Genomic DNA, 57,671 nt, shown 5'->3' on the forward strand with positions numbered 1-57,671 from the left:
CTGTTGGGTGATCGGCACGGTCTGGAGTACGCCCAGTCCGCCGGGGAGGCTGTGGACGGCGCCGACGCCCTGGCCATCGTGACCGAATGGCCGCAGTTCCGATCGCCGGACTTCGGCCTGCTCATGGACAGGCTAAGGGAACCCGTGATCTTTGATGGCCGCAACCTGTATTCACCCGACGTCATGCGGGACAAGGGCTTTCGTTATTTCGGAATTGGCCGCGGCGAACGGATCGCCCGGGACAACGGCTCCGGCGTGCATCCGGTGGGCGAAGAAGTGTTTCGCCCCTGGGGCAGCTTCGAAGGGCTTGGGCAGGGCGAGGGCTACCAGGTCAAACGGCTGCGGGTCCTGCCCGGCGAGACGCTGTCGCTGCAGCGCCATCGCCGCCGGGAAGAGCACTGGGTGGTCGTCAGCGGCACGCCCGTGGCCGAACGGGACGGCGAGAGCCATTCCCTCAATGTCGGCGACCATATTCTGATCCCGCTGGGCGCCGTACACCGGATCCACAATCCGGGTGACGAGCCTGCGGAGCTCGTTGAGGTGCAGTTGGGCGACTACCTGGGCGAAGACGACATCGAGCGCTTCGAAGACGTCTACGGCCGCGCCTGAAACACGCCGGATGAGACTTAAGCCTCCCTTCAAGGCGTACGACGTGCGCGGACGGGTGCCGGGCGAATTCAACGCCGACCTCGCCTGCCGCATCGGCGCCGCGCTGGTGCGTTTCACCGGCGCGAGGGAGGTAGTGCTGGGGTGCGATGCCCGCCTGTCCAGCCCCGAAATCGCCGACGCCGTGGCCGAAGGCGCGACCCGCGCGGGCGCCGACATCGCCGACCTGGGCCTGTGCGGCACCGAACAGGTTTATTTCGCGACCGGACGGTTCGGATGCGGCGCAGGCGTCATGGTGACCGCCAGTCACAACCCAGCCGACTACAACGGGCTGAAGCTCGTTCGCGAAGATGCGCGTCCCATCAGCGCCGACACCGGGCTGGCCGAGATTGCCCGTCTTGCGGAGTCGCCGCCGCCGCGCGGCGCCCGAGGCCGAAGGCGCCGCGCGAAGGTGCTTGGCGCCTGGCGTCGCCGCGTCCTTGGGTTCGTGGAAGACCTGCCGATGAACCCGCTGAAGGTCGTGGTCAACTCCGGGAACGGCGCTGCCGGACCCAGCGTAGACAAGCTCTCGAAGCACCTGCCGCTGGAGATCGTTCATCTGCTGGCCGAACCGGACGGCAACTTCCCGAACGGCGTGCCCAATCCCCTGCTCGAGAGCACCCGCAATACCACGTCTGAAGCGGTGCTCGCGCATAACGCCGGGTTCGGGGTGGCGTTCGACGGCGATTTCGACCGCTGCGCCTTCTTCGACGAGCGCGGCGAATTCGTCGATCCCTATTACACGGTCGGCATGTTTGCGTCCGCCCTCTTGCCCGCGCAGCCGGGCGCCGATCGGCGGGTGGTCCACGATCCCACGCTGGTCTGGGACACCGAAGAACAGGTGCGCTCCGCCGGAGGCCGGCCGATCCGAAACCGCGCGGGGCACTCCTACATCAAGCAGCGGATGCGCGAAGAGGACGCCGTCTATGGGGGCGAGAGCAGTGCGCACCATTATTTCCGCGAGTTCCTCTATTGCGATTCGGGCATGATCCCCTGGGTCCTGATGGCCGCCCTACTTTCCGCGCAGGGCGGAGGCCTGGCCGAACGCACCGCCGAGCGCCGCCGGCGCTATCCGACCAGCGGAGAAATCAACATGCCGGTTGGCGAGGATCCCGCGCCGCTGCTGCAGCGCCTTTCCGATGCTTATTCGGCACAAGGCGCCCTGGTGGACCATATCGACGGCCTCTCCGTCGATTTCCCCGACTGGCGCTTTAACCTGAGGCCCTCGAACACCGAGCCGCTGCTGCGCCTGAACCTCGAAACCCGCGCCGACCCTCAACTCCTGGCCGAAAAGACCGCCGAACTGACGACCAGGGTCAAATGATGTCTGCTGCGCCCCCGGGTTGGCCCATTTCGGTGCCGCCGGACAGTTGGCGACTCGCCTCCCACGCCAGCATGCAGCGTTTCCGCGTGACGCCCCCCGCGTAGTTCCCCGTAATCCCTCCCGCGCGAATCACGCGGTGGCACGGGATGAGGAAGGCGATCGGGTTTTTGCCCACCGCGCTCCCCGTCGCCCGAGCCGCCCGCGCGCTGCCGACCTCTGCGGCCAGATGGCCGTAAGTGACGACCTGTCCGGGGGGTACGCGCAGCAGGGCGCGCCAGACGGCCAGTTGGAAGTTGGTCCCGCGCACATGTATGGTCAGCGGGCGGCTCTCGGCTTCGAAGGGCGCCGCGAAGATGGACCGCGCCAGCGCCGTTGCCGTCAATTCGTCGCCTTCGAACGACGCCCGCCCCCAGGTGCGGCGGAGAGTTTCTTTCTCGGCGGAAACATCCCCGTCGGCCACAAACCCAACCCGGCAGACGCCGCGCCCGGTCCAGGCGACGAACACAGGCCCGAAAGGTGATTCTCCAGTGCCGAAGCGAATCGTCAGCCCCGCACCCCTGCTCCGGTACTCTCCCGGCGTAACGGCTTCCACGGTTACGAAGTGATCGTGGAGTCTGCCCGGGCCGGTGAGCCCGCTCCCATGGGCTGCCGCGAGCACTGACTCGGAGTTGTCGAGCAGCTTCTTCGCGTGCTGAACGGTAAGAAACTCAAGAAAGCGCTTTGGCGTGACGCCGGCCCAGCGCGAGAACAGCCGATGCAGATGGCTTTGGCTCAGACCGATATGCGCCGCCAGGTCCGCGAGTTCCGGCTGGCGCCCGCGATGCCTGGCCAGATAGCGAATGGCGGCCTCGATTCGGTCGTAGTCGGTCGTGTTCATGCGGAACTCCAGGAAACGGTCATCGATGCGGAACCATCTGCAACTTAATTTCTCCTGATCCCGAAATCGACCCGATCCTTGCTAAAGAAGGCTCAATACCCGTATTTTTGCTCGGATTTGTCCGGTGATCGCGGTCTATACTTCGCCCGTGGCCAATCCGGCGTTCGACACCCTGCAAGCTGCGGAATCCTTTCAGCAGGCTGGCATGCCTGCCGATCAAGCCAAGGCGGTAGCGCGCGCGATCCGGCAGCGCGGTGAAGAGCAGGTAACCAACTCAGGCCTGGCGGTTGCCTTGGCGCAACTTGAAACCCGCCTGACCAACCGCCTCTACATTTCCCTCGGTGTCCTCTTCGCTGCGCTCGTCGCCGTGGGCTTCTTCACCTGATATCGAGATACGTTTACTGGTGGGCGATGCTGGGATTGAACCAGCGACCTCTGCCGTGTGAAGGCAGCGCTCTCCCGCTGAGCTAATCGCCCGTGGCCGGGTATTATTGACCGCCGCCTGCGCGGCCCGCAAGTAGCGCCGAAATTCTGATCTTACGCCGATGTCCGTTCGTACCCGTTTTGCCCCCAGCCCCACCGGGGTGCTGCACCTGGGCGGTCTTCGTACGGCGCTCTATAACTGGCTCTACGCCAGGCGCCATGGAGGCGAGTTTCTGCTCAGGATCGAGGATACGGACCGCCAGCGCTCATTGCCGGAGCACATCCGGGCGCTGGTAGAGGCGCTGCAGCGCTTCGGGCTGAATCCGGACGAAGAACCGCTGCTGCAGTCTTCCCGCGTCGAGCGGCATCGGGAAGTGGCGTATCAGTTGCTTGAGTCGGGTTCCGCCTACCACTGCTACTGCACGCCGGACGAGCTGGCCGCCATGCGCGAGGAGCAGCGTGCGCGGGGCGAGGTTCCTCGCTACGATGGGAGGTGGCGCGACAACACGGGGCCGCCTCCTGCCGGGGTCAAGCCGGTCATTCGCTTTCGCCGCCCGGACAGCGAAGAGGTCGTGGTCAGGGATTGGCTGCATGGCGACGTACGCTATCTCAATTCGCAGCTCGACGACCTGGTGCTGTTGCGGGCCGATGGATCGCCCACCTACCACCTGAGTTGCGTGGTCGATGACGAAGACATGGGCGTGCGGCAGGTCATTCGCGGCGATGACCATCTGAATAACACCCCCCGGCAGCTACAACTGATTCAGGCCCTGGGCTGGACACCGCCGGAGTATTGCCATCTGCCGCTATTGCTGGCGCCGGACGGCAAAAAGCTCTCCAAGCGCGACGAAGCCACCGACGCGCTGCACTATCTGCGCGCCGGCTACCTGCCGGATGCGGTGCTCAACTACCTGGCCCGGCTCGGCTGGTCGCACGGCGACCAGGAAGTCTTCACGATCAAGGAATTGATTTCCTGTTTCGGAAGGGAAGGGCTGGGCGCATCCGCCTCACGACTGGACCCGGATAAGCTGAACTGGATCAACCAGCAGCACATGAAGACGGCGCCAGTGGATGTCCTGTGCGAAGGTCTTGAGGCGCAGCTCGAAAAAATCGGCCTGAATCCCGCGGACGGTCCGCCATTGGAGAAAGTGGCGGAAGCATGGCGCGAGCGCGCCGAAACGCTGGCCGGGGTGGCCGAAGCGGCCCGATGGGCGTTCAGCGATGAGATCGAATTGAGCGAAAAGGCGGCCAGGAAGGTCCTGCGCCCGGTGGTGCGCGAGCCGCTGGCGGCGGTGCGCGCGGCGCTGGCCGGACTGGCGGAATGGACCGCCGCGGACATCCATGCCTGCATTGCCGAAACGGCCGAATCGCTGGGCATCGGCTTCGGGAAACTGGGCCAGCCCTTGCGGGTGGCGGTTACCGGTGGTGGGGTTTCGCCGCCGATCGATACCACGCTCTATCTCGCCGGGCGTGCCAGGACGCTGGAGAGGCTCGACGTGGCGCTGGGCTATATCGATGCCCGGATCGCCGCTGCCGAGTCGGCCGCGCAGGGCTGAGGGCCCGGCGGACTCATCATGCTCGACTGCCTGGAGCGGGATACGGGCCCGGAACCTGTGTATTCCGTTATCTGGTTGCACGGCCTGGGCGCCGACGCCGGCGATTTCTGGCCGATCGTGCCGGAGCTTGGCCTCCCGGCTTCGCCCGCATGGCGGTTCGTGTTCCCGAATGCGCCGGTTCGGCCCGTCACGATCAATGGCGGCATGCCGATGCGGGCCTGGTTCGACTTCTTTTCGCGCGACAGCATTTCCCCCATGGATACCGACGGCATAGCCGCGAGTTGCCGCGCGCTGGAGGAACTGATCGAGAGGGAGGAGCAGCGCGGTATCGCCCGCAACAGGATCATGCTGGCCGGTTTTTCCCAGGGCGGGGCGATCGCGTTGCGCACCGCCCTGCTGTCGGACAGGCCTGTTGCCGGCATCGTGGCCCTTTCCACGTTCCTGCCGCCCTTGGAACCGCTGGAGCCGAGCGCCTCGGCAAAAGGCCTGCCGTGCCTGGCGGCGCACGGCCGCTACGACGAAGTGCTCCCCTTGCGCCTCGGTCTGGATTCGAGGGCAAGACTGGAAGCCGCGGGTTGCCAAGTGGAGTGGCGCGAGTACGAAATGGGACACCAGGTATGCGGGCCGGAACTCGCCGACATCTCGGTGTTCATGCAGAAAGTGTCCGGCGCCATGACGGGGACCGGCTGAAATAAAACTGACTTATTCGGGCGCGTACGCCCGGTATCATTGACGCCCGCGGGGTCGGCCGGGCCGGCCCGTCGCGGCATCAGCGTTTGGCGTTTTCACTTACCGAAATCTACATGGTGGCCGGCTTCCTGCTGGCGGCCTACGCGGTCGTCGCCAACGACTCCATCCAGACGCTGGGCACTTTCCTGTCGTCGAACTCCCACCGCCCCTGGTGGGCGCTGTGGATATTCGCCTCCGGGATCCTGTGCGCGGTCCTCGCGTATGGCTGGTTCGCGCACGACGGCGACGTGTCCTACGGCCGGCTGACGAACTTCCCGGTACCCGAAGGCGGCATCAGCTGGATCCATGTCATCCCGCCGCTGGCGCTGCTGTTCCTGACGCGCGTGGGCGTGCCGGTGAGCACGACCTTCCTGGTCCTGACCGTGTTCACGATCAGCAACCTGCAGGCCATGCTGACGAAGTCGCTGCTCGGCTACTTGGTGGCCTTCGTCGTCGCGATCGTCGTGTTCCGGCTGGTGTTCAAGCGTGCGACGGAGTATTTCCACCGCACCCGCGGCGAGGCGATTCCGCGCTACTGGGTGGTGCTGCAGTGGTCGTCCACGGCCTTTCTGTGGAGCCAGTGGCTGATCCAGGACCTGGCGAATATCTTCGTCTACCTGCCCCGGCAACTCTCGTTCTCGTGGCTGGCGTTCGGCGTGCTGGTGCTGATCGCGATGCAGGGCTACATCTTCTACACCTTCGGCGGCGTCATTCAGAAGATCGTTCTCTCCAAGACCGACACGACCGACATCCGCGCGGCCACGATCATCGATTTCATCTACGGCCTGGTCCTGCTGGTCTTCAAGGAGGTCAGCAACATACCCATGAGCACGACCTGGGTGTTCCTGGGGCTACTCGCCGGCCGCGAATTCGCGCTTTCCATGTATCTCGCCGACACCGGCTTCAAACGCACGCTGCGGAACGTCTCGATGGATGCGCTGAAGGCGCTGTCCGGCCTGATCGTGAGCGTTATTCTCGCGCTCGGACTGCCGTACCTGAACCGCTTGCTGTTCGGGAGTTGACCGGCCTCCGCGGCCGCGTTCGCGCGAGCCTTGGCGCGGGCCGCATTCTGTTAGAGTGGCGCCCTCCATAAAGGGGAGGACAGTCTCGTTTCCATTCTCGACTGGTCAGTTGTCGGGGCCTACTTCGCTCTGATTCTGTGGGTCGCCTGGACGGTTGGCCGCAAACGTCAGGCCGGTCGGGCGGAGTTCTTCCTTGCCGGACGCAACGTCGGCTGGTTCGTGGTCGGGGCCTCGATCTTCGCTTCCAATATCGGGTCGGAGCACCTCGTGGGACTGGCGGGATCCGCCGCCGTGGAGGGGGTGCCGGTCGCGCAATTCGAAATCCTCGCGGCCTTCGCGTTGCTGTTGCTGGGCTGGTTGTTCGCGCCCTTTTACCTGCGCTCCGGCGTGTTCACGATGCCGGAATTCCTGGAGAAGCGCTACTCGAGGGGACCAAGGACGTACCTGGCTGTCATTTCGGTGGTCGGCTACGTGCTGACCAAGATCGCCGTTACTGTTGCCGCCGGCGGGATTGTGTTCGAAACCCTCATGGGTGTCCCGTTCTGGTGGGGCGCGCTGACCATCGTTGCGCTTACCGGCGTTTATACCGCATGGGGCGGCCTGCGGGCGGTGCTCTACACGGACATGGTGCAGATGTTCGTCCTGCTGGGCGGGGCGATTGCGGTAACGCTCATCGGCCTGAATGCGGTGGGGGGCTGGGACGGCATGCAGGCGGCGCTGCAGCCGCAGGCCTTCAGCCTGTGGCGCAGCGTGAACCATCCCGAGTTCCCGTGGACCGGCATCCTGTTCGGAGCGCCGATCCTGGCGGTCTGGTACTGGTGCACGGACCAGTTCATCGTGCAGCGCGTGCTGGCGGCCAACGGCATCGACAACGCACGCCGGGGCACCATCTTCGCCGCGTGGCTGAAGCAACTGCCGCTGTTCCTTTTCGTATTGCCCGGCGTCCTGGCGCTGGCGCTCAGCAATACCGGCGCGCTGCAACTCGACGACCCCGATCAGGCGCTGCCGGCCATGATCGGCGCCCTGCTTCCGACAGGCCTGAAGGGCCTGGTTGCGGCCGGCCTGCTGGCGGCCCTGATGAGCTCTCTTTCGTCGGTTTTCAATTCGGCCTCGACCATCTTCACGGTGGACCTGTATCGGAGGGTGGTTGCCGATGCGAGCGAGGCGCGCCTGGTGGCGGTGGGGCGCGCGGCAACGGTCGTGATGGTGGCCCTGGCCTTGCTGTGGATTCCGTTCATGGACTTTGTTTCCGGCGGACTGTTCACCTACCTGCAGAGCGTGCAGGCCTATATCGCCCCGCCCATTGCGGCGGTGTTTCTGGTGGGCGTGCTCTGGCCCGGCGCCAATGCTTCCGGCGCGAAGTGGTCGTTGGCCGTGGGCGCTTTGCTGGGCCTGGCCCGGCTGTTCATCGAGGTGATGACCGGAATGAACCCGGAGTCCTTCGAGGGCAGCCTGTGGCTTGCGCTGGCGGAGATCAACTTCCTGCACATCGCCATTGCCCTGTTCGCGATCTCGACCGCGGTGCTGGTCGGCGTAAGCCTCGCAACGGGCGACGGCGCATCCGAACTCACGGTGCGGCGCGAGGACATGCGGGGTCGGCCGGGCTGGCGCAGCGATTTCGCCTTGAGCGCGGGCGTTGTGCTCCTGGTTTTGCTGATCTGGGCCGTTTTTTCACAGTGGGTCCTGGCAGGCTGATATGACAATGCGACAACTTCGGTCGTTCGTTTGTACGCTCCTTCTGCTAACGGCCGGCACGGCGGCCGATTCCTCGCCGTGGCCGGCGCAGTCCAGCCCGTTCCCTGCCGATCCCGCCGAAGAAGCCCGTCTGGACGAGATCCTTTCCGGCATGTCGCTTAGCGACAAGGTAGGGCAGGTCATCATGGGGGAAATCCAATACGCGTCCCCCAGAGACGTAAGGCGCTATCGGCTTGGCGCGGTATTGAACGGCGGCGGGTCTTTTCCGGGCAAGGATCGGCACGCGTCGGCCGCCGACTGGCTGGCGCTGGCCGACGCTTACCACGAGGCGTCCATCGACCGCGACGACGGACGGCCCGCAATCCCGGTCATCTGGGGCACCGACGCGGTGCATGGACACAACAACGTGCTCGGCGCGACGCTCTTTCCGCACAACATAGGCTTGGGAGCCACCGCCAACCCTGAATTGCTGGCGCTCATCGGGGCCGCAACCGCGCGCGAAGTGGCGGCCACCGGGATCTACTGGAATTTCGCGCCGACACTGGCCGTACCGCGCAATGACCGGTGGGGGCGGACCTACGAGGGATATTCCGAGCATCCCGACCTGGTGGCCGAACTGGGCGCCGCGCTGATCGAGGGGATGCAGGGCGCTGTTGGCCGGGACTTCATGGCGCCCGGCAGGGTGCTGGCCACCGCAAAGCACTTTCTGGGCGACGGAGGCACTACCGGGGGCGTGGACCAGGGCAATACCGAGGTCAGCGAAGATGAACTCGTGCGGATTCACGCCTCCGGCTACCGCACGGCGCTCGCGAGCGGGGCGCAGACGGTGATGGTTTCCTTCAGCTCATGGAACGGCCAGAAGATGCACGCCAATCCCTACCTGCTCAAGGAGGTGCTGAAGGGCCGAATGGGTTTTGACGGCTTCCTGGTCGGGGACTGGGACGGCCACTCGCAGGTTCCGGGCTGCAAATCAAGCAGTTGCCCGGAGGCCTTCAATGCCGGCGTGGACATGTTCATGGCCCCGCAGCACTGGAAGGTCCTGCACCGCAACCTGCTTCGCCAGGTTCGCATGGGAGAGATCACGGGCGCGCGGCTGGACGACGCCGTGCGGCGGATCCTGCGCGTCAAGCTCCGCGCCGGACTGCTGGACGCGCCGCGTCCGTCCGAGCGCCCGGTTGCGCCGGGACGCGAGAGCGGCGCGGCAGGCCGTTCGGACTGGATCGGTCATCCCGAACACCGTGCGCTGGCGCGCAGGGCAGTGAGGGAGTCGCTGGTCCTGTTGAAGAACGAGGGCGGCGTGTTGCCGATTGCACCGAAATCCAGGGTCCTGGTGGCCGGCGCGGCGGCATCCGATATCCCCGGCCAACTGGGCGGCTGGTCGATGACCTGGCAGGGCGACGATATCGAAAACTCTGATTTCCCCGGCGCCACCAGCATCCTGAACGGGGTCAGGGCGGCGTTGGAAGGTGCGGGTGGAACGGCGGAACACAGGCAATTCTCGGAAGTGCGGGCAGGGCCGGCGGCTTCCCTGCCGGACGTCGCGCTGCTCGTTTATGGCGAGCGTCCGTACGCGGAATACGAGGGCGACGTGAAGACACTGGAGTTCAGTCCCCGCGGCAAGTCCCACCTGGAAGCGGCCCGGCGTTTGCAGGCTGCCGGAATCCGGGTGGTGAGCGTCCTGCTGACCGGTCGCCCGCTGGCCGTTCCGGACGAAATCGAAGCTTCCGATGCATTCGTCGTGGCCTGGCTCCCCGGCAGCGAGGGCGCCGGGATCGCGGATGTGCTGATCGCGGATGTCGAAGGCGCTGCGCGCTACGATTTTTCAGGCCGGCTGCCTTTCTCCTGGCCGGAAAGGCCCGATCAGGCGGTCAACAACGTCGGTGACGAGTCCTACCGGCCGGCCTTTCCACTCGGCTTTGGCCTGCGCTACGAAGCTCCCGTACCGGTCGATCCCGCCGCACCCACCGAATAAGAGCCGGATCGCGTCCCGTTGGTCTTCAACAGCACGGCCGGCAGGCGCTTCAGCGTCTGGCTGCGCGGATCGACCTCGAATCCGCCGGACTCCAGCGCCGTAACGCCGAGCAGCGGTTCGGCATCGGCTTCGCCGTACACAATCGTCCCGCCGACAATTTCGCCCTCAAATTCCATCTCGGCTACCGTGATGTCCAGCGTGATGGGCTTGCCGTCCGCCAGCACGTAGCTGCGGCGTCCCTGGGGTTCAAGACCGATTGCTTCCAGGCAGGCCCTCGGCACGAGCGAGTCGAAAGCGCCGGTATCGACAAGGAATTTGCCGGTCCATTCCCTTTCTCGATTCGCAGGATTGCGAATCGTTACTTCAGTGTAAGTCGCTCCCATAATTGCATCCTTTGCGCTTGGCGGCCCAACTTCAATCTATCTCATAATCCGCCGAACGGCAATCGGAAATTGACACCGGAAACTGCACAGAAAGGCTGTACGGGCTAACGGTTGAGTTTTTCGCGGATTTCCCGGACCCGCGACTCGCTCAGATCGTACGCCGCCACGCAAGCGATGGCGAGCAGTGAAGTGATCACCGGGAGCACCACGTCGCACACGCGCATCCAGAATAATGCGCTCTCGGTCTGATTGCCCTCGAGGTTCACGTCGAAGCCGGTGAAGTTCAGAAGGAAGCCGCCCGCGGCCAGCGCCAGGGCCATGCCGAGTTTCACGACCCACCAGTAAATCGATCCGTACATGCCCTCGCGCCGCTTGCCGGTTTTCAGCTCATCGAGGTCGCAAACATCCGCCACCATGGACGGCATCAGGGTAAACAGGCTGCCCAGCCCGAAAGCGAGCAGCGGAGCGGGGATCAGCAGCAAGAGAGGGTTGGCCGGGTCGTAGCAGAACCACTTGAGCGCATAACCCAGTGTCGATATGCCGATGCAGATGAAAAACGCATGGCGTTTGCCGACCACCGTGCCCAGCCAGGCTGCGAACGCGACCACCGCGAAGGTCGAAATCGTCGCGATGGTTCCGATCATCGCGATGTACCAGCTCGCCGTATCGCGATCGCCTGCAAAGACGTAATAGATCACCACGTAGACCTGAAAGGCGGCAATGAGCTGGAAGCCGTTGAATACCAGAAAGGTCGCCCCGCAGAGTTTGAGAAAAGGCCGGTTGCTCAGGGTTTGCCCGAATCCCAGGAAAAAGCGCCGCACTTCGCCGAAAATCCGCCTGAGCCTGGATTCCCGCTCTGGGGATGCCGCTGCCATGCCGGCGAATCGTTCGCGCAGCAGGATGGCGGGCAGCACCCCGATTGCGACGCAGGCAATGCCCACCAGCACGGCCAGGACGGACGCCCCGTTCCGAATATCGGTGAACGCGTCCAACTCCATGAACACGAGGAACCAGGGGGCGATCAGGTAGGCCGACTGGCTGAAGAAGTTCTGTACGCCCATAAGGCGGGTGCGTTCGTGGTAGTCGGGCGTGAGCTCGTAGCCGAGCGCGACCCAGGGTGTCGCGAAAATCGTATAGCCCAGGAAAAACAGCAGCGACCCCGCGAGGAATACGGCGAACAGCAGCCCCTCGTCCGCGATGCGCGGCAGCTGCCACAATGCGGCGAAGGAAAGCCCCGCAAGTATCGCGCCGGCGAAGATATAGGGGCGTCGGCGGCCCCAGCGCGACCGGGTGTTATCGGAAATGTAACCCATGACGGGATCGGTGGCGGCATCGGTAAAGCGCGGAATCGCGGACAGCAGGCCCACCAGCGCGGGGTTCATCCCGTAGCCCAGGTTGAGCACCACCATCATGCCGCCGCTGGCGGCCGCGAGGAGGTTATTCGTGAAGCCTCCCAATCCGTAGGCGATCATTCGCGGGAAGGAAACGCGATCCGCCGGTGCGGTGGCGCGGTCCTTCCAGCCCCTCATCGGCGAGCGGCCTCGACTTGTACGCGAAACGGCAGGTTTGCATGACCCGCATGGCCCTTGCCGTCATAGATCTCGACGAAAAGCCGGTAAGCGCCGGGTGTGTCCGGGGCCCGCATCACGATGTGCCTGAGAGTCGTGTTCTCGATCAGGCCGTCGATTTCCTCGATCGCCTCCTCAAAGTCGCCGCCCTCGGCCGTGGCCTGGCTCTCCGGTCGGAGCGCCCACTGATAACGAAGTTCGTCGCCGTCGGGGTCGCTGGCCGAAAGCCTCGCGATATAGCTTTCCCCGGGCGCCAGCGTGACGTTCTGCCAGGCGTTCTTGCCGTGCAGCAGGAGCGATTTCACACGGGGAGCGCGATTGGCCGGCTGCGCGCCCGTCCAGGCGGTCTGCAGCGCGTCCATGGTTTCGGTCGTCTCGCCGCTGTAGGTGAACATGCTGTACCAGGTGGGCGTGCGTTCCTGTTTCTGGCCCCAGAGGAAGGCATAGCTGCCCAGGCCGTTGCCCAGATGCGGGGAAATGAATCTCCTGTATTGATCGAGGTAGTGTTTCGCCTTGCCCGAGCTGTTCTGCTCGATCGGGGCGCCCCACTCCGTGGCGTCCACCTCCCAATGTCCCAGAGGGCCCCATTCCGTGATCATGAACGGCGTGTCCGAGAGTATTCCTTCGGCAAACTCGGGCAGCAGCGCGAGTGCCCCGTACACCTGAAAACTCAGGAAGTCGAGATCCGGCGCACGCTCCTTGACAGCGCGAATGACATCCTCCTCCAGGCCGGCAATCGCAGTGGTGGTGGGGTGGTTGGGGTCCAGGTGATGCACGATGCGCGACAGATTGTTGATCTCGTCCCACAGTGCCGTGCCGTTATAAGCGAAATTGAGTTCGTTGCCGAGAATCCAGGCGAGCAGCGCTGGATGGTCCCGGTAGCGCTCCACCGCGGCCCAGACGCGGGTGCGCTGGGCCACGAGAAAGGTCTCGTCACCGTAGTCGAAACCATAGCGTGGGGCCACGACCGGCAGGCACAGCGAAACGGTCACTCCGGCTTCCAGCGCCTGATCGAGGCGCGCCTGCGCCATGTCGATATTCCAGGTGCGCACCGAGTTCCCGCCGCGGCGTGCCAGCTCCGCATAGTTGGCCACGATCGCGCCCGCGCCCTTTACGACGTAGGGCTCGCCGCCTCGCAACAACTGGTATTGGCCCTGGCCGCCGGCAACTTCCACCTTGACCGCCGCGGCTGTTTGCTGGCCCCAGCAGACGCTGCCCCACAGTGCACACACCAGGGCAGCGAGCCGTATCCGGCATGGCTTGAATGCGGTCGGAATCACGCGGATATCGCGATGTTCGCCAGCGACAGGCGCATCGCCCCTTCGGTCCAGAGCAAGAACGGAGTTTCAACCGAGCGCGGGTCGGTACCGGATTCGATAAACCGCTCCAGTTCGATGGAAACGCGCTGCCATCTGCCCTGCGGCAACTCCCTCAGAGTGTCCGTTATGTCCAGGCTGCCCCAGTGCGGGTAGGCGCTGTCCATGCGCAGAATGACCTCGCTTTCCGGGCGCGCTTCCACCCGCACTTCAAAGGTGAGCTGCGCCTTTGCCTTGGCCAGCGGCGTAAGGTCAAGGGGCCGGCTGCCGTGGAAGCTGACTTGGGCGCCTCCGCCGTGCCAGGTCACTTCGCGCGCGTCCTCCTGCGTGGACATGTCGATATTGCGCACCGACACCATGCCCGAGGGCGAGCTGGCCGAGCGCGCCGTGACCGGTACGCGCCAGCCGTCCTGGTCCCCCACATAGAGTTCGAATCCGTTTACGGGACGCTTGTCAAAAACAGACACGCGCTCCTCCGCCTGCAATCGCGCAGAATCCTCTTCGCACAGCCGGGGAAGGCTCGTGGCGGGCTCGAACACGCTCATCCCGAAGCCGTAGGGGAAAAGGGGATCGTAGTCCTCATCACCCTCGTTCAACGGCGTCTGCAGAGGGTCGCGCGGCCAGGAAAATGACAGGCGGCCGGTGAAATCATGTTCGATTTCCCGCTCCGCATTCCTGAAAAGCAAGTCGGCCACGCCCTTGCCCTCGCTTCCGGGCAGCCAGGCGGCGATGAAGGCGGTCGATGCGTTAAGTTCCGGATTGACCCACAGCGGGCGCCCGCTCAGGAATACGGAAATGGCAGGTATTCCCGCAGCGCGAAGCTTTTGCAGAATACGCAACGGTTCGGGGTGGCGGGCGGAGAAACTCAGGTGGGCGACGTCGCCTTGCCCTTCGGCGTAGGGCTCTTCTCCGAAAACCACTATGGCGGCGTCGGGGCGCTCGCGGAACTCGCCGCGGGGGCTCACTACGACGCTGCCGCCACCGGCGTGCACATGTTCCTCGATGCCGCAAAGTATGGAGTCCGCGTTCGGAAAGTCGCCGTTTTCATTGAAAGTTCCCTGCCAGGTAAGGGTCCAGCCGCCGCATTGTTTACCGATATTGTCGGCGCCATCGCCAGCCACCAGCACGCGCCCGCCGGGTTTCAGCGGGAGTATTCCGCCATCGTTCTTCAACAGCACCAGGGACTCGCGCACCGCCTGACGGGCAAGCGCGCGATGCCGGGGCGCGGCCAGCGTCCGCGGGTTTCCGGCCCCGGCGCGCGCGGACGGTCGAGGCTTTGCAAAAAGGCCCAAGCGAAACTTGACGCGCAGGATCCGGGACACGGCGTCGTTGATTCGGTCGATGCTCACCTGGCCCAGCTCAAGTCGCTCAAGCAGACACTCGTACGCCTGCCGCCAGTTCTCGGGCGCCATGAGCATGTCGATTCCAGCGTTGACCGATTCGGCGCAAGCGTCGCCGAAGTCCTCGTCAACCTGCTGAAATCCGTTCCAGTCGCTGATCACGAATCCCGTGAACCCCATCTGCTCCTTGAGTGCGTGGGTGAGTAAATGGCGGTGGCTGTGCAGCTTGGCTCCATTGAAGTCGTTGAACGACGCCATCACGACCTGCACGCCGGCGGCAATGGCGGCCATGTGACCCGGAGCGTGGAGGTCGCGCAGTTGCTCTTCGCTGCATCGGGTGCTGCCCTGATCGATGCCTTTCCCGGTGCCCCCCTCGCCGATGAAGTGCTTGGCCGTGGCCAGGACCTTCCCCGGGCCGCCCAAAGCACCGGGGGCGGGATTGCCCTGAAGGCCGCGAATCAGCCGGGGCGCATACTCTCGGGCAATTTCCGGGCTTTCCGAATAGCTTTCGTAGGTTCGCCCCCAGCGGTCATCCCGCGCCACTGCAAGCGTGGGCGCGAAGGTCCAGTCCATTCCGCTGGCTACGATCTCGGCCGCGGTGGCCGCGCCGATGGCATCGATCAGTTGCGGATTGCGCGCGGCGCCCAGCCCGATATTGTGCGGAAATACGGTGGCGCCGCATACGTTGGAATGGCCGTGCACCGCATCCGTCCCCCACATGATGGGCACGCCGCCGCCGGCGGTGGACGCTTCGTAGAACGCATCGGCAACACCCAGCCATTCGCTCAGGGCGGCGCGCTTGTTGTTGCCGGGGGCACAGCCGCCGCCGTTGAGTATCGCCCCGACCGGAATCTGAACAAGATCTTCCGGCCTGATCGACGAGATTTCCGCCTGAATCATCTGTGCGACCTTCTGCCTGGCCGTCATCTTCCCCAGGCGGCGCGCTACTTCCGCTTCGATTCGCGTTTGCGCTTCGGCGTGCCGGTCCAGCGGGCTGCGGCAATCGGGCCAGCGCGGCCCTTGCGCGGATCCGCTCACTATTCGGCCGGTCCGGGCGCCGCGAGCGAGTCGCGCATCACGATTTCGCAATCGAATTCCTGGTGTCCCGCAACCTGGGCAACGCCGGCCACCTGGTCGATGAGCCGCAATGCGGCGGTCGAAGCCATCTCGCTGATGGGTTGCCTCAGCGTGGTCAAGGCGGGCCAGGTGTGCGAAGCGATCGGCGAGTCGTCAAACCCCACCACCGACACGTCGCCAGGCACGTCAAGGCCCAGTTCCCGGGCCGCCACGATTGCGCCGGCGGCCATATCGTCGTTGCTGGCAATGATGGCGGTAGGGCAGGGCTGCCTGCGAAGCAGTTGATTCGCCGCCTGTTTGCCGGAGTCAAAGGTAAAAAAGCCCCGTGAAATCAGATGCTCGCCGGAATCCAGGCCGTGTTTGCGCATACTCGCGAGAAACCCGCTCAGCCGCTTGTGACTGGAGCCGTGGCGCGGGTCGCCCTCGATGAACCCGATCCGCCGGTGTCCTATTGAAATGACGTGTTCCGTGAGTTGTTCGCAGGCTTCCCGGTCCCTCGGGTTTACCGAAATCGTATCGGGCGCCGCGACGCCCGGCGATACCTGCGCCATCGGTATCCCAAGCTCCTTCAACATCGCGACGACGTCCGGATGGTCGCTGAGGGGCGCAAGCAACACTACGCCGTCAACCCTCGTCTGGAGCACGAAGCGGCGCACATCGTCAACCGCGACCCGCTCCGGGCAGGGACGCAGCAGCAGGGAAAGATTGCGCGACCGACAAGCGTCGAATACGCCTTCAAGGGCCTTCTGCACGTAGCTGAACTCCTGCGGATTCTCGTACAGCAGGCCGATCGAGTGAGTCAGCCTCCCCTTGAGGCCCCGTGCCTGGGGGTGGGGCTCGTAATTGAGTGCGTCGGCGGCCTTGAGGACACGATCGCGAGTGCTGTTCCTGACCGTGGGTTCCTTGTTGAGCACTCGCGAGACAGTCTTGATCGACACCTCCGCCCGGGCGGCAACGTCGTGGATGGTGGCCCTGGGAGCGCCTCTTGCGGCCTTTGCCTGCTGTTTGTCGTTCATGGCGCGAATCGCGTGCAAGTTTATCCGGCGTGATGGAGTGGAGTGGTTCTCCATTGTGGCGACTGCGAACCTGGTGCTCCTGGCTGAGCACCGGGTTCGCGTGCCGCCGGCCCCCGTGGAGGAACAGGGGCGCTGCTAAAAGCCCTTGCTGAAGCGCACGCCGTACGTTCTCGGCGGGAAAAAGTTGGCGCGCCAGTAGCCCGGTCCGGGGTCCGCCCAGGAGCGCACCAGTTCATCGCTCAGGTTATAGCCGAACAACACCAGCGCCCAACCCTGATCCTCGTTGATGATTCTGAAGTCCGCATTGAAGGTGCTCACCGCCTTCTGACCCGCATGGAATGGGCCGTCGGTGTAGTTGTTGTCGTTGAAGAACATCTCGGCCTGCCAGTTCCAGGTCACAGACGGTCCGACGACCCAGCCGTTGCCCAGCCACCAGGTGTGGTCCACTGTTGCCGAGAATGACCATTCCGGCGACCAAGGGAGCTTGTTCCCCGACAGGTCCGTCGGCCGGCGCAGCGTGTTGTCGCCCCGGAGTTGGGTCGGGTCCTGGGGTGGGCAGGGCGTCAGTCCCATGTAGGCCCGCTCAAAGCAGAACAGCCCGTCCTCGCCGTCCTCGAGCTTGTCGATTTCGGCGTTCAGGTACGACACCCAGCCGTAGAACCGGCCGCCGGGCCAGGGCTCGGCCCAGTCCCACTCGAACTCCGCGCCGAAGATGCCGGCTTCCGCCAGGTTGGTGGTGAGCAGCGTGCCGATATCGTTGCCGCTGTGGATGGACTCGCCGACGATGACCCACGAGGTGCGTTGCATGTTGCTGTAGTCGTTGAAGAAGACATTGGCAAGCAGACGCAGGTTTCCGTCCAGGGCTTCGCCCTTCAGGCCCAACTCATATGTAATGACTTCCTCGGGATCGTACGGGAAGGCGGTCACCTCGCCGCACTCGCAGATATCCACCTTGTCGCCGAAGCCGCCGGCCTTGAAGCCGCTGGCTACGTAACCGTATGCGAACAGATCGTTGCTTAGGAGATAGTCGAACCCGACGCGCCAGGTGCCTTGTCCCCAGTCCGCCTGGTAGGTGTTGTCGGTGCCCGGAATCCTTGAGGTGAAGTCCTCCGCATGCGACCCCATGGCGCTGGTCAGCTTGTCGGCCTGGTAAAAGGCCGGATCCGCTGCCCAGCCGGGGACCACTCCAATCAGTCCCCAGGACTCGTACCAAAATGAGCCGTCCGGATCGTAGGCGCCGGGATTGACCCAGTAACCGATGGTCTGGTGGTTCGACCCGCCCTTGTCGAACTTCTCGTCCCAGGTCTGGCGATAGCCGACAGTCAGGTTCGCCCTGTCCGTCACGGCATAGTCGAACTGGGCGAACAAAGCCTCCGTGGACACGCCGCGGTCCGGTTGCAGGAACGCTTGCGCCAGCGGAACTCCGCCCGCGCAGCAGAATGGAAGTTCGACGTCGAAACGAATGGAATTCTCTTCTTCCATGAAGAATGCGCCCGCTATCCACGAGAGGTCGCCGTCGCCGGTTGACTTGAATTGCAACTCGTGGACCATCGATTTGTAGGTCGAAAAACGGGTCGTCAATTGCAGGTCCTCGAAGGGAAACTTGACTTCCACGCCGAACCCATGCTGTTCAAAGGCGCCGGCGTCGCGAACCAGCGGCGGGGCGCCGCAGCAGAACCTGGCTATTCCGTAACCGGGGTGGTCGGGATCGACCCAGGCACCGCCATCGCCGTCGTACTGCTGGTACCGGTCCTGTTCCGACCATGCGACGCGGTATTCCATCACGACCGAGTCGAGAATGTCCCAGGTGAACTCGGACCGCACCGTCTGGATGGTGAAATCCAGCTCGCCGGGCACGTTGATCCGGGCGTACCACTGGTCATGATCACATTCGAAGAAGGTGCCTGCGGCTTTCTCGCAATCCTTGAGCGACAGGCCGCCGGGGCTGTTGTCCTGGAAGTGATCGTAGGTGAGTTGCCAGCTCGCCGCGTCTCCCAGGTAGGCACGCGCGGCAAGGCGGAAAGCCCAGCGGTCAACGGCGAAATAGGCTTCGTCATCGCCCACGTCGCGGTTCCGCCTCTGATCGGTGTTGGGAATGCCGTCCGCGGGAATCTCAAAATTGCCGTCGCCATCCGGATCGAAGGCCAGGTCGAACCGGTCCGTCTCCTGGTGAATATAGGAGTCTGATTCTTCCCTCATGCCGGAAATGCGAAAAGCCAGGTTCTCGTTGACTGGGAGGTTGATCCAGGCTCGTGCACCAATCCGGCTGAACCTGCCGGCATCAAGCTCGACATTGCCTTCCAGGGCTTCGGTGTCGGGCTGGGCAGTAATGATGTTGATGCTGCCGGAAGTCGAGTTTCGTCCGAACAGCGTGCCTTGCGGTCCGCGCAGTATTTCCACGCGGCCGACGTCATGCAGCAGCGCCAGCCCCGCCTGCGGTCGGGGCGTGTACATGCCGTCGACATGTATGGCGACCGTTGGATCACCGAGCTCCGTGAAGTTATTTGAGGTAATGCCGCGCACGGTGACCTGCACACCGGAATCCGAAGGCGAGGAGCCGACCTGCATGTTCGGCACAAGGTCCCCGAGATCCGTTACGTCACTTACCCCCTGACTGGTCAATCTCTCCTGCGTGACAGCGGAGACTGCGATCGGCGTTGACATGAGGTCGGTGGCCCGCTTGGTTGCCGTAACGACGATTTCCTCGATGACGATTACATTGCCTCCGTCGTCCTGCTGAGCCAAAGCCGGCCCGGCGCCGCCCAGAATCAGGAGCGGCAGGACAACGGCGGATGGGCGCAAGAGCCGCGAAGCTGTGGCGCGAAAATCAAACATGATTCCTCCCCTTGTTTGAACAGGACACCGAATTTATCCCTAGAATGACAACGTTGTCAATACATCCTGTCAACGCAAGGCAACGGCTTCAACTGGCACACGGAAGTTCGAGCGGCTACAATTCCGCCTCTTGTGTAGGGGCCATAGCTCAGCCGGGAGAGCGCTTGCATGGCATGCAAGAGGTCGGCGGTTCGATCCCGCCTGGCTCCACCAGAATTCTCAAGTCCCCATCGTCTAGTGGTTAGGACACCGGCCTTTCACGCCGGCAACAGGGGTTCGAATCCCCTTGGGGACGCCACTTTACATACGGATAGATGACTTGGTGATGGTTTCCGAGCTGCTGGATGCATCCGAGCCGGCCCCGTACGAGGTACACAGGCCTGGTGCGACGGCGCCCCAACTGGTGGTTTGCGATCACGCCGCCCGGCGAATCCCGAGGGCCCTCGACCATCTCGGACTCTCGCAGGAACATCGCGCAAGCCACATTGCCCAGGATCTCGGGGCGGGCGAGCTGGCGCTGGCATTGAGCGCACGCCTCAACTCCACCGCCGTGCTCTGCAACTACTCACGCCTGGTCGTGGACTGCAACCGGGCGCTTACGGACGCATCCGCCTTTCTCGACCGTAGCGACGGGGTCGAAGTGCCCGGTAACCTGGGGTTGAGCGCAGAAGACAAGGAACTTCGGGCTGCGGCCATTTACCGGCCCTATCGCGGCGCAATCGACCGGGAACTGGATCGCCTTTGCTCGATCGTGGAAGCACCCGTGCTGATTGCAATACACAGCTTTACGCGGTTCCTTGACGGCGAGGATCGGCGCTGGGATTGCGGTGTGCTGTGGGACCTGGACGCCCGGATCGCCCGCCCGCTGCTCGACGGCCTGCGCGAGGACGGAACGCTTCTGGTGGGCGACAACCAGCCGTATTCCGGGCGGCATCCCGAAGACTTCACCGTCGATCATCACGCCGAGGACCGCAACTTTCCGTACGCGGCGATGGAGGTCCGCCAGGATCTGCTGGACACGCCCGCGAAGCTGGAGCGCATGGCGGACCGGATCCACGCGGCGCTCGAACCCATCCTTTCCGATCCCGGCCTCTATACGCTGCGCAGCTAGGTCAGCCGTGCGCGCGGTCGGTGGCGTCCCGCCCGAAACCGCGTTATGATTTCTGTCCACAATAATGAGGACGGGCAAGGGCCGCGCGGTGCAAGCGCCCGTCCAGGGAGGCTTAGGGCATGCTGATTCTTACCCGCCGGTCCGGAGAGGCCGTAATCGTTGGCGATAACGTGCGCATTGCGGTGCTGGACATACGGGGCAACCAGGTCCGGCTGGGAGTTGAGGCGCCGCGCGAGGTGACCGTGCATCGCGAAGAGGTCTACCAGCGTATTGTCGAAGAGCAAGGCAGTGTGACCGGAGAAGACGAGGAGTCCTAGTGCGGACTCCGCACCAGCGGAGAGGTGGCTGAGCGGACGAAAGCGCTCCCCTGCTAAGGGAGTAAGGGTTGATAGCCCTTCGTGGGTTCGAATCCCACCCTCTCCGCCATAATCCGGAAGGAGCGAGACCGCATGAAGTCCACGCCTGAAATCAGATTGACCCGCCGGTCATTTGTCGCGGCCGGCGGTTCGCTCGTGCTCGCCGGGTACCTGCCGAAAGGGCGGTCCAGCGAAGCGGAGGGTTTTCGCCCGAGCGCCTGGATCGAGATTGATCCCGGCGGCGACGTCTCGTTTGTCTGCGACCGCACGGACATGGGGCAGGGCAGCCCCTGGGCGCTGGCCCGCATCGTCGCCGAAGAGCTGGAGGCGCCCTGGGATCGCGTATCCGTTGCGCCCATGCCCGACAACCCGGCCGGCTGGCCACGCAGCATGGGCACCGGAGGCAGCACGGCGGTAAGCGGTTCCTACGACCTGCTACGCAAGGCGGCGGCCTCGGCCCGCGAGATGCTGCGGCTGGCCGCGGCGGTGGAGTGGGGCATCAGCCCGTCCGAGTGCGTCTGCCGTGACGGCGTGGTGACCAATCGCGCCACGGGCGCCCGGCTGGATTACGGTGCGCTGACCGGACTTGCCGCGCAACTGGATCCGCCCCAGGACCCTCCTCTCAAGGATGTGTCCGACTACCGTCTTGTCGGCCGATCGTTCCAGCGCGCGGATGTTCCTCCAAAGACCCTCGGCGCCCAGACCTATGCCATCGACGTGCGCCTGCCCAGGCAGTTGACCGGCCTGATCGCCCGTTCGCCCTGGCCCGGTTCCGTCGAACGGCGCGCGATCTACGATGCGGAGGCTGCCCTGAGCCTCCCCGGCGTGACGGATGTCTTCGAGATTCCTGGCGACGAGCACAGGCCGCCCGGCGTAGTGGTGCTGGCGGGCGATTTCTGGCAGGCGCAGCAGGCGCGCGCAGCGCTCGACGTGCGGTGGGTTCCGCCCGATGGCGGCGAGCAAACGGGTGCGACGGACCGGTCCGCGGATTTTCGCCGCCGCCTGGTTACGGCCCTCTACGAGCCCGGTTCCAGGGCGCGCAGCGAAGGCAATGTTCGCGAAACCATGCGGGAGCCTGGGCTGCGCCGGGTCATGGCGCAGTACGAGGTTCCGTTTCTTCATCACGCAACGATGGAACCGATGAATTGCACGGCCGATGTCCGCGTGAATCGCTGCGAGGTATGGGCGCCGACCCAGACCCAGACCCGGGCCCAGCAGATCGCCGCGAAGCTCACCGGCCTGCCCATCGAAGCGGTACACATCTACACGCCGGCGCTCGGCGGAGGCTTCGGACGCCGGCTGGAGAACGATTACGTTGCCGAAGCCGTGCTTGCTTCGCAGTACGCCGGCCGGCCCGTCAAGATCATCTGGACACGCGAGGACGACATGCGGCACGGCTATTTCCGGCCCCCCGCGATCAGCCTGATGCGCGGGGCGCTGGACGAAAACGGCGAACTGCGGGCCTGGCGGCAGCACATCGCCTCGCCTTCCTTGCTCCGGCAGATGCGGGGAATGGAGCCGGAAGTGGATACCGCCGCCGTCCAGGGAGCCGCGGACCTGCCCTATCGGGTGCCGAACCTCGAGGTCAGCCATGTAGAAGTGCGCTCACCGGTCAACCTGGGTTTCTGGCGGTCCGTGGGCCACTCCTACAACTGCTTCTTTGTGGAGACCTTCATTGACGAGCTGGCCCACGCGGCCGGCCGCGATCCGTTTGCCTTCCGGATGTCGCTGCTGCCTGATGAGTCAAGGATGGCGGCCGTGCTTTCACGTGCTGCGCAGGAAGCGGGCTGGGGCAGGCCGCCCGGCGCGCACAGCGGTCTCGGCATTGCCTGCACCCACAGTTTCGGCAGCCTTGCGGCCCAGGTGGCCCGGGTTTCGGTGGAGCGGGGCCGGCTGCGCATCGAGCGCATCGACTGCGCCGTGGACTGCGGGCTGGCGGTCGACCCCGCCACGCTGGAGTCGCAGATCAGCGGGGGAATCCTGTACGCCCTGACCGCGGCCCTGCACGGCAGAATCCGACTGGACCGCGACGGCGCGGTGGAGCGCAATTTCGACAGCTACAGGATGCTGCTCATGAACGACACGCCCGATATCCGGGTGCATATCGTCAACAGCGGGGCCCCGATCGGGGGCATAGGCGAAGTGGGCGTGCCGCCTGCCGCGCCGGCCGTGGGCAATGCGATTTTCGCGGCGCTGGGCAAGCGTCTGCGCACGCTGCCGTTCGAGGTTCCGGCGGCGCAAAACGTCCGGGTGGAGGAACAGCTTTGAAGAAACGGTGTTTTCGTATCGGCGCCATTGCGGTAGCCGCGGGGGTATTGCTTGGTGGATGCCAGGCGGGCGATGAGTCCGGGCAGGCGGGCGACGAGTCCGGGCCGATGGGCGTTCCGATACGGTTTACCGAGGAGGCCGCGGAGCGCGGGATCGCCGACGTCGGGCTGGACGGCGCCGGTGTTGCCTTCAATGACTACGACGGCGACGGAGATCCCGATATCTACATCACCAACAACGACAGCGGAACCCTCGGTCACGAATTCCGCAATCGATTGTGGGAAAACGACGGGAACGGCTATTTCACCGACGTGGCGGAAGCCCGCGGCGCAACCAACGAAGGGGGCCTGGGGCGCGGCATTACCTTCGGCGACTACGATCTCGACGGTGACGACGACATGATTGTGGCGAACATGCAATCGGGCGCACGCGGCGGCTACGATCCCCCGGTCACGCTGTACCGCAACCGGCTGGCGGAGACCGGCGTGCCGGACTTCGAGGACGTCACCGCCGATAGCTGGCTGATACGCGAGGGCGTCTACGAGGACGAGTCCAACGGAGGCATCACCGCAACGTCCGGCGGCGTCGGCTTCGGCGACTATGACGGCGACGGCTGGCTGGACATCGTCTGGCGAGCGGCGGACTACGAGGTGGACCATGCCCTGTTCCGCAACGACGGCGCCGGCGAGTTCGAGGACACGACCGAAAGCGCCGGCGTGTTGCTGCTCAAGAGCCTGAAGGAGGCCAACAGCCAGGGATCTCCCGGCTGGTTCGATTTCGATTACGACGGCGACCTGGACCTGCTTGCTCCGAACGAGGGCGGACCCAACACCCTGTTCATGAACGAGGGCAATGGGGAGTTCACCGACATCACCCGTTCCCGGCAGCCGCCGTCGGGCTGGGCCTTTCTCAATCCGGGCAACGCCAATGGCGTGTGCCTGGGCGACGTGGACAACGACGGCGACATCGACGCCTATCTGCCCAACGCCGACCAGGCCAACCGGCTGATCCGCAACGACTACGCGGAAACCGGCCAGGCCGGTTTCACCGACATCACGTTCGCTTCCGGCTCCGGGGATGAAGGCGGCGCGCGTGGCTGCACGATGGGCGATTACGACAACGACGGCTGGCTCGACATCTACGTGAGCAACGGCGGTCCTTCCAACGTGCTGATCAACGACATCGTGGTCGACATGCCGTCCTTCGTGCAGTTCTACATTGCGTTCAAACCGGCGAACAACGCGCTTCTGCGCAACAACGGCGACGGAACCTTCACCGACGTGACCGCCGGTTCAGGCGCCGAGGGCTACAGCATCGGCGCGGGAGTGGCCAGTGGCGACGTCAACGGCGACGGCTTTACCGACATCGTCGGCACCGCGCGGACCTTCTACAACCGCGGCGAGATGCTGTCGGAGCCGCAGCGCAACTTCCTGTGGCTGAACCAGGGCAACGACAACCACTGGATCAAGGTGCGCCTGGAAGGCCAGCGGCTCAACGCCCGGATACGGGTGGTTTCCGGCGACCTCGTTCAATGGCGCGAAATCTTCTCGTCCACCGGCTACAACTCCGTGGACGACCCGGCGCCGGTCTTCGGCCTGGGAAGCCGCGACGGCGTGGACCGCGTTGACGTTTGCTGGGCCGACGGCCGTTCGCAGACGGTCCTCGACCCGCCCCTGGATCAGGAACTGCTTGTGTCGGCGGCTGCCCTGGAACCGCCCGGCGCCAGCAGCCAGACCAGCGACGCCCAGACCAGCAGTACCGCCTGCGCGCCGGCCATGAGCAGGAACGGCGCCCAGGGCGTGGACGCGCTGAACAGTGCGCCTCCAACGCCTGCCGCCAGGATGATTCCCACGGAACCGAACACGCTCAGCAAGCCGATCACCGCGCCCCGCTCGCGCGGCGGCGCCTCCTGACCGACCAGCGCCATGCTGCTCATGATGGCGCCGGCCATCGCCGCGCCCAACAGGGCGAACAGAGGCAGCATGCGCAGGTCGAGCGGCGACTCCACGAAGTAAAGCGCACCGTAGGCCACAACTGAAAGCGCGAGCGACAGGGCCGCCCCCGCAACGCGGTTGATCCGGTCGAGTATGGATCCGAAGATGAACGACCAGGCCACCGCGAAGACCTGCATGACCGCAAACGGAAGAAACACCTGGTATTGCGCGACCGCGGCTTCTCCGCCGGCCGCCTTGACGGCCATCGTGGCCCACAGCGATACGAACAATCCGGCCACGACCATGTCGCCCCGCGACGTCATCGCGGTGGCGTAGGCCAGCAGGATGCGCGGGTTCCTTGCCTGGCGGAAGCCCGCCGCCACGAGTTCGGACCACCGCGGACGCTTGTGCGTGTACTCCGGCACTCCGCCCTTGAGGCCGAAGCGGAAAACAACAACGGAAATGAAGCACACCAGGGCTGCCGCCCCATACGCGTAGCGGCCGGCGGCAACGGGATCCAGGCCGGCGTCCTGCAGCCATTTGGGCAAGGCCGAAACCAGGCGCGTTGCGAAGACAATGCCCAGGGCGTTGAACGCCGAACTGAATCCGACCACGCGCCCGCGCGAGGATTCCACCGGATAGTCGTTCTGGATCGTGGCGGTCATCGATGCAACCGCCGCTACGCCCACGCCGAAGATGATCCGGAAGTACATCAGATGAATGACTTCCGTGGCCCAGGGATACATGGCGTAGCTGAGTCCGATCAGGCCGATGCCCAGCATGATGACCGGTCGCCGGCCGATGCGGTCGGCCAGCATCCCGCAGGGCCAGATCAGCAGCAGCGCGATGATCTCGGTCATCCCGGTGAGTTGCCCGGTAATGGCCCCGGCAACGCCCTGGTCCGTGATGCCGAGATGCTCGGTGAGGATGTACGGCTGGGAAAAGTTCATGTTCGTCATCATCCCGATGCAGATCAGGGATGCGTACATGTAGGTCCAGAAGTGCCGGACCGTCACGCCCGTTGCGAGCTGGATCTGCCCAATGCGCGCGCCGGCGCTGCGGTCAATGTCGATCATCGAATGGTTCCGTCGTTGCCGCCGCCATCATATACGCGGGATTGCGGAAACTGGTGCAGAATTGCCCGCGGTGGCGGCGGACGATTGACTGAATGCTGGGTGTAGACGACAGGCTGGTGACACCGGCCACGATGAAGTGGGTCAGGGTGGGCCTGATCGCCGGCATCGCGACGATGCCGATGACCATTCTGCTGTACTACGTGCTCGGGCTGGCGGTCGATGCCGCCTGGCAGGGCAGCAACCTCTTGCGCCAGTGGTTCTGGGTCCTTGCCGTCCTGGTGCTTGCAAAGGCGGTCCTTGCCTGGGTGTTCCGGACCGGACAGTTCAGGGCCTCCAGCGAGGCCAAACTGAACGTGCGCGACCGCATACACAGGAAGGTCGTCGAGCTGGGTCCCGGCCTTCTCGGCAAACGGCGAACCGGAGAGATCGCCAACATCGCGACCGAAGGCGTCGAGTATCTCGACTATTACTTCAGCGTCTACTTCGTGCAGATCTGGGTCGCCATCGCCATTCCCGTCATGCTCTGCGCGGCGATCTTCTGGATCGACTGGGTCGTGGGCCTGTGGATGCTGGCCGGCGTGCCGCTCACACCCCTGTTCGTGGGGTCTTCTGCGCGCGGATTCCGGCGCATCAGCGCGCAGAACGAGGACGTGAAGAACCGCAACAGCTCCCAGTACCTGGATTCCATCCAGGGCATGACCACGCTCAAGATGTTCAATCAGGAAAAAACGCGCGGCAGGGAGATGGAAGCGGGGAACGAGGTGCAGCGCCGCACCACGATGAAACTGCTGGCCGTGGCCCAGTCGCAGTTCATCTTCCTGGAGCTCGGGTTTGCCCTGTTCTCGACGGCGGTGGCCATGGCCGTGGCCCTGTACCGGTACTCCGGCGGCCATGTCAGTCCGGGCGAAGCGCTCGCGGTCGTGCTCATCAGCCTGGAGTTCAGCCGTACGCTTCTGCTCATCGGCGAGTTCTTCTTCGCCGGCGCGCTGGGTCGCGAGGTGGCACGCACGGTCCGTGAGTTCCTGGATGAGAAGGCCCCGGTGCGGTTCGCGGCGGAAGATGCATCGACGGAATTGCCCGGTGACGAAGTGAGCATCCGGATCAGGGACGTGTCCTTTACCTATCCCGGCGCCGATGCGCCGGCGGTGCGGAATTTCTCGATGGACCTCGACCCGGGGGAGACCGTGGCGCTGGTTGGCCGCAGCGGGTCCGGGAAGACCACGGTGACCAACCTGCTTCTGCGGACGCTGGACCCGGATTCGGGCGAAATCCTGTTTGGCGGAATCCCGGAACGCGAACTGTCTCTCGAGCAGATACGCAGGCAGATCGCCCTGGTTCCGCAAGATCCATTCCTGTTCTACGGGACCATTGCGGAGAACCTGCGGGTCGCCCGGGAGGAAGCGTCGGACGAGGAACTCTTCGAGGCGCTCAAGGGCGCCGAACTGTTCGATTTCGTAGAGGCCTGCCCCGATGGTCTGGATACGATGGTCGGCGACCAGGGCATGGCGCTGAGCGCGGGACAGGCTCAGCGGCTCGCAATCGCCCGGGCCATTCTCAAGGACGCGCCCATCATCGTTCTCGACGAGCCGACCTCGCAGATCGACGTGGAAACGGAAACCGCCCTGCATCAGGCCCTCCAGCGCCTTACGCGCGGCAAGACGGTCCTGCTGATCGCCCACCGCCTGAGCACGATCGAACAGGCCGACCGTATCGTCGTCATGGAGGCCGGCGCCGTATCCGAAAAAGGCACGCGCGACGAGTTGCTTGCTCACGGCGGCATCTACGCCGGCATGATCCGGACGAAGAAGGAGCTGGAGGGCCTGGCCGGGGCGGCGGCGTGATGTCCACGGTGAGCAATGCGCGCATCATCCGGCGGCTGTTGGGCCACATGCGGCCCTTTGGCTGGATCATGTGCATTTCGCTGGTCGCCCGCGTCGTCAAGATTGTTGCGCAAGCCGCCGTGCTGGGCATCGCGGCCGCTGGCGTGGGCATCTACGTTGCCGCCCACCAACCCGGCGCCGTTCAATGGGACGTGATCTTCACGCAGGTGAAGTGGATTGCGGTAGCGGGAACGACCGTCGGCGTTGCGTCGTATATCGAGCAGTACACCGGCCATTACGTGGCGTTCCGCATCCTGGCGGCTTTCCGCAATATCTTCTACTACGCGATGCTGCCGCTGGCGCCGGCCCGCACGGCCAAACTGCAGTCCGGCGACGCGGTCAGCCGGGTCATGTCGGACTGCGAGCGGGTCGAGCCCTTCTATGCGCACACCATCGCCCCGGCGGTGGCCGCAATCTGCGTTCCCGCCGCAATTCTGGCGTGGTGTTACAGCGTGCATCCGTCCTTTATTGCGGTACTGGTGCCGTTCTACCTGGCCACGACCTTCGTTTTGCCCTGGCTGGTGGCGAAGCTGGGCGGCGATGGCGTGGCCTATCGCGAGCAGCTTGGACAGGTCAACGCCTACGTGGCCGACAGCATTCAGGGCGTTCGCGACACGGTTGCGTTCGGTTACGAAAAGCGCCGCGGCGAACAGCTCTGGCGAATCGGCGCCACGATGCAGCAAGGCCAGGACAAGCTTTACGGGGCCGACGCCACCCAGCGCGCGCTGGGCGAGATCTTCGTTGCCGTGGGCATTCTCGCCGCGGCCTGGTGGGGCATCGAGCTGACCCTGGACGGGCGGATATCGGCATTGGTCGATCTGCCCGCAATCATCGCCGTGTCGGTGATCGGCTTTTACACGTCGATCGGGCTCGCAAACAATTACACGGACTTCCGCGTTTCGATCATCGCGGCGCGCCGCCTGTTCTCGATGATGGATGAGCCTCCGGCGGTGCGGGAAACGGCCGGCGCGGCGGCCGGCGGCGTGGAATCCGCCTCGCTGCATTTCCGCAACGTTTCCTTCGAATACGATTCGGACGACTCCGAGTGGAGCCGTGGCCGCAGGGTGCTGGAGAATTTCTCGCTCGATATCGAGGCCGGCAGGCAGGTGGCGCTGGTAGGCCCCAGCGGCACGGGGAAGTCGACGCTCATCAATCTGCTCCTGCGTCACTGGGACGCCGAAAGCGGCGAGATCGCCATCGGCGACCGTCCGGTCAGCAATTTCTCGCTGGAAGCCCTGCAGAAGCAGTTCGCCGTGGTTTCCCAGCGCAGCTACATCTTCAACGAGTCCGTCGGCGAGAACATCCTGTTCGGCCGTCCAGACGCATCGCGGGAGGAGGTGGAGGCGGCGGCGAAGGACGCGGGCCTGAGTGAGTGGATCGCTTCATTGCCGGACGGCTACGAATCGCCGTGCGGGGAGCGCGGCGGAAAGCTTTCCGGCGGTCAGCGGCAGCGCATCGCCATTGCCCGGGCCATCCTCAAGGATGCGCCGATCGTGCTGCTGGACGAGCCCACCTCCAGCCTGGATGTGGAAACGGAAAAGGGCGTGATGGAAGCCCAGCGGCGCCTGTGCCGGAACAAGACCACTCTGACGATCGCGCATCGGCTGTCGACCGTGGTGGACAGCGACGAAATCCTCGTCATGATCAAGGGAAAAATCGCCGAACGCGGCACCCACGGGGAACTGATGGTCGCCGGCGGCTGGTACGCGCAGATGTTTACCCTGCAACTGGACGAAGTGGACGCCGCGCTGGTCGCCTGAGAACGACGCGCTGCCGGGCGTGCCCCGGGTTCAGTGCCTGCCCATGGCGGCCGCGGCTCCCGGCTTCCACTCGCCCGGCGCCACCACCCAGATGACGATGGCCACGACGATCAGCACGGAATTCGAGCCGGCTATCAGCACGAACGGCGCCCAGGGCGTCGCCGCGCTGAACAATCCACCGCCTACGTTGGCGGCCAGGATGATGCCCACGGAACCGAACAGGCTCAGCAGGCCGATCACGGCGCCGCGCTTGGCGGGCGGCGCTTCCTGGCCCACCAGCGCCATGCTGCTCATCATGCCGCTGGCCATGGACGCGCCCAGCAGGGCAAAGAGCGGCAGCATGCGCAAGTCCAGGGGCGTTTCCACGAAATACATCGAGCCGTAGGCGACGATCGCCATCGCCATCGACAGGACCACACCGGCGACCCGGCTGACGCGGTCCAGTATCCAGCCGAACACGAACGACCAGCCCACGGCGAACACCTGGACCACCATGAACGGCAGCCATACCTGGTATTGCGCAACGGCGACGTCGCCCCCGGCGGCCCTGACCGCGGTGGTCGCCCACAGGGACATGAACAGGCCGGCCACGACCAGGGCTCCACGCGCCGTTACGGTGTACAGGTAGGCGAGCATGATGCGCGGGTTCCTCATCTCCTCGATGCCCGAGCGGATCAGGGCCCACCAGCGGGGCCGCTGCCGCACCTCTTCGGGCACGCCTGCCTTCAGGCCGAAGCGGAATATCAGCAGCGACACGAAGCACAACAGCGCGGCCGTGCCGTAGGCGTAGCGGCCCGCGGCCACCGGCTCCAGGCCGGCATCCTGCAGCCACTTGGGCAGCGCCGACACCAGGCGGGTCGCAAATACGATGCCCAGCGCGTTGAAGGCCGAACTGAAACCGATCACACGCCCTCGCGAGGACTCAGTGGGATAGTCGTTCTGGATCGTGGCCGTCATGGCCGCTGCGGCGGCCACGCCGATGCCGAAGATGACCCGCATCGCCAGGAGTTGCGAGACTTCCGTTGCCCAGGGATAGACGGCGTAGCTGAGCCCGATCATGCCGATGCCCAGCATGATGACCGGCCGGCGTCCGATGCGGTCGGCAAGAATGCCGAACGGCCAGATCAGCATCAGGCTCATGATTTCCGTGACTAGCGTGAGCTGGCCGGTGATCCTGCCCGCCAGGCTCGGGTCGGCGATTCCCAGGTGCTCGATGAGGATGTACGGCTGGGAGAAGTTCATGTTCGAGATCATCCCGATGCAGATCAGGGACGCGTACATGTAGGTCCAGAAGTGCGTAATCCGCACCCCCGTCGCCAGCTCGATATTGCCTATCCGCGCGGTCATGCGTTCTCCTCCCAAAGACCGCCAGCCATCATATCCCACGCCCCGGGAGCGAGAACGTCCGCCGGACCGAGAGCATGACCCTCGCGGCGTCCCGCCATCCAGTAAAGCGCGAGGCACTGGCTGCGCAGGTGTTTCTGCGGAAACACTTCCAAAGGCCGAAATCGCATGCTCCTCTTTCCTTGACCGGAATTCAGGCAGCAGGTGCGGTGTCGACAAACGGGTTGAGCGCACGGACGGCGCCGTAGTGTTGTCCGGGGTTCAGGTCCTCGGTGTAGATCGCTTCGCAATCCAGAGCCTGCGCGGCTGCAATGATCGCGCCGTCCCAGTAGGAGAGCTGGAAGCGGCGACTGATATCGACGGCGTCAAGAAACACGTCGGGGGTCATGGCCTGGATCCGAAACAGCAGGATCGGTTCAAGGAATCGCAATGCGCTCTCGCTCGAAAGGCGTGTAGCCCGAGCGGGACGCGTGGCCTGGAAGTAGAACTCCTGCAACACCGGCACCGACACGGCGAGATCGCACTCGCTCAGAACGTCCCTCGCCCGGTCCCGTTTGCCGGCCTCTGCCGGGTCCTCGCTGACGGCGTACAGAAGCACATTGGTGTCCACAAATCGCACGGCGAATGGCTCCAGCGGTCAGGAATCCCCGCTTGAGCGGTCGCGTACGGGCGCCGCCTCCGTGCGCATCGCAGCGCGGTCGTAGAGCGCCTCCCTGGGCAGGTTTTCGGACATTCGCAATCCCACGCCGTTCGCGTCGAAGTCCGCGAACACTTCCCTCAATTGCCTGCAGCGTCGCTGATAGGGAGTCTCGCCAGGCTCCGCGTGGGACTGGTGCTTTCCGTCGCGGTTCGCAGCCAGACTCGTCAGATACGCACGCACCAGAGCGGAAACGGAAGTGCCCAGTTCGGCCGCGCGTATCCGGGCTAGCCGATGGCAGTCGTCGTCGATGGATACCGTGATGTTCTTCATAGTCACAGTCTCACAGTTTCTGTGTAGCACAGCATAGGCTCCCGCCGAATGTCCGTCAACCCGCTGTCCCGTGTATTGCGCGGGCGCGCGGACTGGTCTAGTGTTGACTTGGGCAAGCCGGCCAGGCAATCGCCGGTCGCGCCGGGTTTTCCGGTGCGGCGGGAGGAAAGTCCGGGCTCCGGCGGACGGGACGCCAGGTAACGCCTGGGGGGCGCAAGCCTACGGAAAGTGCCACAGAAAAGATACCGCCCGGCGCCTTCGGGAATGCCGGGTAAGGGTGAAATGGTGCGGTAAGAGCGCACCGCGCGGCCGGCAACGGCCGTGGCAGGGTAAACCCCGTCCGGAGCAAGGCTGAATAGGGAAGCAATGCGTATGTCCGCACGCGCTTCCGGGTAAGCTGCTCGAGGCCGCCGGCGACGGCGGTCCTAGATGAATGATTGCCCCCGACAGAACCCGGCTTATCGGCCGGCTTGCCCCTTCTCGCGCAGGCGGCGGATCAGGCTGGAGGTGTCCCAGCGCCCGCCGTCCATGGCCTGAATCTCCGCGTAGAAACGGTCCACCAGTTCGGCGACCGGGAGTTCGGCGCCGTTGCGCTCCGCTTCGTCCATGGCGTATCCGAGGTCCTTGCGCATCCAGTCCACCGCGAAGCCGAATTCGAAGTCGTCGGCCAGCATCGTGGCGTGGCGGTTGTCGAGCTGCCATGACTGGGCCGCTCCGGCGCCGATCAGGCGCGCGACCTGCTCGCCGTCAAGCCCGGAGCGCTGCGCGAAGTTCAGTCCTTCCGAGAGCGCCTGCACGAGGCCGGCGATGCAGATCTGGTTGACCATCTTGGTGAGCTGGCCCGCGCCGGCCGGCCCCATGAGGTCGATTCGCGCGCCGTAGCATTCGAGGAGCGGAAGCACGCGGTCGTAGTGCTCCCTACGCCCGCCTGCCATGATCGCAAGCTTGCCGTTTTCGGCCCCGGCCTGACCTCCGGAAACGGGCGCGTCAACGAAAGCAAGACCGCGCTCGCCCGCGCTGCCGTCCAGTTCGCGCGCCAGTTCGGCCGACGTGGTTGTGTGATCGACAAGAATCGCACCGCCGCGCATGCCCGCAAACGCGCCGTCGCGCTCCAGCGTCACGGCGCGGACATCCTCGTCGCGCCCCACGCAGGTGAAAACGAACTCCGCTTCCCGGCAGGCCGCGGCCGGACTTGCCACCGCCGCACCGCCGTATTCCTCCACCCAGCGTTCGGCCCGCGACAGCGTGCGGTTGAATACCGTGACCGCATGACCCGCGCGCGCCAGGTGTCCGGCCATCGGGTAGCCCATGACCCCCAGCCCGATGAACGCCGCCTTGCTCAAGCCTTGGGCAGGGTCACGCCGGTCTGGCCCTGGTACTTGCCGCCGCGGTCCCTGTACGAGGTTTCACACTCCTCGCCCGCCTGGAAGAAAATCATCTGCGCCACGCCCTCATTGGCGTAGATCTTGGCCGGCAGCGGAGTCGTGTTCGAGAATTCCAGCGTCACGTAACCCTCCCACTCCGGTTCCAGCGGAGTGACGTTCACGATGATGCCGCAGCGCGCGTAGGTGGACTTGCCCAGGCAGATCGTCAGCACGTTTCTGGGAATGCGGAAGTACTCCACCGTGCGCGCCAGCGCAAACGAATTGGGCGGGATTACGCAGTGATCGCCGCTCAGCGAAACGAAGCTCTTGCTCTCGAACTGCTTGGGATCGACGACCGCGGAGTGGATATTTGTGAACACCTTGAACTCGTTGGCGCAGCGCACGTCGTAGCCGTAGCTGGAGACGCCGTACGAAATCACCCGCCGCTCTCCTACCCGGCGGACCTGCTGCTCGGCGAACGGCTCGATCATGCGGTGTTCGACGGCCATCCGCCGAATCCAGCTGTCCGGGCCGATGCTCACAAGGCCCTATTTCAGCCAGTCGGCCCGCATCGCAAGCGCCGCATCCTCGCCCCAGGCGAATTCATATGCCTCGATGATCACCGCACGCCTGTCCTTGCGCCAGATCTCCCAGCGGGCGGGCAGCCACCCCAGTTCGCGCGCGTACCAGATGTACTGGAAGTTCTCGGAACCCTCGCGCCGGCGGAAGTACTTGCGGGTCTCAAGTTCGCCGGCGCGAGTGCTCAGCGTTTCATTGCCGAGCCTCTCGCCGCTGTAGAACTTGAGCTTTCCGCCTTCGAGCGTGGGTTCCACGCCCAATGGACGGCCGTCGTCATCGAGCTCTGTCCCCCCATCCATCTGGGTGGGTTCCACGCCCAATGGACGGCCGGTTGCTATGTCCAGCATGGTCTGGATTTCCCATGACTTGCGGTCCATCGCGCGCGTATCCAGGGCAACCTCCAGCACTTCTTCCTTTTCGCTGTAGACGGCCAGATTCGCATCCAGGTCATAGGCGATTTCCACCAGTCCGTCCCTGCGTCCGTCGCAGGACCGGCACATGTAGCCCAGGGGCTGAACCATGCCGTCTTGATCGAGAACGAACCGGGTGCTCTCCAATGCGTCCGACGCGATAACAAGGCGCGCCAGGCCCAGGCCCCGGGAGTAGGTCTCGTAGACGAAGCCGTCGCCCTCCCGGCGAATCAGGCTCAGGCTCAGGGCGCGCTGTCCGAACGGTGCGTCGACGTCGTACAGCACGCCGATGCTCTTGATGCTCCACGGCGCCCCGGCTGCATCCGCCGCCATCACCGGCCCGGCCAGCGCCAGCAGACAGGCTGCAATCGCCGCCCGCGCCGGGATCACAGGAGTTGTCCTTCTTCAAACACCACGGGTTCGCTCAATTCGCTTCCATCCAGTATCGCGTGCCGGGCGCCCATCGCCAGGCGGTCCTGCGACATCCATTCCAGCACGCGAGGATACAGGACATGTTCGCAGGCTTGAACCCTCGCGCGCAGCGAGTCTTCGTCGTCGCCGCGGCCCACCCGGATGCGCGCCTGGGCGACGCGGGGGCCGGCGTCGAGATCTTCCGTCACGAAATGCACGGTGGTCCCGTGCCAGCGGTCTCCTGCGGCCAGCACGCGTCGGTAGGTATTGAGGCCGGGGAATCTGGGCAGCAACGACGGATGAATGTTGAGCACTCGCCCCTTGTATTCCCGGCACAGCTCCGGCGGGAGGATCCGCATGAAACCGGCCAGTACCAGCACGTCGGGTGAGAGCGTCCGCAAGCGCGCCGCGATTCCGTCCCACCATGAGCGCGCGTCCGGGAATTTGCCGCGGGGCACGGCGATGGCCGGTATTCCCGCGCGGCGCGCGCGCTCCAGCCCCTGCGCACCGGGCCGGTCGCTGAGCGCGCCGACCGGCTCGACGTCCACCGCATCCGAAGCCGCGCGGTCAAGGATGGCCTGAAAGTTCGTGCCCGTGCCGGAGAGCAGAACGACGGTTCTCAAGCTCACGGCCCCGGTGTTCCTCTTTCAGTCAAGCGTCACGCCGCTGCCGGTTTCCACCCGGCCGATTTCGTGGACTTCCTCGCCCGCTGCCGCCAGGTCTTCCCGCACCGCCTCCGCTTGTTCCGGCGCCACTGCCAGGACCAGGCCGATACCGCAATTGAACGTGCGCAACATCTCCTCGCGTTCAACCGGCCCCTCGCGGCTCAGCCATTCGAAGACCGCCGGCCAGGCCCAGGCGCCGGTGTCGATCCTGGCGGCAAGGCCGTCCGGAACGATGCGCTCGACGTTCTCCGGCAGGCCTCCGCCGGTGACATGGGCAATCGCTTTCAGCCGCCCCGATTGCGCCAGCGGCAATACGGACCGGATGTAGATCCGTGTGGGCTCGCACAGCGCGTCGATCAGGCTGCCGCCCAGGGTCCGCACACCGCCCGCTTCCTCCACGATTCGGCGCACCAGTGAGTAACCGTTGGAATGCGGCCCGGACGAGGCCAGGCCCAGCAGGACGTCGCCCTCCCCGACGCCGCTGCCGTCCAGCAGCCGGTCCTTCTCGGCCACGCCTACGCAGAATCCAACGAGTTCCAGTCCGTCATCGACGTAGGTGTTGGGCAACTCCGCGGTTTCGCCTCCCAGCAGCGCGGCGCCCGCTTCCCTGCAGCCGCGCACGATGCCCTTCAGCAACGGTTCCAGGCGGTCGGGGTCCAGGCGGTTGGCCGCGCAATAGTCGAGGAAAAACAGGGGCTCGGCCCCCATGGCCAGCAGGTCGTTCACGCACATGGCCACCAGGTCCACACCGGGCGCGTCCATGCGGCCCGCTTCGCCGCACAGCCTGAGTTTGGTGCCGACGCCGTCGGTGCCTGCAACCAGCACGGGTTCGCGATATTCCCCGTGGGGCACCTCGAACAGACCGCCGAAACCGCCGATTCCGCCCAGCACGCCGGGACGGTGCGTTTTCCGGGCCAGCGGCGCGATACGGCGGACGATTTCCGCGCCGCGCTCAAGGTCCACGCCGGCGCCGCTGTAGGTGATCGGTTTGCTCACTCAAAGCCTCTCTTTCGGGAAGCCGCACATCCTATAATGCCCTTTTCCATGCTCTCGCGTATCGCGCCGTCCGCCATCGTTCCGTTCGCCCTGGCCCTGACGCTGTTGCTGGCGCCCGCCGCAACTTTAGCCCAAACGTCCTTCAGTTCAACTGCGCCGTTGCCCGACTCCAGTCAGGCGGGCGTGGACACGGCCCTGCAGGACGCGCTCGCGCGATTGCTGGTGCGGATTACCGGGCGGCGGGGCGCAGCCGAACTTGCCGGCCGCTTTCCGCCCGCCACGAGCATTGTGCGGCAGTTCCGCGTCATCAACGGGGGCAGTCTGGAGGCGGAGTTCGACGAGCCGCTGGTTCGCCGGGTCCTTGAGGAGGCCGGCGAGGGCATCTGGGAAGGCGGCAGGACCGGCCTTTACCTGTGGCTGGTCGTGAACGACGGAGAAAGGTGGCTGTTCCGGCCGGTGGGTTTCTCCGACACGCCGCAGCAGACCATGAACGTCCGCAACGTTTTCAGCGGTGCGCTGAGTCAGACTTTCGAGGAAGTTACGGCACTGCGGGGCATCGAAATCGACTTCGCGCCCGCCCCGGACCGGCGGGCGGCCGGGCGATGCGTCGAGGAGCTGTGGATCGGCGATTTTGCCTGCCTTCCGGACGACGACGATCGACTGATGGTCCTGGGAAGGGTGGCGGTTCCCGGAGCGCTTGAAGATATCGAGTGGCGCTTGCGCGAGGACGGATTCTGGCGAACGGTATGGACAAGCGACGCCACCGAAGCGGTCCACCGCGTGACGGACATGCTGGCCGCACGTTTCATGGCCAACCAGGGACCCGTGCGCTCGTACGTCCTGCAGGTGGCCCCGGTTCCGAACCTTCAGGCGTACGCAAGCCTTCAGGAGGGCCTGAACTCCCTGCAGGCGGTGCGGGAGTGGCAGGTGCAGGGCGTCGCGGGAGACGTGTTGAGGCTTCGAATTACCTCCCGAACAGCCGAATCACCGCTGCGCGAGGCCCTGGCTTCCCTGGGTGTGTCGTTTGAATTGACCAGGACGGGTTCATGAGCCTCAAGCGCCACGTTCCGAACCTGATTTGCGTGTTCCGGCTGTTGCTGGCGCCGGTCATCGTGACGGCCCTTGCCCGCGGCTCCTACGGTCAGGCGCTGCTGCTGCTGGCCGTCGCCGCCGTGTCCGACTGGCTGGACGGCTATCTGGCCAAGCGCTGGGGGCTGGACAGTTATATCGGTTCGATCCTGGATCCGATGGCGGACAAGATTCTGATCGCCAGCGTTTACGTAACCCTCGCCGTGCTTTCGCATGTTCCGGTCTGGCTGGCGGTCGTGGTCATCGTGCGCGACCTCGTGATCACGGTCGGCTGGCAAACCTTCCGCGTAATGAGGGGCGAGCTGCGCCCGCGGCCGTCCCGGGTCAGCCGGCTGAACACATTCGTGCAGATCGCCCTGGGGGTGGCCGTGATAGCCACCCAGGCGTTCGGCGGGTTTATTCCGGCTGACTGGATTCAGATCGGGGGGGCGCTGGCGCTGTTGCTGGCCGTGTTGAGCGGCGTGGATTACGTACTGAGCGGTTCGCGGCTGGCCGCGCAGCGCAAGCGGCAGGGCATCGGGCCCGCCGAGGGTGACAGGCATCAGTTGCAACTCGACGTGAGCCGCGAGGATCCTTGCGTCTTCGAGAACTTCTACAACGGCGCCAACGCGGACGTGGTGTCGGCGTTGCGAAGCCTTATCGACCGGGAAAGCGCCGCCCCGTTCTGGTTATGGGGCGCGCCCGCCACCGGAAAGACCCACCTGCTGCTGGCCACCGTCAGGGCGGCAACGGACGCAGGATTGACCTCGGCCTATCTGCCCGCGCATGCCGGCGTCAAGCCGGATGCGCTGGATGCCCTGCGCAGGATCGACCTGCTGTGCATTGATGACGCCGAGCGGATTGCCGGTGCAACCGGGGTCGAGGAGGCGATGGGCGGCCTTTGCCGGGAACTCGAACGGCGCGGCTCCCGGCTGGTGCTGGCGGCGGCCAGCACACCGGCCGGGGCGGGATTCGAGCGTGACGACATGCGCACCCGACTCGCTTCGGGACAAATCTGGAGGCTGCAACCGCTGACGGACGAGGAACGCCTGGAGGCCGTGCAGCTCAGGGTCCGCAGCCGCGGAATCAAGCTGCCGGAGGCGACCGCGAGGTTCCTGATGCGGCGCGTGCGCCGTAATCCCAGCGACGTGTTCATTCTGGTGGACCAGCTCGCGGCTCTGGCGGCCAGCCGCAGCAAGCAACTGACCGTGCCGTTCGTGCGGCTGGCGCTGCGCGAGGGCATGCTGGAGGCCGGTGGCGGCCGTTAGCCGTTTGACGCGGCGCTAGCCGTCCTCAAGCTCTTTCTTCAGGGCGTCCAGCAGTTTCTCCCGGCGGTCGGCCGACAATGGCTTGCGTCCTGTATCGGCGAGATGAAACACATCCTCGGCGCGCTCGCCGATGGTCGCGATCTTGGCGGTGCGGACGGCGATTTCCTGCCGGGTCAGTATTCCGCCCACGAGTCCCAGCAGGCCCGGCCGGTCCGTGGTGACCAGCTCCATCACCGTGTGGCGCCCGCGGGGGTCAGCGCGGAAACTTACCTGAACGCCCACGTCGAAGGCCCGCAGCCGCCTCGGCAGTTTGCGGCTCGCAGGACGTGACGGCAGGTCGCCCCTGGCCAGCGCTTCACGCAAGGAATCGCAGATGACTTCGAGCTGGTCGGCATCCTGCAGTGCGGCGCCATCGCGCTGCACGACCAGGTATTGCGCAAGACTGCGCCGGCCCCCGGAGGGCAGGATCCGCGCATCCAGGATGTTCAGTCCCTTCGCGTCCAGCACCGAGCAGGTAATGAAAAAGCGGCGTACCGCGGACGGACCGTGGACCAGTATCGCGGTGTTGCCGTCGGCCGTGTGGGTGCGCGAAGCGACCAGGAAACCGTCGGACGGGCCGTCGTTCAGCGCCGCCGTGTGCCAGACGATCTCGTCGTCGCGGAAAAGCCAGAAATAGTCCTCGGCAAAGCCGTTCCAGATGGCGCGAATCCGGTCTTCCTCAAGCCCGCGGCCGCGCAGCTCGGCCAACGCGGCCTGTTCGCGCTCCTTCAGCAGTTCCCCGGTCCCGCGGGGTTGCTCTATGTTCATTCGCAGCGCCCGCTCGGTCTGGCGGTAGAGGTCTTCGAAAGCGCGGGCCTTCCAGGCTGTCCACAGGCCGGGATTGGTTCCCCGCACGTCGGCCACGGTCAGCAGATAGAGGTGATCCAGGTGGACCTGGTCGCCCACCAGGCGGGCGAAATCGCGAATGACCGCGGGATCGTAGACGTCCTTTTTCTGGGCCGTTATCGACAGATCCAGATGGTGCCGCACCAGCCACGCCGCCAGGGCCGACTCGCGGGGACTCAGTCCGTGGTCCGAGCAGAATTGCTCCGCGTCGCCGGCGCCCAGTTCCGAGTGGTCACCGCCGCGGCCCTTGGCAATATCGTGGAACAGTCCGGCGATATAGAGCACGGCGGGATTTTCGATTCGCTCCATGATCTCCCGGAGCCGGGAATCCCTCGAACCCGTCTCTTGCTTGTCGGGCAGGCCGAAACGGCGAAGATTGCGGACCACGCGCAGGATGTGCACATCGACCGTGTAGCTGTGAAAGAGGTCGTACTGCATTCGGCCCGTGATCAGTCCGAACTGGGGAATGTAGGCGCCCAGTACCCCGTAGCGGTTCATCGCCTCGAGCTGGCTGGGCGCGGGTGCGGGGGCGGACAGGATTTGCATGAAAGTTCGGCGGTTCTTCGGGTCGTTCCGGAACTCGCTGTCGATCCTGGGCGCGGCTTCCATCAGCCGCTCGACCAGGGGAGCGCCGAAGCCGCGGATTTCGGCATGCTTCTGCCGCAGCAGGAACGATTCCAGCACTGCCCGCGGCGAGTCCTCCAGCAGCTTGGGCCGCTTCGAGTCCAGGTAGCCGTTGCGCGTCAGGAACCGCGCGTTGATGCGCCGTTCCGCGGATCGCGTGCGGCCGATGACGGCGCCAAGCCGCTGCAGAACGACTTCATTGAACAGCGAAACTCTGCGGGTGGTCCGGTAGTAGCGCTGCATGAACTGCTCTACCGCGCGATTGCCGGTCTGGTCGTGATAGCCGAAGTTGCCGGCGAGCTGTTTCTGGTGCTCGAACAGCAGCCGGTCCTCCATGCGCCCGCTGGTCAGGTGCAAGGCGAAGCGTACCTGCGACAGGAAATCGCGCGCCCGGCGCAGTCCGACCAGCTGCTCGGCGGAGATCAGCCCCCGTTCGACCAGCGATTCCAGCGCCGTCGATCCGAACCGGCGCTTGAGAATCCATTGCACCGTGTGCAGGTCGCGCAATCCGCCCGGTCCGTTCTTGACGTCCGGTTCGAGATTGGAAGCCGTGTCGCCGTACTCGGCGTTGCGCTGCTCCTGCTCCCTGACCTTGGCACGGTAGAACTGCGTGGAAGACCAGACGCTGCGCGCGTTGATCGCCTTGCCGAGTTGCCCGAAGAGCCGGCCGGAGCCAGCCAGCAGGCGCGCTTCCAGCAGCGCCGTCATGATGGTGACGTCGGCGCGAGCCTGGTCGCGCGATTCCGCCACGGTGCGGGTGCCGTGACCGGGCTTGAGACCGACGTCCCAGAGAAAAGCCAGGAATGCGCCGACTTCGTTCCTGGCGCTGCGCGAGTAACCCTGCGGCATCAGCACCAGCACGTCGACGTCCGACGCGGGGTACATTTCCTCGCGGCCGTAGCCTCCCACCGCCAGCAGGGCGGCGCCGCCCAGCGCCGGGCCGGCGTGCATTCGCCAGACCTCGCAGAGCAGCTCGTCGAGTTGCCGGGCGCGCTGCTTCAGCAGTTCGGGCGTGCACTTCCGGCTGCGCAGGAACTCGCCGCGAACGTGCTCCTCGTGCTCGCGGATTCGCGCTCGGCAGGCGTCAAGCCGCCGTTCCCGCGAATCCGCCGACGGCGCCGCCGTTGCCGGCGCAACGGTCTGCTCAGGGCTCAATCGGACCTTCTCCAAGCGTCAGGACTTCGTAACCGTTCGCGGTAACCAGAACGGTGTGCTCCCACTGCGCCGAGAGCTTGCGGTCGCGGGTCACGACCGTCCAGCCGTCCGGCAGCAATCGCGTTTCGGGACGCCCCTCGTTGAGCATCGGCTCCACCGTGATCGTCATGCCTTCTCGCAGGACCATTCCCGTGCCCGGCTCCCCGTAGTGCAGGACGTTGGGCGGCTCGTGAAATATGCGCCCGATGCCGTGGCCGCAGTATTCCCGCACCACGCTGAGGGCCTGGCTTTCGGCCACCGTCTGGATCGCGTGGCCGATGTCGCCCAGCTGCTTGCCGGGAGCGATCTCGCGTATGCCGGCCCACATGGCGTCGAAGGTGATCCGCGCCAGGCGCCGCGCCTTGATGCCCGGCCGGCCCACATGAAATATTCGGCTGGTGTCGCCGTGAAAACCGTTCTTGATTACCGTGATGTCGATGTTGAGCATATCGCCGTCGCGCAGCTTGCGTTTGCCGGGTATTCCGTGGCAGACCACCTGGTTCAGGGACGTGCAGATCGAACGGGGAAAACCGCGGTAATTGAGCGGCGCCGGAATGGCCTGCTGCTCCCCGGTGATGTATTCGTGGCAGAGCCGGTCCAGGTCCCCGGTGGTCACGCCCGGGCGCACGTGGGGCCCGATCATGTCCAGAACTTCGGCCGCCAGTCGGCCCGCAACGCGCATGCGTTGCTGCTCCTCGCTGGACTTGATGCTGACTTGCATAGTGTCGAAATGACTGAAGGCTGGCGCCGGCGCCAATGGTAGCGCGCATTTCGGCCGCACGGGAAAGCCTGTTGATATAAAATTGCCCGCTCGCTCCGGCAGGCGGACACCGGGTGGCGGCAGGTCCTTGCCGCCGGGATTCGGCCTTCCGGGGCTTCTTGATACTCACGGGAGCAAGCTATTGGCTGAAATCAGCGTGCGTGAAATGCTGGATGCGGGCGTGCACTTCGGGCACCGGGCAAGACACTGGAACCCGAAAATGGCGCCTTTCATATATGGCGAACGCAACCAGCTTCACATCATCGATCTGGAGCAGACGGTACCGCTCTACAAGAAGACCTGTGAGTTCGTGCGGTCGGTGGCGGCGCAGCGCGGCACCGTGCTTTTTGTCGGTACCAAGCGCGCCGCGCAGCATGCGATCCGCAACGAGGCCACGCGCTGCGGTATGCCGTACGTCAGTCATCGCTGGCTGGGCGGCACCCTGACCAATCTCAAGACCATCAAGAAATCCATAGCCCGCCTGGAAGAGCTCGAGGCGCTGGACGAAGAGACCCTGCGCGAGCGGTTCACCAAGAAGGAAGGCCTGGGAGTCAAGCGCGAACTGGCAAAGCTGAAGCGTTCGCTGGGCGGGATCCGCTCGATGGACTCGCTTCCGGATGCGGTCTTCATCATCGACCTGGAGCACGAGCGAATCGCCCTGAACGAAGCCAGGAAGCTGGGTATCCCGGTGGCGGCGGTGGTCGATACCAACTGCTCGCCGCAGGACGTGGATTACATGATCCCCGGCAACGACGACGCCATCCGCGCCGCCGAACTCTATGCGCGTGGAATCGCGGACGCAATTCTCAAGGGGCGCGAGGAAATGCCGGAAATCTCGCTGGGCGACGACGAGTTCGTGGAGCTCGACGAGTCCGGCAAGCCCATTGCGCGCAGCGGGCGCCCGCGATCGAGAGCCAAGACCCCGGCGCGGCTGCGCGGCGTGTCACGGCGCATGCCGAGACGCACTGCGGCGGTTGCCCGGGAGCGGGAGGACAGGGATGCGAAGCCCGCTGAAGCCACGGCCACGGCGGCGCCCAAGGCGCCTTCCCAGGAGAGCGCTGCGGCGCCTGCACCGGCGCCCGCCCCGGAGAGCGCTGCGGCGCCTGCGCCTGCACCGGCGCCTGTCGCGGAGGAAGCAGCGGCGCCCGCCGAAGGGGAGGGCTAGCCAATGGCGATCACTGCGGCCGAGGTGAAGGCCCTGCGTGAATCGACGGGCGCGGGCATGATGGATTGCAAGCGCGCGCTGACCGAAACCAACGGCGACGCCGAGGCTGCCCGCAATCTGTTGCGCAAGAAGGGCGCGGCGGCGGCGGAAAAGAAGGCCTCGCGGGCGGCGGCGGAGGGCGCGATAGCGGTAGCCGAGAGTTCCGGGGCGATCGCCGTCGCTGAGGTGAACTGCGAGACCGATTTCGTGGCCCGGCGCGAGGACTTCCGCAAGTACGCCGCGTCGGTGGCGCAAACCGCAGTCGAACAGGCGCCCGCAAGCCTCGAGGATTTGCTGGCGCTGGAAGTGGACGGCCAGTCGCTGGAACAGTCCCGTCAGGATGCGGTAGCGAGGATCGGCGAAAACATTTCGGTGCGCCGTTTCGAGCGTATCCAGGCGCAGGGCGAGGCGTCCGTGTACGTGCACAACAACCGTATCGGCGTGGTCGTGGACCTTGAGGGCGGCGACGCGGAACTGGGCAAGAACATCGCCATGCATGTGGCAGCGATGCGGCCGCAGCACGTTTCCCCGGACGACGTGCCCGCCGATATCGTCGAGCGGGAACGCACGTTCCTGAGCGACCAGGCCGCCGAATCCGGCAAGCCCCCGGAAATCTTGGCGCGCATGGTGGAGGGACGTTTGCGGAAGTTCCTCGACGGAATCTGCCTGACCGGGCAGATCTACGTGCGTGACAGCAAGCTGACCGTCGGCAAGTTGCTGGCGTCGCGAAAGGCCCGCGTGCACGCGTTCGTGCGGTTCGAGGTGGGCGAGGGCATCGAACGCCCGACCAGCGATCTGGCCGAAGAGGTCGAGGCCCAGCTTCGCGAGCACAGGTAATCCGGCGTGGGGTCCCCGCTGCGCCGTATTTTGCTGAAGCTGAGCGGGGAGGCCCTGATGGGCCGGGAGACGCACGGGATCGACATGTCGATGCTCGGGCGGATTGCCGGAGAGGTCAAGGAACTGTCCGACCTGGGCGTTCAGACCGCCGTCGTGGTGGGCGGGGGCAATATCTTTCGCGGCGAGGGCCTGGCGCGCGCGGGCATGGATCGCGTCACCGCCGATCACATGGGAATGCTGGCCACGGTCATCAACGCCCTGGCGCTTCAGGATGCGCTGGAGCGCCTGGGGTCGGGCGTGCGGGTCATGTCTTCGATGGCCGTGCGTGCGGTTTGCGAGGACTACATACGGCGGCGCGCGCTCCGTCACCTGGAAAAGGGCAGGGTATGCATTTTCGCGGCGGGGACCGGCAATCCCTATCTCTCGACCGACACGGCCGCCAGCTTGCGGGCGGTGGAGATCTCCGCCGACCTGCTCATCAAGGGCACCAAGGTGGACGGCGTGTACTCGGCCGATCCGAACCTTGAGCCGAACGCCAAGCGTTACGAACGAATCTCGCACGATCAGTTGATCGGGGCCCGCCTGGGCGTCATGGACTCCACGGCGGCCGTCATGTGCCGGGACAACAACCTGCCGATTCGCGTATATGATGTCGCCTCGCCCGGCGACCTGTTGCGTATTGTGAAGGGCGAGGATGTCGGGACGCTGGTAACCAGCGCCGCCGACCAGGGCTGACGGACCCCGGCGACGGCTGACCCTGACGGGCGCCGGGAGCGGCGCGTCCGCGGAGGCAAAAGGGGGGCAAATGATCGACGAGCTTCAGGAAGACGCAATCGAACGCATGGACAAGAGCGTGGCGGCCCTGCGGTCGAATCTGTCCCGCCTGCGGACCGGCCGGGCGCACGCCGGTCTGATCGATCACCTGACGGCGCCCTACTACGGCGCGGACACGCCCCTGCGCCAGGTCGCCAGCATCACCGTGGAGGACGCCCGTACGCTTGCCGTTTCGCCGTGGGAGGCCAACATGGTGCAGCCGATCGAAAAGGCCATCCGGGAGTCGGGATTGGGTTTCAATCCGGTCACGGCGGGCACGGTAATCCGCGTGCCGATACCGGAGCTGACCGAGGAACGCCGCCGCGAACTGGTAAGGGTCGCGCGCCACGAGGCGGAGATGGGCCGGGTGGCGGTGCGCAATATCCGGCGCGACGTGCTGGCCGACATCAGGCAGCTCGTCAAGGAAAAGATGGCCTCCGAGGACGAGGAGCGGCGGTCGGCGGACGAGGTGCAGAAGATCACCGACGCGCATGTTGCGCAGATGGATGCCATGCTGGAGGAAAAGGAAAAGGAAATCATGTCGATTTAGTGTCGTGTCCGCAGGACATGACACTGGCCGGATATGTTTTGAGTGACGCGTTGCGGCATCTGGCGATCATCATGGACGGCAACGGCCGGTGGGCCGCGCGGCGCGGACGGCCGCGCTCGGAGGGGCACCGCGCGGGGGTGGAGGCAGCCCGCAACATTGTCGAGGATTGCGCGCGGCGCGGTATTTCCGTGCTGACGCTTTTCGGGCTGAGCAGCGAGAACTGGCGGCGGCCGCAGGATGAGGTAAGCGAACTCATGAAGCTCCTGACCGACAGCCTGCGGCGGCACATGGGGCTGTTGAACGAAAACGGCATTCGCCTGCGTTGCATCGGCAACCGCAGCCGGTTTTCCGGGGGCGTAAGGGCCGCGCTGGAAAAGGCCGAGGAAGGCACCCGCAGCAATGACCGGATGCAACTGATCGTCGCGCTTTCCTATGGTGGACAGCAGGAAATCGTTCACGTGGCGCAGGAATTGGCCCGGGACGCGGCGCGCGGAGCGCTGGGTCCGGACGAAATCGACCTGGAAGCCTTTAATCTCCGTACCGGCCTGGCGGACCTGCCGCCGCCGGATTTCATGATTCGAAGCGGGGGCGAGCGCAGGATCAGCAACTTCCTGCTCTGGCACCTGGCCTATACGGAGCTTTATTTCACCGATGTGCTGTGGCCCGATTTCGGGTCCCGGGAACTGCAGGCGGCGCTGGACGATTATGCGGCGCGGCAGCGCCGATTCGGTACGGCATGAGCCGCTTCTTCCCTCCAAGGATATTGACGGCGGCGGTACTGGTGGCCGCGATCGTGGTCGCCAGCGTTTCACCGTTCAGCCTCAAACTAGCGATGATCGGGCTGGTCCTGTTGCTGTGCTGGCGCGAGTGGCTGCGTATGGCCGGCCTTGCCGGAACTGTGGCGCGCTCGTCCTGGATTCTCCTTTTCGCGCTGGCGCTGGCGGTGCCGGTTGCGGTGCCGCCGCCCAATCCGGTTTCGTACGCCGTCATGGCCGTCGGCGTCGCCTGGTGGGCGCTGGCCATCGTGTTGCTGCGGGGTTCGTACGGCTCGATCGGCAATTCGGCAGTCCTGGGCTACGGCCTGCTGGGCATGGCGCCTGCGTGGCTGGCGGTGCTCGCCATTCTCGGTTCCGGTCGGGGGGACCTGCTCGTTCTGTTGCTGGTCCTGGTGGGCGCGGCCGACACGGGCGCGTTCGTTTTCGGAAAGCTGCTGGGGCGTCGTCAGCTTGCGCCGGTCCTGAGCGGCGGCAAGACCGTTGAGGGCGCCGCGGGGGGGCTGGTCATGGCAACCCTCGCCGGCTTTGCCGCATCTTTTTACCTGCAGCAATCGGCACTGTTCTGGACGTTGGGAGGTCTGGCTGTGGGAGCCCTGGCGATGCTGGGCGATTTGACGGTAAGCATGTTCAAACGGCGCGCAGGTTTGAAGGACAGCGGACGCATGCTGCCAGGCCACGGGGGGATGCTGGACCGCATGGACAGCAGCATCGCCACCGCACCGCTGCTGGGATTGCTGGTGTTCCAGCCGGTGGGCTGGCTGCCGCTCTAGGCGGGGACCGGAGCGGTTGTTTTGGTAGCATAGAAAAGAAGCCCGCGAAAGATCGACCCGAGAGAGAAACCGTTCTGCCATGCTGGTGGATACCCTGATTGCAATTGGCGCGTTTATCGTCGCGATAAGCCTGCTCGTGGCCGTGCACGAGTGGGGGCATTACATAGCGGCGCGGATGTCGAAAGTCAGGGTCCTTGAATATTCGATCGGCTTCGGGCCGGCGATCTGGCGCCGGAAGGCGGGCGTGGACCGGACCGAGTACCAGCTGAGGGCTCTTCCCGTGGGCGGATACGTGCGCCTGCTGGACGAGCGCGAAGGGCCGGTTGCCGAGGAGGAACTGCATCGCAGCTTCAATCGGCGGCCCTACTGGCAACGGATCTTCGTTCTCGCCGCCGGCCCCGGCATGAACTTCCTGTTCGCGATAGTGGCCTACTGGGTCATTTTCATGGTTGGCATACAGGCGGCCGCACCGCTGGTCGGCGGAGTGACGCCCGGCAGCGTCGCGGAGCAGGCCGGCGTGCGCGCCGGCGACCGGATCGTGGCCGTGGAGGATCGCGAATCGCCCACTTGGCAGGCTGCCGCGATGGCGATCGTCGATCAGATCCTCGGCGATCCGTCGGTGCAAGTAACCGTTCAGGACGAGCAGGGCGCCCGGCGTGATCTGCTTCTCGATCTCTCCGAGCAGAAGAAGGGCATCCTCGAAGACGGCAATCTGTTCGCCGCGGCCGGTTTCGAACCGATGACGGATTCGCGCCCCATACTGGGCGACATCCTTCCGGACGGTCCGGCCGCCGCGGCCGGTTTCGAGTCCGGAGACCGCATTCTGTCGGCGGGCGGGGAGGACGTCGGCACCTGGCGCCAGTGGGTCGACTATGTGCGGGCCCGCCCGGGAGAAAGCGTGCCCGTGACCGTGGACCGTAACGGGACGGAGCAACGGCTCTACCTGCGTATCGGCAGCCGCAGCGAGGCTGCCGGACAGGATGCGGCCGGCCCGGCCGCCATCGGCTTCGTGGGCGTGACGCAGTCCCCCGAGGCGCGTTCGCACCTGTTCGTGACCCAGCGCCTGGGGCCGTTGCAGGCACTGGCGCGAGGCGCGCAGGAAACCGGGCGAATTACCGGGCTTACCTTCCGCGTGCTCGGCAACATGTTCACCGGGGACGTTTCCCTGCGCACGCTGAACGGGCCCGTGGGCATCGCCCGCTACGCGGGAGAAGCGGTCCAGATCAGCGGGGTCGCGTTCCTCATGTTCCTGGCACTGGTCAGCGTGAGCCTGGGCATTCTCAACCTGCTGCCCATTCCGATTCTGGACGGCGGCCAGATCGTGAACCAGACCATCGAGAAGCTACGGGGCCGCCCGATTCGCGAACGGACCCAGCTCGCCGTGCAGCGGCTGGGGCTGGCGCTGGTGCTGGCCATCATGTTCGTGGCGCTGTTCAACGACATCAGCGGATTCTTCCGCCCGTGAGGCTGAGCATATGAAGCGGACGCTCCTGATCGCGGCAACAGTGGTCTTGCTCGGATTTGCCCCGGCGTATGCGAAGGCGCAGGAGGAGGCATTTGTCGTCCGGGATATCCGCATCGAGGGCCTGCAACGCATCTCCGAAGGCGCCGTACTGAATTACCTGCCGGTCAACATCGGCGACACGCTCGACGCGGCCTCCGTGCGGCAGCTACTGAGGGGTCTGTACGCGTCGGGGTTCTTCGCGGATGTCGAGTTTCGGCGCGACGGGGACGCGCTGCTGGTGGCGGTGCGCGAACAGCCCACGATCGAATCGCTGCTGATCGAGGGCAACAAGGACGTCAAGACCGAGGACCTGAACAGGACGCTGTTCGACAACGGCATCTCCGAAGGCAGCCTGGTCAAGCCGTCGGTCCTGGAGGAAGTGGAACTGTCGCTGACCGACCTCTATTTCGGGCGCGGCAAGTACGGCGCCGAAGTCAACGTGGACGTGACGGAACTTCCCGACAACAAGGTGGACGTAGTCATCGACATCACGGAAGGCGATCGGTCGCGCATCCGCCAGATCAACATCGTGGGCAATGAACTGTTCACGGACAAGGAGCTCAAGAAGGACTTCGAACTGAAGACGCCGAACTGGCTGTCGTTCATACGCCAGGACGACCGCTACTCGCGCGAGGCCTTGCAGGGCGACCTCGAAAAACTGCGCTCGTACTACCTGGATCGCGGTTATGCCGATTTCGAACTGCAATCGACCCAGGTGACGCTCGCGCCCGACCTGAAGGACGTGTTCATCACCATCAATCTTCGCGAGGGCAGCAATTACACGGTATCGGAAGTCAAGCTGGCCGGCGATTTCGTCGTGGACGAGGCCGAGCTGAACCAGTACGTGCTGCTCAAGCCGGGAATGCGTTTCTCGCAGCAGCTCATCACCCAGAGCAGCGAGTTGATCCGCCTGCGCCTGGGCCAGGAGGGTTACGGTTTCGCGGAAATCACGCCGATTCCCGAAATCGACGAGGATGCGGGCGAAGTCGCGGTCACGCTGCTGATCACCGCCGAGCGCCGGGTCTATGTGCGGCGCATCACCTTTGACGGTGCGTCCTCGATAGAGGATGAAGTGCTGCGGCGCGAACTGCGCCAGTTCGAGGGCGCCTACCTGTCCAACGATCTGCTGGAACGCTCCAAGATCCGGCTGCAGCGGCTTCCGTACCTGGAGGAGGTCGATTTCGAGACCCTGCGTGTGCCGGGATCGCAGGACCAGGTGGACGTCGTGTTCAGCCTGACCGAACGGCAGCCTGGCGAGTTTCAGGGCTCGGTGGGTTACACGGGATACTACGGAATGCAACTGAGCGGCAGCGCCGTGCATTCCAATCTTTTCGGCCGCGGCAACCGGCTTGCAATCGGGCTGACGGGCACCAGCTATTCGCGGGTCTACAACCTTTCCTACACTGATCCTTACGCGACGATGAACGGGGTCGGTATCACGGGTTCGCTGACCTACCAGAACTACACCCAGTTCTTCAACGCCGCTTCGGACCTGGACACGACCACGGCATCGGCCGCGGTCGAAATGAGCTATCCCATTACCGAATACCAGAGCGTGATCCTCGGGGCGACTCTGCAGCAGGCCGACCTGATCACGACCAGCTTCAGCAACGAGCAGTCCCGGCAATGGGTGCAGGCCAACGGAAAGCCGTACGAGCGCGAAGTCATCAGCCCGGTCACCGGTGAGCCCGATATTTACTACGGTTCCAAGTTCGCCAGCCTGGAGTTGCTGATGGGCTGGCTCTACGACAGCCGCAACCGGGTGCTGTTCCCCGACCGGGGCATGCGCCACCGCCTGTCCCTGTCGGCCACGATTCCCGGCAGCGACGTCGAGTATGCGACCGCGCGCTACCAGTACACGCAATACCTCGGCATTCCGGGACTGCGCCGCTGGTTCAGCCTGCGGCTCAATGCCGACGTCGGCCTTTCCGAGGCCTTCGGCGATACGAGCGCAGTGCCGCCCTACAAGCACTTTTACGGCGGCGGACCGGATTCGGTGCGCGGTTTCAAGGAATACCGGCTGGGGCCCAAGGACCGGTTCGGCAACGCTTACGGCGGCAATATGCTGGTTACCGGTCAGGTCGAACTGATCCTGCCGCTGCCCGAGCGCTTCCGCCAGAGCGCGCGCCTGGCGGCCTTCTTCGACGTGGGCAACGTGTTCTCCACCTCCGACCTGGAGTTCTTCGACCGCCAGGGCAATCCGTTGAGTTACGACTTTGAGACAAGTAAACTTAAGCGTTCCGTCGGGATAGGCGCAGAGTGGCTGGCGCCATTGGGGCTGTTGAGATTCAGCTTTGCCGCGCCGCTAAACGCCGAGCCCGAGAGCGACCGATTTTGGGGGGACGAAGTGGAACGCTTCCAGTTTTCGCTGGGCGGCGCGTTCTGAATCTATTGCGTCCTCCCGCTTCCCTTTGAAAACAAGAGGCTTTTTCAGACCATGAATATTGCAAAGAACCTGCTCCTGGGCGCCGCTTTGAGTGTGCTTGCGGCCGGAAGCGCACTGGCCCAGGAGTCCGCCCTGAAGATCGGATTCGTCAACCTGGAGGCCCTGACCGTGGAGTCGCCCCAGGGTCGGGCGGCCAACGAACGGATCAGCGAAATGTTTGCTCCGCGGCAACGCGAGATCAACGCCAAGCAGACCCGCCTTGGGGAATTGAGCGGCAACTATGAGCGCGACCGTGAAACCATGGGCACCGAGCAATTGCGCAACGCCGAGCGCGAGATCCTGGCCCTGCGCCGGGAGATTCAGCAGGAAGCGCAGGCTTTCGAGGAAGACCTGCAGCTCGAGCAGAACAACAGCCAGCGAGACCTCGGGGCGGTCTTTCTGGGCCACGTCCGCCAGGTGGCCGAGGAGAACGAATACGACCTCGTCTTCAGTGGCGGTGTCGTGTACTTCGGCGACGCGGTCAACATCACCCCGCAGGTCCTGGGCGCCCTCCAGGAAACCTACAGCAGCGAACAGCAGGATTAGTGTCTACCGGCCGCAAAGCTGATGCAGCGGCGTTCGCATCACGAGCGGGGACTGACGCTTAGCGAACTCGCCCGGCGTCACGACTGCCAACTTCGCGGAGAGCCCGACGCGAGGATTCATCGCGCTTCCACGCTGGCGGGCGCCGATGCCGGCAGCGTGGCCTTCTTTCTCAACCAGGCGTACCTGAACGATCTTCGCTCGACCGGTGCGGGCGCCGTAATCCTCAGCGAACCCCACGCCGCTGAATGCCCGGTAGCGACGCTGATTACACCCGATCCTTATCGTGTTTTCGCCGGCGTGGCCGACGAGCTGCACGCACTGCTTCCGCCCGCTGCCGGAATTGATGCCGACGCCACGGTGTCTGCCGATGCGAGCGTGGACGGGACCTGCGAAGTGGCGGCCGGGGCGCGTGTGGCCGCCGGCGCCACGTTGGCCCGCGGGGTGTACATAGGACCCAATGCGACCGTGGGGCCTCGGGCGCAGATCGGCGCGGACAGCCGGATTCTGCCCAACAGCGCGGTTTGCGAGGGCGTGACGATCGGAAAGCGCTGCCTGGTCCACCCCGGCGCCGTGCTGGGTTCGGACGGTTTCGGCAATGCACCGGATGCGGGCGGACGCTGGCGCAAGATTCCGCAACTGGGGGCGGTGCGCATCGGCGATGATGTCGAGATCGGCGCCAACACCACCATCGACCGCGGCGCCCTCGAGGACACGGTGATCGGGGACGGGGTGCGCCTGGACAACCTGATACAGATCGGACACAACGTCGTAATCGGCGAGCATACGGCCATGGCTGCCGGATGCCTGATTGCCGGGAGCGCGAAGATTGGGCGCCGATGCCGTATCGCCGGTAACGTCGGCGTGGCCGGCCATATTGACATCTGCGACGACGTCGTACTCCTGGCCCGCACCGTCGTAACGCGCCCGATCCGCAAACCCGGAGCCTATGCGGGCTCGATGACGCCCATGGAAGAGGTTTCGAGCTGGCGCCGCAATGCCGCGCGCTTCAAGCATCTCGATGCCCTGTACAAGCGGGTGCTGCGTCTGGAGCGCTCCGCGTGACGCAGGTTCACGCCAGCGCCATCGTTTCCTCGCGCGCCGACCTGGCCGCCGACGTGGAAGTCGGCCCCTATGCCGTAATCGGACCGGAGGTGAAGATCGGCCCCGGCTGCAAGGTCGGCTCCCACGCGGTCATCGAAGGGCCCACGCGCCTGGGCGCACGCAATGTAATCCACCCCCACGCGGCCATCGGGCGCGATCCGCAGGACCGTAAATACAGCCCGGGAGAATCGAGCCGGCTGGAAATCGGCAACGACAACACGATTCGCGAGTTCGTCACGATCAATCGCGGCACCGAAGAAGGGGGCGGAGTCACCCGGGTGGGGAGCAGTTGCTGGCTGATGGCCAGTGTTCATATCGCCCATGACTGCATACTCGGCGACGACGTGGTGATGGCCAATTTCGCCAGCCTTGCGGGCCATGTCCGCGTTGGCAGTCACGTAACCATGGCGGGTTTCTCGGGAGCGCATCAGTTCTGCAGGATCGGCGACTACGGTTTCGTCGGGATTTACGCCGGCATTACCCGCGACGTTCCGCCCTATGTGCTGGTGGCGGGACAGCCGCCCAGGCCGCGCGGGGTCAACGTCATCGGTCTCCGCCGGCATGGGTTCGCCCCGCCCCAGCGGGCCAACATCGAACGGGCCTATCGCACGCTTTACCGCAAGGAGCTGAGCCGCGCCGAGGCGACCGAAATCATTGCCGAAGCCGCCCGGGAACAGCCGGAGTTGACGCCGATGGCGGAGTTTCTGGACGAGCCCGGGCGCGGCCTCCTGCGTTGAGCCCTCCTGACCGGGCCCTGCGGATAGCGGTGGTCGCCGGCGAGGCCTCCGGCGATCACCTGGGCGCGGGACTGATTCGCTCCCTGCGCTCCGGGCCGGTCGAGGTGGAGGTGGCCGGCGTGGCGGGCCCGGCAATGCGCGAGGCGGGATGCAGGGCCATGCTCGAGTCGTCGGAATTCGCGGTCATGGGACTGGCCGAAATCGTCCGCCACCTGCCGCGTCTCTGGATGCTTCGCCGCCGGCTGCTCAGGCGGCTCGGCGAGTTTCGCCCGGACATTTTCGTCGGCGTGGATTCTCCGGAACTCAACCTGGGCCTGGCCGGGCGTCTTAAACGGCGTGGCGTGCGCACCGTCCAATACGTGTGTCCTTCCATATGGGCATGGCGATCCGGCCGGGCACGGCGCATCCGTCGCAATTGCGACCGGGTGCTGTGCCTGCTTCCGTTTGAACCGGCGCTGCTGCGCGAAAAAGGCGTGGAAGCGGTATTCGTCGGTCATCCGATTGCTGATGAGCAACCTCCGGAACGGAGCGGATCGTCGCCTTCCGCCCCCGGGGACGATCTGCTTGTGGCCCTGTTGCCGGGTTCGCGCAGTTCGGAAATCGGCCGCATCGGGCCCCCGATCGCGCGCGCCGCCGCGTGGCTCAAGGAGCGCCGGCCGGGCGTGCGCTTTTCCACGGCCGCCGCCAGCGGGCAGGGCCGGGAGCAATTCGATGCGATTCTCAGGCGCTACGCGCCCGGCATCGAGGTGAGCCGGGAGACCGGAAACGCGCGCGATTTGCTGGCAAGGGCCGATCTGGCCGCGGCCGTTTCCGGCACGGTTACGATGGAGGCCATGGTGTGTGGTTGCCCGCTGGTGGCGGTTTACCGGGTTGTGCCGCTGACGGCCTGGATTGCTCGCGTCTTCCGTCTTCTGAAAACGCCTCACATCGCATTGCCCAACATCCTCGCCGGACGCAAACTGGTTCCCGAACTGCTGCAGGAGCGGGCCCGTGGCGAGACGCTGGGGGCCGAGCTGCTGCGACTGTACGACGATCCCGGCGCCCGTCGGACGATGCGCGCCGAATTCGCCCGTCTTTCCGAATCGCTGGGCCGGGGTGTCAATGACCGCGCGGCGCAGGCCGTCCTGGCCCTGGCGAAGGCCGGCTGACTCGTGCGGGAGCCTGCAGTGGAGCACCCGGGGAGCGAGGGCGTTGCACTACACTTGGGAGCGAAGGCGTCCCGCCTTCGTGGAGGGCGGGACGCCCTCCCACCTAGCGTCAGAGTATTGGCCGGAGTGGATGAGGCGGGCCGCGGCGCGCTGGCGGGGCCGGTGGTCGCCGCCGCCGTCGCGCTTCCCGCGGAACGGGACATCCCCGGCGTGCGCGACTCCAAACTGCTCTCGCCCGCGCGGCGCGCGGTGCTCGAGGAAGCCATTCGAAGCGGCTGCCTGGCCTGGTCGGTGGGACTTGCGGAAGTGGAGGAGATCGATCGGCTCAACGTCTTGCGCGCCAGTCTGCTGGCCATGCGCCGGGCGCTGCTTGACCTTTCCGGCAAGCCGTCGGTGGTGCGGGTGGACGGACCCTACCTGCCGGAGATGCCGGCGGGCTGGCGCCGGGGCGTCGAACTCGAAGCCATGATCGGCGGCGACCGGCGCTGCCCGCTGATCGCCGCCGCTTCCATCGTGGCCAAGGAACATCGGGATCGATTGATGCGGCGCCTGGATCTCAGGTGGCCGGGGTATCGCCTGGCCGAACACAAGGGCTACGCCGTGCCCGCCCATCGCGCGGCCCTCGAACGGTTGGGTGCGAGCCCCGCGCACCGGCGCAGTTTCCGTCCGGTTCGCGCAGTCGGCCCGGCGCACGATGGGAACAGGCCCTGATTCGCCCGTGGATCCGACCACTCCATTCGTTCATCTTCGCCTGCACTCCGAATTCTCGCTGGTGGACTCGGTGCTGCGCATAAGCGGCGGCGAGGGAGGCTTTTGCCGCGCGGTGCGGGAGCGGGGAATGCCCGCCGTCGCCCTGACCGACCTCAACAACATGTTCGGGGCGGTGCGCTTCTACCGGGCGGCGCTTGACGCGGGCGTCAAGCCCATCCTGGGCGCGGACCTCAGTTTCGGCCGGCCGGAGGATGGGATCCGGCCCGGACGGGTGACGTTCCTGTGCCGCAACGCTGCGGGTTACAGGAACCTGCTGGCCCTGCTTACGCAAATGTACCTCGAACTGGAGCCGCGGGACGACCCCGCGCTGATGCCGGAATGGCTGAGCGCCGATGGCCTGGATGGCCTTATCGGGCTGATCGGCCTCGACAGCGCCGCCGGCCGCGGACCCGAGGCGCGCCGTGAGCGCGAGCGGATACTGGCCTTGCGCAGGCTGATGCGGGAGGACCTCTTTCTGGAGGTGAGCCGCCTGGGCCGCCCGGGCGAGACGGAGCTGACGCAGCGAACGGTGGAACTCGCCAACGCGGAAGGCATCCCGCTGGTGGCGGTCAACGACGTTCGCTTCCTGGACAGCGGCGAGTTCACTGCGCACGAAGCGCGGGTGTGCATACACCGGGGCGAAACGCTGAACGATCCGCGCCGCGAGCGGCGCTACACCCCCCAGCAATACCTGAGGAGTCCGGCGGAGATGGCCGAGCTGTTCGCCGACCTGCCGGAGGCCCTGAGTAACACGATAGCCATCGCCCGCGCCTGCACGGCCGAACTGGACCTGGGGGAGTCAAGGCTGCCGAAGGCGCGTGCGCCCGCGGGCCTTAGCGAATGGGAATTTCTCGAACGGGAGGCGTTGAACGGCCTGAAACGCCAGCTCGGCGTCGGCGCAGGCGATGGCGCAGATGCGGAGCTGCCCGGTCGTTACACCGACCGCTTGCGCGCCGAACTGGAGGTTGTGCGGCGCATGGACTTCCCCGGCTACTTCCTGATCGTCGCCGACATCGTGCGCTGGGCGCGCGACAACCAGGTGCCGGTAGGCCCAGGCAGGGGATCGGCGGCCGGTTCGCTGATCAGTTACGCGCTGGGCATAACCGCCATCGATCCCCTGCGCTACGGATTGATCTTCGAACGCTTCCTGAACCCGGAGCGGATCTCGATGCCGGACATCGACATCGATTTCTGCGCGGAACAGCGCGAACGGGTCCTTGAGCATGTGGCCGAGGAATACGGGCGGGACCGGGTGGCGCAAATCATCACGTTCAACCGCCTGGCGGCGCGCGCCGCCATCAAGGATGCGACCCGTGTCCTGGGTCATCCGCTGGGCCTGGGCGAGCAGATCGCCGGTCTGATCCCCGCCCTGCCGGTGGGCGTGACCATCGAGCAGGCGATGAAGGACGACCGGGAACTGAGTCACTTGTACAACACCGACACCGAGGCGCGCGCAGTCATCGACCTGGCGCTGCAGCTGGAGGGCCTGCCGCGCAATTCCAGCACCCACGCGGGAGGCGTCGTGATCGCTCCGTCGGAGTTGATCCAATTCACGCCGCTTTACCGTCAGGAAAGCGACGCGCCGACGGTCACGCAGTTCGACAAGGACGATATCGAATCGGTCGGGCTGGTGAAATTCGATTTTCTGGCCCTGAACGACCTCACCACGATCACCCGCACCGTGGAGGAGGTCAATCGCTCGCGGCGCTCGGCGGGCGAGCCGCCGATCGACATCGCCCGGCTGCCGCTGGACGATGCAAGGGTGTACGAACTCCTGCGCAACCTCCGCACCAGGGCGGTTTTCCAGCT

46 protein-coding genes, 4 tRNA genes, 1 other RNA gene and 2 pseudogenes (2 of these 53 cut by a window edge) are annotated in these 57,671 nt (G+C 65.3%); 34 read left to right on the forward strand and 19 right to left on the reverse strand.

Annotation, left to right across the window (positions count from 1 at the left end; all coding sequences use genetic code 11):
• Positions 1-225, forward strand: a pseudogene (locus F4036_06415) (UDP-glucose/GDP-mannose dehydrogenase family protein) (it extends 1,095 nt beyond the left edge of the window).
• A gap of 394 nt (positions 226-619) precedes the next feature.
• Entirely contained in the window at positions 620-1,969 is a 1,350-nt protein-coding gene (locus tag F4036_06420) for a phosphomannomutase (protein MYK37374.1), read from the forward strand.
• On the opposite strand, the gene F4036_06425 is transcribed toward F4036_06420, so the two are convergent.
• Positions 1,962-2,846 (reverse strand): methylated-DNA--[protein]-cysteine S-methyltransferase, encoded by an 885-nt coding sequence (locus tag F4036_06425; GenBank protein MYK37375.1) that lies wholly within the window; start codon positions 2,844-2,846, stop codon positions 1,962-1,964. The two genes, F4036_06420 and F4036_06425, sit on opposite strands and share 8 nt — an antisense overlap.
• 124 nt (positions 2,847-2,970) lie before the next feature.
• On the opposite strand from F4036_06425, the gene F4036_06430 reads away from it, so the two are divergent.
• Complete coding sequence (locus F4036_06430; protein ID MYK37376.1) at positions 2,971-3,231, forward strand: hypothetical protein; 261 nt, start codon at positions 2,971-2,973, stop codon at positions 3,229-3,231.
• 17 nt (positions 3,232-3,248) lie between these two features.
• On the opposite strand, the gene F4036_06435 is transcribed toward F4036_06430, so the two are convergent.
• A tRNA-Val gene (locus F4036_06435) sits at positions 3,249-3,323 on the reverse strand.
• Positions 3,324-3,391: 68 nt separating this feature from the next.
• On the opposite strand from F4036_06435, the gene F4036_06440 reads away from it, so the two are divergent.
• From F4036_06440 to F4036_06460, 5 genes are all read left to right on the forward strand, one after another.
• The gene (locus F4036_06440) at positions 3,392-4,825 is read left to right on the forward strand and encodes a glutamate--tRNA ligase (protein MYK37377.1); all 1,434 of its coding nucleotides are present in this window, start codon (positions 3,392-3,394) and stop codon (positions 4,823-4,825) included.
• An 18-nt stretch (positions 4,826-4,843) separates the two neighbouring features.
• Positions 4,844-5,515, forward strand: coding sequence for an alpha/beta fold hydrolase (locus F4036_06445; protein MYK37378.1), 672 nt, complete (start codon positions 4,844-4,846; stop codon positions 5,513-5,515).
• A gap of 113 nt (positions 5,516-5,628) precedes the next feature.
• Complete coding sequence (locus tag F4036_06450) at positions 5,629-6,576, forward strand: hypothetical protein (protein MYK37379.1); 948 nt, start codon at positions 5,629-5,631, stop codon at positions 6,574-6,576.
• Between the two features lie 93 nt (positions 6,577-6,669).
• The gene (locus tag F4036_06455; protein ID MYK37380.1) at positions 6,670-8,271 is read left to right on the forward strand and encodes a sodium/solute symporter; all 1,602 of its coding nucleotides are present in this window, start codon (positions 6,670-6,672) and stop codon (positions 8,269-8,271) included.
• 1 nt (position 8,272) lies between these two features.
• A complete protein-coding gene (locus tag F4036_06460) occupies positions 8,273-10,243 on the forward strand; it encodes a glycoside hydrolase family 3 protein (protein MYK37381.1) in 1,971 nt (656 codons plus the stop codon).
• Here F4036_06460 and F4036_06465 read toward each other — a convergent pair.
• From F4036_06465 to F4036_06490, 6 genes are all read right to left on the reverse strand, one after another.
• Complete coding sequence (locus tag F4036_06465; GenBank protein MYK37382.1) at positions 10,198-10,626, reverse strand: clan AA aspartic protease; 429 nt, start codon at positions 10,624-10,626, stop codon at positions 10,198-10,200. The genes F4036_06460 and F4036_06465 overlap by 46 nt on opposite strands.
• Positions 10,627-10,730: 104 nt before the next feature.
• On the reverse strand, positions 10,731-12,155 hold the full coding sequence (locus F4036_06470; GenBank protein ID MYK37383.1) for an MFS transporter: 1,425 nt from the start codon (positions 12,153-12,155) through the stop codon (positions 10,731-10,733).
• On the reverse strand, positions 12,152-13,474 hold the full coding sequence (locus tag F4036_06475; GenBank protein MYK37384.1) for a hypothetical protein: 1,323 nt from the start codon (positions 13,472-13,474) through the stop codon (positions 12,152-12,154). The genes F4036_06470 and F4036_06475 overlap by 4 nt, the downstream gene beginning before the upstream one ends.
• Positions 13,471-15,888, reverse strand: coding sequence for a glycoside hydrolase family 3 protein (locus tag F4036_06480; GenBank protein ID MYK37385.1), 2,418 nt, complete (start codon positions 15,886-15,888; stop codon positions 13,471-13,473). Before F4036_06480 ends, F4036_06475 begins: the two co-directional genes overlap by 4 nt.
• On the reverse strand, positions 15,888-16,997 hold the full coding sequence (locus F4036_06485; GenBank protein ID MYK37386.1) for a LacI family transcriptional regulator: 1,110 nt from the start codon (positions 16,995-16,997) through the stop codon (positions 15,888-15,890). Before F4036_06485 ends, F4036_06480 begins: the two co-directional genes overlap by 1 nt.
• Before the next feature lie 81 nt (positions 16,998-17,078).
• Positions 17,079-19,778: a TonB-dependent receptor gene (locus F4036_06490; protein ID MYK37387.1), complete on the reverse strand. Its 2,700-nt coding sequence runs from the start codon at positions 19,776-19,778 to the stop codon at positions 17,079-17,081.
• Between the two features lie 137 nt (positions 19,779-19,915).
• On the opposite strand from F4036_06490, the gene F4036_06495 reads away from it, so the two are divergent.
• The 7 genes from F4036_06495 (at position 19,916) to F4036_06525 (ending at position 25,426) form a co-directional block, all read left to right on the forward strand.
• Positions 19,916-19,991 (forward strand) — tRNA-Ala (locus tag F4036_06495).
• Between the two features lie 10 nt (positions 19,992-20,001).
• A tRNA-Glu gene (locus F4036_06500) sits at positions 20,002-20,076 on the forward strand.
• A 24-nt stretch (positions 20,077-20,100) separates the two neighbouring features.
• Positions 20,101-20,889: an N-formylglutamate amidohydrolase gene (locus tag F4036_06505; GenBank protein ID MYK37388.1), complete on the forward strand. Its 789-nt coding sequence runs from the start codon at positions 20,101-20,103 to the stop codon at positions 20,887-20,889.
• Positions 20,890-21,008: 119 nt separating this feature from the next.
• Complete coding sequence (gene csrA / locus F4036_06510; protein ID MYK37389.1) at positions 21,009-21,206, forward strand: carbon storage regulator CsrA; 198 nt, start codon at positions 21,009-21,011, stop codon at positions 21,204-21,206.
• 18 nt (positions 21,207-21,224) lie between these two features.
• Positions 21,225-21,315 (forward strand) — tRNA-Ser (locus tag F4036_06515).
• A gap of 23 nt (positions 21,316-21,338) precedes the next feature.
• The gene (locus F4036_06520) at positions 21,339-23,513 is read left to right on the forward strand and encodes a xanthine dehydrogenase family protein molybdopterin-binding subunit (GenBank protein MYK37390.1); all 2,175 of its coding nucleotides are present in this window, start codon (positions 21,339-21,341) and stop codon (positions 23,511-23,513) included.
• Positions 23,510-25,426: a CRTAC1 family protein gene (locus F4036_06525; protein ID MYK37391.1), complete on the forward strand. Its 1,917-nt coding sequence runs from the start codon at positions 23,510-23,512 to the stop codon at positions 25,424-25,426. The genes F4036_06520 and F4036_06525 overlap by 4 nt, the downstream gene beginning before the upstream one ends.
• On the opposite strand, the gene F4036_06530 is transcribed toward F4036_06525, so the two are convergent.
• Positions 25,192-26,523, reverse strand: coding sequence for an MFS transporter (locus F4036_06530; GenBank protein ID MYK37392.1), 1,332 nt, complete (start codon positions 26,521-26,523; stop codon positions 25,192-25,194). The genes F4036_06525 and F4036_06530 overlap by 235 nt on opposite strands.
• Positions 26,524-26,615: 92 nt before the next feature.
• On the opposite strand from F4036_06530, the gene F4036_06535 reads away from it, so the two are divergent.
• Complete coding sequence (locus F4036_06535) at positions 26,616-28,364, forward strand: ABC transporter ATP-binding protein (GenBank protein ID MYK37393.1); 1,749 nt, start codon at positions 26,616-26,618, stop codon at positions 28,362-28,364.
• Positions 28,361-30,163, forward strand: a complete 1,803-nt coding sequence (locus F4036_06540) for an ABC transporter ATP-binding protein (GenBank protein ID MYK37394.1) — start codon at positions 28,361-28,363, stop codon at positions 30,161-30,163. Before F4036_06535 ends, F4036_06540 begins: the two co-directional genes overlap by 4 nt.
• A 30-nt stretch (positions 30,164-30,193) precedes the next feature.
• Here F4036_06540 and F4036_06545 read toward each other — a convergent pair whose 3' ends face one another.
• The 3 genes from F4036_06545 to F4036_06555 all read right to left on the reverse strand — a co-directional run bounded on the left by F4036_06545 (position 30,194) and on the right by F4036_06555 (position 32,477).
• Entirely contained in the window at positions 30,194-31,510 is a 1,317-nt protein-coding gene (locus F4036_06545) for an MFS transporter (GenBank protein MYK37395.1), read from the reverse strand.
• Between the two features lie 190 nt (positions 31,511-31,700).
• Entirely contained in the window at positions 31,701-32,141 is a 441-nt protein-coding gene (locus F4036_06550; GenBank protein MYK37396.1) for a PIN domain-containing protein, read from the reverse strand.
• Between the two features lie 3 nt (positions 32,142-32,144).
• The gene (locus tag F4036_06555) at positions 32,145-32,477 is read right to left on the reverse strand and encodes a hypothetical protein (GenBank protein MYK37397.1); all 333 of its coding nucleotides are present in this window, start codon (positions 32,475-32,477) and stop codon (positions 32,145-32,147) included.
• 113 nt (positions 32,478-32,590) lie between these two features.
• On the opposite strand from F4036_06555, the gene rnpB reads away from it, so the two are divergent.
• Positions 32,591-32,954: RNase P RNA component class A (gene rnpB / locus F4036_06560), an RNA gene on the forward strand.
• Positions 32,955-32,959: 5 nt separating this feature from the next.
• Here the strand turns inward: rnpB and F4036_06565 are convergent.
• From F4036_06565 to F4036_06585, 5 genes and pseudogenes are all read right to left on the reverse strand, one after another.
• Positions 32,960-33,820 (reverse strand): annotated as a pseudogene (locus tag F4036_06565) (NAD(P)-dependent oxidoreductase).
• Positions 33,817-34,383: a dCTP deaminase gene (locus F4036_06570; protein ID MYK37398.1), complete on the reverse strand. Its 567-nt coding sequence runs from the start codon at positions 34,381-34,383 to the stop codon at positions 33,817-33,819. The pseudogene F4036_06565 and the gene F4036_06570 overlap by 4 nt, the downstream one beginning before the upstream one ends.
• A gap of 6 nt (positions 34,384-34,389) precedes the next feature.
• Positions 34,390-35,220 carry a hypothetical protein gene (locus F4036_06575; protein MYK37399.1) on the reverse strand — a complete coding sequence of 277 codons (831 nt, stop codon included), beginning with the start codon at positions 35,218-35,220 and terminating at the stop codon, positions 34,390-34,392.
• On the reverse strand, positions 35,217-35,870 hold the full coding sequence (gene purN, locus F4036_06580) for a phosphoribosylglycinamide formyltransferase (protein ID MYK37400.1): 654 nt from the start codon (positions 35,868-35,870) through the stop codon (positions 35,217-35,219). The genes F4036_06575 and purN overlap by 4 nt, the downstream gene beginning before the upstream one ends.
• Positions 35,871-35,888: 18 nt before the next feature.
• A complete protein-coding gene (locus F4036_06585) occupies positions 35,889-36,902 on the reverse strand; it encodes a phosphoribosylformylglycinamidine cyclo-ligase (protein MYK37401.1) in 1,014 nt (337 codons plus the stop codon).
• A gap of 36 nt (positions 36,903-36,938) precedes the next feature.
• On the opposite strand from F4036_06585, the gene F4036_06590 reads away from it, so the two are divergent.
• Together F4036_06590 and F4036_06595 are read left to right on the forward strand one after the other, a co-directional pair.
• Positions 36,939-37,952 (forward strand): DUF2066 domain-containing protein, encoded by a 1,014-nt coding sequence (locus F4036_06590; protein ID MYK37402.1) that lies wholly within the window; start codon positions 36,939-36,941, stop codon positions 37,950-37,952.
• Positions 37,949-39,238, forward strand: a complete 1,290-nt coding sequence (locus tag F4036_06595; protein ID MYK37403.1) for a hypothetical protein — start codon at positions 37,949-37,951, stop codon at positions 39,236-39,238. Before F4036_06590 ends, F4036_06595 begins: the two co-directional genes overlap by 4 nt.
• A 15-nt stretch (positions 39,239-39,253) precedes the next feature.
• Here the strand turns inward: F4036_06595 and glnD are convergent, their stop codons facing one another.
• Together glnD and map are read right to left on the reverse strand one after the other, a co-directional pair.
• The gene (glnD, locus tag F4036_06600) at positions 39,254-41,917 is read right to left on the reverse strand and encodes a [protein-PII] uridylyltransferase (GenBank protein ID MYK37404.1); all 2,664 of its coding nucleotides are present in this window, start codon (positions 41,915-41,917) and stop codon (positions 39,254-39,256) included.
• Positions 41,892-42,662, reverse strand: a complete 771-nt coding sequence (gene map, locus F4036_06605; protein ID MYK37405.1) for a type I methionyl aminopeptidase — start codon at positions 42,660-42,662, stop codon at positions 41,892-41,894. Before map ends, glnD begins: the two co-directional genes overlap by 26 nt.
• A gap of 181 nt (positions 42,663-42,843) precedes the next feature.
• On the opposite strand from map, the gene rpsB reads away from it, so the two are divergent.
• The 14 genes from rpsB to dnaE form a co-directional block, all read left to right on the forward strand.
• A complete protein-coding gene (gene rpsB / locus F4036_06610) occupies positions 42,844-43,866 on the forward strand; it encodes a 30S ribosomal protein S2 (protein ID MYK37406.1) in 1,023 nt (340 codons plus the stop codon).
• A 3-nt stretch (positions 43,867-43,869) separates the two neighbouring features.
• Positions 43,870-44,742: an elongation factor Ts gene (locus F4036_06615; GenBank protein ID MYK37407.1), complete on the forward strand. Its 873-nt coding sequence runs from the start codon at positions 43,870-43,872 to the stop codon at positions 44,740-44,742.
• A 6-nt stretch (positions 44,743-44,748) separates the two neighbouring features.
• Positions 44,749-45,477, forward strand: coding sequence for a UMP kinase (locus F4036_06620; GenBank protein ID MYK37408.1), 729 nt, complete (start codon positions 44,749-44,751; stop codon positions 45,475-45,477).
• A 70-nt stretch (positions 45,478-45,547) separates the two neighbouring features.
• Positions 45,548-46,105 carry a ribosome recycling factor gene (locus F4036_06625; protein MYK37409.1) on the forward strand — a complete coding sequence of 186 codons (558 nt, stop codon included), beginning with the start codon at positions 45,548-45,550 and terminating at the stop codon, positions 46,103-46,105.
• A gap of 17 nt (positions 46,106-46,122) precedes the next feature.
• Positions 46,123-46,845, forward strand: a complete 723-nt coding sequence (gene uppS / locus F4036_06630; GenBank protein ID MYK37410.1) for a di-trans,poly-cis-decaprenylcistransferase — start codon at positions 46,123-46,125, stop codon at positions 46,843-46,845.
• Complete coding sequence (locus F4036_06635; GenBank protein MYK37411.1) at positions 46,842-47,651, forward strand: phosphatidate cytidylyltransferase; 810 nt, start codon at positions 46,842-46,844, stop codon at positions 47,649-47,651. The genes uppS and F4036_06635 overlap by 4 nt, the downstream gene beginning before the upstream one ends.
• Before the next feature lie 79 nt (positions 47,652-47,730).
• Positions 47,731-49,116: an RIP metalloprotease RseP gene (gene rseP / locus F4036_06640; GenBank protein ID MYK37412.1), complete on the forward strand. Its 1,386-nt coding sequence runs from the start codon at positions 47,731-47,733 to the stop codon at positions 49,114-49,116.
• 10 nt (positions 49,117-49,126) lie between these two features.
• Positions 49,127-51,541, forward strand: a complete 2,415-nt coding sequence (bamA, locus tag F4036_06645; GenBank protein MYK37413.1) for an outer membrane protein assembly factor BamA — start codon at positions 49,127-49,129, stop codon at positions 51,539-51,541.
• A gap of 51 nt (positions 51,542-51,592) precedes the next feature.
• On the forward strand, positions 51,593-52,126 hold the full coding sequence (locus tag F4036_06650; GenBank protein MYK37414.1) for a hypothetical protein: 534 nt from the start codon (positions 51,593-51,595) through the stop codon (positions 52,124-52,126).
• A gap of 21 nt (positions 52,127-52,147) precedes the next feature.
• Positions 52,148-53,188, forward strand: coding sequence for a UDP-3-O-(3-hydroxymyristoyl)glucosamine N-acyltransferase (gene lpxD, locus F4036_06655; protein ID MYK37415.1), 1,041 nt, complete (start codon positions 52,148-52,150; stop codon positions 53,186-53,188).
• Positions 53,185-53,964 (forward strand): acyl-ACP--UDP-N-acetylglucosamine O-acyltransferase, encoded by a 780-nt coding sequence (gene lpxA, locus F4036_06660; protein MYK37416.1) that lies wholly within the window; start codon positions 53,185-53,187, stop codon positions 53,962-53,964. Before lpxD ends, lpxA begins: the two co-directional genes overlap by 4 nt.
• Complete coding sequence (lpxB, locus tag F4036_06665) at positions 53,961-55,112, forward strand: lipid-A-disaccharide synthase (GenBank protein ID MYK37417.1); 1,152 nt, start codon at positions 53,961-53,963, stop codon at positions 55,110-55,112. Before lpxA ends, lpxB begins: the two co-directional genes overlap by 4 nt.
• A gap of 54 nt (positions 55,113-55,166) precedes the next feature.
• The gene (locus F4036_06670) at positions 55,167-55,823 is read left to right on the forward strand and encodes a ribonuclease HII (protein ID MYK37418.1); all 657 of its coding nucleotides are present in this window, start codon (positions 55,167-55,169) and stop codon (positions 55,821-55,823) included.
• Positions 55,807-57,671: the 5' portion of a DNA polymerase III subunit alpha gene (gene dnaE, locus F4036_06675; protein ID MYK37419.1), read on the forward strand. Its footprint extends 1,636 nt past the window's final position; 1,865 of the gene's 3,501 nt are visible here — the first part of the coding sequence; its start codon is at positions 55,807-55,809; its stop codon lies beyond the right edge, outside the window. Before F4036_06670 ends, dnaE begins: the two co-directional genes overlap by 17 nt.

This window comes from Gammaproteobacteria bacterium (assembly GCA_009845905.1).
In the GTDB taxonomy this organism is placed as follows: Bacteria; Pseudomonadota; Gammaproteobacteria; order Steroidobacterales; family Foliamicaceae; genus Foliamicus.

What these genes read in the sequence shown, in the direction of transcription:
- F4036_06590 (MYK37402.1), top strand. Translation starts at nt 36,939, where the DNA reads ATGCCCTTTTCCATGCTCTCGCGTATCGCGCCGTCCGCCATCGTTCCG.
- F4036_06535 (MYK37393.1), top strand. Translation starts at nt 26,616, where the DNA reads ATGCTGGGTGTAGACGACAGGCTGGTGACACCGGCCACGATGAAGTGG.
- F4036_06530 (MYK37392.1), bottom strand. Translation starts at nt 26,523, where the DNA reads ATGATCGACATTGACCGCAGCGCCGGCGCGCGCATTGGGCAGATCCAG.
- F4036_06555 (MYK37397.1), bottom strand. Translation starts at nt 32,477, where the DNA reads ATGAAGAACATCACGGTATCCATCGACGACGACTGCCATCGGCTAGCC.
- F4036_06460 (MYK37381.1), top strand. Translation starts at nt 8,273, where the DNA reads ATGACAATGCGACAACTTCGGTCGTTCGTTTGTACGCTCCTTCTGCTA.
- bamA (MYK37413.1), top strand. Translation starts at nt 49,127, where the DNA reads ATGAAGCGGACGCTCCTGATCGCGGCAACAGTGGTCTTGCTCGGATTT.
- F4036_06595 (MYK37403.1), top strand. Translation starts at nt 37,949, where the DNA reads ATGAGCCTCAAGCGCCACGTTCCGAACCTGATTTGCGTGTTCCGGCTG.
- F4036_06450 (MYK37379.1), top strand. Translation starts at nt 5,629, where the DNA reads ATGGTGGCCGGCTTCCTGCTGGCGGCCTACGCGGTCGTCGCCAACGAC.
- F4036_06650 (MYK37414.1), top strand. Translation starts at nt 51,593, where the DNA reads ATGAATATTGCAAAGAACCTGCTCCTGGGCGCCGCTTTGAGTGTGCTT.
- csrA (MYK37389.1), top strand. Translation starts at nt 21,009, where the DNA reads ATGCTGATTCTTACCCGCCGGTCCGGAGAGGCCGTAATCGTTGGCGAT.
- map (MYK37405.1), bottom strand. Translation starts at nt 42,662, where the DNA reads ATGCAAGTCAGCATCAAGTCCAGCGAGGAGCAGCAACGCATGCGCGTT.
- F4036_06635 (MYK37411.1), top strand. Translation starts at nt 46,842, where the DNA reads ATGAGCCGCTTCTTCCCTCCAAGGATATTGACGGCGGCGGTACTGGTG.
- F4036_06470 (MYK37383.1), bottom strand. Translation starts at nt 12,155, where the DNA reads ATGAGGGGCTGGAAGGACCGCGCCACCGCACCGGCGGATCGCGTTTCC.
- F4036_06440 (MYK37377.1), top strand. Translation starts at nt 3,392, where the DNA reads ATGTCCGTTCGTACCCGTTTTGCCCCCAGCCCCACCGGGGTGCTGCAC.
- F4036_06485 (MYK37386.1), bottom strand. Translation starts at nt 16,997, where the DNA reads ATGGAGAACCACTCCACTCCATCACGCCGGATAAACTTGCACGCGATT.
- F4036_06420 (MYK37374.1), top strand. Translation starts at nt 620, where the DNA reads ATGAGACTTAAGCCTCCCTTCAAGGCGTACGACGTGCGCGGACGGGTG.
- F4036_06520 (MYK37390.1), top strand. Translation starts at nt 21,339, where the DNA reads ATGAAGTCCACGCCTGAAATCAGATTGACCCGCCGGTCATTTGTCGCG.
- rseP (MYK37412.1), top strand. Translation starts at nt 47,731, where the DNA reads ATGCTGGTGGATACCCTGATTGCAATTGGCGCGTTTATCGTCGCGATA.
- lpxD (MYK37415.1), top strand. Translation starts at nt 52,148, where the DNA reads ATGCAGCGGCGTTCGCATCACGAGCGGGGACTGACGCTTAGCGAACTC.
- F4036_06545 (MYK37395.1), bottom strand. Translation starts at nt 31,510, where the DNA reads ATGACCGCGCGGATAGGCAATATCGAGCTGGCGACGGGGGTGCGGATT.
- F4036_06425 (MYK37375.1), bottom strand. Translation starts at nt 2,846, where the DNA reads ATGAACACGACCGACTACGACCGAATCGAGGCCGCCATTCGCTATCTG.
- uppS (MYK37410.1), top strand. Translation starts at nt 46,123, where the DNA reads ATGACACTGGCCGGATATGTTTTGAGTGACGCGTTGCGGCATCTGGCG.
- F4036_06625 (MYK37409.1), top strand. Translation starts at nt 45,548, where the DNA reads ATGATCGACGAGCTTCAGGAAGACGCAATCGAACGCATGGACAAGAGC.
- F4036_06445 (MYK37378.1), top strand. Translation starts at nt 4,844, where the DNA reads ATGCTCGACTGCCTGGAGCGGGATACGGGCCCGGAACCTGTGTATTCC.
- F4036_06615 (MYK37407.1), top strand. Translation starts at nt 43,870, where the DNA reads ATGGCGATCACTGCGGCCGAGGTGAAGGCCCTGCGTGAATCGACGGGC.
- F4036_06490 (MYK37387.1), bottom strand. Translation starts at nt 19,778, where the DNA reads ATGTTTGATTTTCGCGCCACAGCTTCGCGGCTCTTGCGCCCATCCGCC.
- F4036_06465 (MYK37382.1), bottom strand. Translation starts at nt 10,626, where the DNA reads ATGGGAGCGACTTACACTGAAGTAACGATTCGCAATCCTGCGAATCGA.